Source organism: Streptomyces sp. NPDC015242 (genome assembly GCF_043079125.1).
Lineage (GTDB): Bacteria > Actinomycetota > Actinomycetes > Streptomycetales > Streptomycetaceae > Streptomyces.
In genome coordinates this window covers 56,479-112,886 of the sequence record NZ_JBIBUF010000003.1, presented here as the reverse complement: position 1 = coordinate 112,886, position 56,408 = coordinate 56,479, and the positions used below count along the sequence as shown (strand labels likewise).

Genomic DNA, 56,408 nt, shown 5'->3' with positions numbered 1-56,408 from the left:
GCATCACCACCGCACGCAGTTCCGCCATCGCCTCCACGTCGGCCGGTTCCGCGGCGCGCAGGGACCAGGCCAGGTCCGCGCGCTGCCCCGGCCCGGAATCGGGTGATCCCCACGTCGTGTGCACGATCCCGATCATGCCCGAACCTCTTGGTGCCGCGCCGCAGTTGTACGGCACAGACCCTTCCCGAGTGTAGGCGCGGAGAGTCACCGGAAGGACGCGAAGAGTGAAACTCCGGAAGGAAGGGGAGGCCGGTGGAGGCACGACACTCGGCGCCCGGCGCCGAAGAAGCGGAGGACGCGGTGAAAGACATGCGGGCAGAACTCGCCGAGGCCGGAACGGCCCGGCCGACACCGGGATTCGCCCCGGCGGATCTCGCGCGGCAGGCTCCCTGTCCGCTGACGGGAACGGCCCGGCGCCGCGTCCGGACCGCCCGCCGGAGCACCGGGGCGGCGCGATGAAGCCCCCCGTCGGCGCCTACGTCGTGGACACCCGCAGCGGACGCATCGGCATCGTCATGGGGCATGAGGGGCCCTACGTGCAGTTGCGGCCGTACGGGGGCGGTAAGGAGTGGGACGCCGACCCCCGCGCCGTCCGGCACGCCACCCCGGCCGAGCGGCTGCGCGCGGCGACCGCGTACGCCAACGCCCGCAGCAGGGGCGAGGTCCCTTGACGCGCTGACCCTGCGAGAATGGCGCCATGAGTCTGTTCCGCGACGACGGCATCGTGCTGCGCACCCAGAAGCTGGGTGAGGCGGACCGGATCATCACGCTGCTCACGCGCGGTCACGGCCGGGTACGCGCCGTGGCCCGGGGCGTGCGCCGGACGAAGTCGAAGTTCGGCGCGCGCCTCGAACCCTTCTCCCACGTCGACGTGCAGTTCTTCGCCAAGGGGAGCGAGCTGGTCGGCCGCGGGCTGCCGCTGTGCACCCAGAGCGAGACCATCGCGCCCTACGGCGGCGGCATCGTCACCGACTACGCCCGGTACACCGCCGGCACGGCCATGCTGGAGACCGCCGAGCGGTTCACCGACCACGAGGGCGAGCCGGCCGTGCAGCAGTACCTGCTGCTCGTCGGCGCGCTGCGTACCCTCGCCCGGGGCGAGCACGCGCCGCACCTCGTGCTCGACGCGTTCCTGCTCCGTTCCCTCGCCGTCAACGGCTACGCCCCCACCTTCAGCGACTGCGCCAAGTGCGGGATGCCCGGCCCCAACCGGTTCTTCTCGGTCGCCTCGGGCGGATCCGTCTGCGTGGACTGCCGCGTGCCCGGCAGCGTCGTACCCTCGCCCCAGGCCCTGGAACTCCTCGGCGCGCTGCTCACGGGAGACTGGGAGACCGCGGACGCGTGCGAGGCGCGCTACGTCCGGGAGGGCAGCGGGCTGGTGTCCGCCTATCTGCACTGGCACATGGAGCGCGGGCTGCGCTCCCTGCGCTACGTCGAGAAGTAACAGCAACCGAGCAAGCCGAGGAGACGAGACACACATGGCCGTACGCGGGATCCTGGGGCGCCAGCGCCGGGAGTACAGGACGCCGGAGCCGCACCCGTCCGGCGCGCGGCCGCCGAAGCTCCCCGGGGAGCTCGTACCGCGGCATGTGGCGATCGTCATGGACGGCAACGGCCGCTGGGCCAAGGACCGCGGCCTGCCGCGCACCGAGGGGCACAAGGTCGGCGCCGAGCGGGTGCTCGACGTGCTCCAGGGCGCCATCGAGATGGGCGTGGGCGCCATCTCCCTGTACGCCTTCTCCACCGAGAACTGGAAGCGCTCGCCCGACGAGGTCCGCTTCCTGATGAACTTCAACCGCGACTTCATCCGCAAGACCCGCGACCAGCTCGACGAACTGGGCGTGCGGGTGCGCTGGGTCGGGCGGATGCCGAAGCTGTGGCGGTCCGTCGCCAAGGAACTCCAGATCGCCCAGGAGCAGACCAAGGGCAACGACCGGCTGACCCTGTACTTCTGCATGAACTACGGCGGCCGGGCCGAGATCGCCGACGCGGCGAAGGCACTCGCGGAGGACGTGCGCAGCGGAAAGCTCGACCCGTCCAAGGTCAACGAGAAGACCTTCGCCAAGTACCTGTACTACCCGGACATGCCGGACGTGGACCTGTTCCTGCGCCCGAGCGGCGAGCAGCGCACCTCCAACTACCTGATCTGGCAGAGCGCCTACGCCGAGATGGTCTTCCAGGACGTGCTGTGGCCGGACTTCGACCGGCGCGACCTGTGGCGGGCCTGCCTGGAGTTCGCCTCCCGCGACCGGCGCTTCGGCGGGGCGATCCCGAACGAGGAGCTGCTGGCCATGGAGGGCAAGCAGGAATAGGCACAGAGGGCGCGGTTCCCGAGAGGGAACCGCGCCTGATCCGGCGGCGTCCGCGGCGGACGGCGCGCTCAGCCGCCGGAGGCGGCGGCGCAGTCGGCGCAGGTGCCGAAGATCTCCACCGTGTGGGCCACGTTGACGTAGCCGTGCTCGGCGGCGATGGCCTCGGCCCACTTCTCCACGGCCGGGCCCTCCACCTCGACGGCCTTGCCGCAGGCGCGGCACACCAGGTGGTGGTGATGGTCGTCGGTGGAGCAGCGGCGGTAGACGGACTCGCCGTCGGCGGTGCGCAGGACGTCGACCTCGCCGGCGTCGGCGAGGGACTGCAGGGTGCGGTAGACCGTGGTGAGCCCGACCGAGTCGCCCTTGTGCTTGAGCATGTCGTGCAGTTCCTGCGCGCTGCGGAACTCGTCGACCTCCTGCAGGGCCGCCGCCACAGCGGCCCGCTGCTTGGTGGCGCGGCCCTTCACGGACGGTCCAGCGGTCGTCACCGTTGCCTCCTCACGTCTGCCTTGCCCGGGCCATTGTGCCAGCCCGGTGTGGGGGCGGTCAGACGCCGACCCCGTCGGCCGGCTCCCGGCTGCCCGGAATCGCGCACTCGGTGGGGTCACCCGCGCTCTGCGCGGCGGCCCGGGCCCGGGCGCGGCGGCGGGCCAGCGGGGCCGCGACCGCCGTCAGCACGAGGAAGGCGCCGATGGTCAGCAGCACGATCGTCGCGCCGGGCGGCACGTCCTGGTAGTACGACGTGACCGTGCCGCCGATCGTCACGCTGATCCCGATGGCGACGGCGACCACGAAGGTCGCGGCGAAGCTGCGGGCGATCTGCTGGGCGGCGGCGACGGGCACCACCATCAGCGCGCTCACCAGGAGCAGGCCGACCACGCGCATCGCCACCGTCACGGTGACCGCCGCGGTGACCGCCGTCAGCAGGTTCAGGGCGCGCACCGGCAGCCCCGTCACCCGCGCGAACTCCTCGTCCTGGCTGACCGCGAACAGCTGCCGGCGCAGGCCCAGGGTGACCAGCACGACGAAGGCGGCCAGCACGCAGATGGCCGTCACGTCCGACTCGGACACCGTCGACAGGGAGCCGAACAGGTAGGAGGTGAGGTTGGCGTTGGAGCCCGTCGGCGCGAGGTTGATGAACATCACACCGCCGGCCATGCCGCCGTAGAAGAGCATCGCGAGGGCGATGTCGCCGCGGGTCTTGCCGTACCAGCGGATCAGCTCCATGAGCACCGCGCCGAGGACGGAGACCAGGGTCGCCATCCACACCGGGGACCAGGTCAGCAGGAAGCCGAGGCCGACACCGGTCATCGCCACGTGGCCGATGCCGTCGCCCATCAGGGCCTGGCGGCGCTGGACCAGGTAGATGCCGACCGCGGGGGCGGTGATGCCGACCAGGACGGCGGCGAGCAGCGCCCGCTGCATGAAGGCGTAGTCGAGGAAGTCCATCAGCTCAGCAGTCCCGTGCGGATCGGTTCGGCGCCCGCCGGTGCGTGCGGGTGTACGTGGTCGTGGCCGGGCAGGGCGTGCTGTCCGACGGCCTTCGGGGGCGGCCCGTCGTGCACGACGCAGCCGTCCCGCAGGACGACCGCCCGGTCTATGAGGGGCTCCAGCGGGCCCAGTTCGTGCAGCACGAGCAGGACCGTCGCGCCCTGGGAGACCTGCTCCCGGAGCGTGTGCGCGAGGACCTCCTGGCTGGCCAGGTCGACGCCCGCCATCGGCTCGTCCATGATCAGCAGTTCGGGTTCGGAGGCGAGGGCGCGGGCGATCAGGACACGCTGGTGCTGGCCGCCGGAGAGGGCCTCGACCGGGTCCTTGGCCCGGTCGGCCATGCCGACGAGGTCCAGGGCGCGCCGGACGGCCGCGTGGTCGGCCTTGCGCAGGACGCCGAAGCGGGCCCGTGACAGGCGGCCGGAGGACACCACCTCGGTCACCGTGGCGGGCACGCCGGACGCGGCCGTGGTGCGCTGCGGGACGTAGCCCACCCGGTGCCAGTCGCGGAACCGCCCGCGGTCCGTGCCGAACAGCCGGATCTCGCCGGCGGCGGTCTGCACCTGGCCGATCACGCTGCGCACGGCCGTCGACTTGCCCGAGCCGTTCGCGCCGAGCAGCGCGACGACCTCACCGCGGCGCACGGTGAGGTCGATGCCGCGCAGCACGGGCCGCGAGCCCAGGTCCGCGCGGACGCCGCGCAGGGATACGACGGGCTCGGTCATGCCGTCCTCCGATGGGTCGATCACTTGGCTCCCAGGGCCTTCTGCAGGGCCTTGAGGTTGGCTTCCATGACCTGGAAGTAGTCGTCGCCGCGCGACTTGCCGGTGATGCCCTCCAGCGGATCGAGGACGTCCGTCTTCAGGTTCGCGTCGCGGGCGAGGGTCTTCGCGGTCTTGTCCGACACCAGTGTCTCGTAGAAGACGGTGGTGACGCCGTCGGCCTTGGCCTCCTCCTGGAGCTCGCGGACCCGGGCGCCGCTGGGCTCGCTCTCGGGGTCCAGGCCGGAGATGGCCTCCTGGGTGAGGCCGTAGCGCTCGGCGAGGTAGCCGAAGGCGGCGTGGTTGGTGAAGAAGACCTTGGTCCTGGTGTTCTTCAGCCCGTTCTCGAAGTCGGCGTTCAGGCCGTTCAGCTTCTTCACCAGGGCCGCGGTGTTCTTCGCGTAGTCGGCCGCGTTCTCGGGGTCGGCCTTCTCGAAGGCCTTGCCCACGCCCTCGGCGACCTCGGCGTACTTCACCGGGTCGAGCCAGATGTGCGGGTCGCGGGCGTGCTCCTCCTCCTCGGCGTGGCCTTCCTCCTCGGCGTGGCCTTCCTCGGAGTGGCCCTCCTCACCCTCGTGGCTGTGGCCGCCGGTGCCGTGGTCCTCGAGGGTGGTGAGCGTGGCGGCGTCGATCTTCGTCTTGATGCCGGTCTGCGCGACGGCCTCGTCGACGGCGGGCTGTAGGCCCTTGAGGAAGAGCGCGGCGTCGGCCTCCTCCAGCTGCGCCCGCTGCTTGGTGCTGATCTCCAGGTCGTGCGGTTCCTGGCCGGGTTCGGTCAGGCTCGTGACGTTCGCGTGGTCGCCGCCGATCTGCTCGGCGAGGAACGCCATCGGGTAGAAGGAGGCGACGACGTCGAACTTGTCCGTGTTGCCCGTCGCCGCGCTGTCGCTGGAGCAGGCGGTCAGGGCGCCCAGGCCGAGAGCGGAGGCCAGGGCGGCGGGTATGAGGCGTCGTCGTACGTTCATGACACTCATTTTCAACAAATATGGAAACCGTTGTCAACAAACCGCCTCACCAGGGCCTTGAGGGCCGGGGAGGGGGAGCGATTTGATTGAGGGGGCGCCCCCGCCGGTAACCTGAGTCATTCGCTGGAAGCATCTCGCTTCGTCGCCCGTCGTCGTAATGAAGAGAGCACCGTGGCCGCCGACAAGATCGACACCATCGTCAGCCTGAGCAAGCGCCGTGGCTTCGTATTCCCCTGTAGTGAGATCTACGGCGGTCAGCGCGCCGCTTGGGACTACGGCCCCCTCGGTGTCGAGCTCAAGGAGAACCTCAAGCGCCAGTGGTGGCGCTACATGGTGACGTCCCGCGAGGACGTCGTGGGTATCGACTCGTCCGTGATCCTGGCCCCCGAGGTCTGGGTCGCCTCCGGCCATGTCGCCACCTTCACGGACCCGCTGACCGAGTGCACCTCCTGCCACAAGCGGTTCCGCGCGGACCACCTGGAGGAGGCCTACGAGGCCAAGCACAACCGCCTGCCGGAGAACGGCCTGGCCGACGTCAACTGCCCCAACTGCGGCAACAAGGGCCAGTTCACCGAGCCCAAGCAGTTCTCGGGCCTGCTGTCCACGCACCTCGGCCCGACCCAGGACTCCGGCTCCATCGCCTACCTGCGTCCCGAGACCGCGCAGGGCATCTTCACCAACTTCTCGCAGGTGCAGACCACCTCGCGCCGCAAGCCGCCGTTCGGCATCGCCCAGATGGGCAAGTCCTTCCGCAACGAGATCACGCCCGGCAACTTCATCTTCCGCACCCGCGAGTTCGAGCAGATGGAGATGGAGTTCTTCGTCAAGCCGGGCGAGGACGAGAAGTGGCAGGAGTACTGGATGGAGCAGCGCTGGAACTGGTACACCGGCCTGGGCCTGCGCGAGGAGAACATGCGGTGGTACGAGCACCCGAAGGAGAAGCTCTCCCACTACTCCAAGCGCACCGCCGACATCGAGTACCGCTTCCAGTTCGGCGGCAGCGAGTGGGGTGAGCTGGAGGGCGTGGCCAACCGCACCGACTACGACCTCGGCGCCCACTCCAAGGCCTCCGGCCAGGACCTCACCTACTTCGACCAGGAGGCCGGCGAGCGCTGGACCCCGTACGTCATCGAGCCCGCGGCCGGTGTCGGCCGCGCGATGCTGGCGTTCCTGCTGGACGCCTACGTCGAGGACGAGGCGCCCAACGCCAAGGGCAAGATGGAGAAGCGCACGGTGCTGCGCCTGGACCACCGCCTCGCCCCGGTGAAGGTCGCGGTGCTGCCGCTGTCCCGCAACCCGGAGCTGTCGCCGAAGGCCAAGGGCCTCGCCCAGGCGCTGCGCCAGCACTGGAACATCGAGTTCGACGACGCCGGCGCCATCGGCCGCCGCTACCGCCGTCAGGACGAGATCGGCACGCCGTTCTGCGTGACCGTCGACTTCGACACGCTGGAGGACAACGCGGTCACCGTCCGCGAGCGTGACTCGATGAAGCAGGAGCGCGTCTCCCTCGACCAGATCGAGGGGTACCTGGCGGCTCGCCTGGTCGGCTGCTAGTCGATCGACGGGGCAGCGTCTGCCCGGCTGGTGTGATCCGCCGGGCGCGGATCGTCGTGGCTTGTCGCGCCCACGCGGCGAAACCGCACAGCGATACAGCCCCGCGCCCCTGTCGGACCCCGCTGCCCCTTCGGCACGCGGGGTCCGACCCGTTACAGGTCCAGGTCGGCGTAGAGGGCCGCGTGGTCGGAGGCTGCGGTGGTCTTCGACTTCACGCTGGTGAAGGACTTGATGCCCTCGGCGAAGATTCCGCGGGTCTCCAGCCCGACGTGCTGCACCTGGCTCCACAGCGACGGGGACAGCAGCAGGTAGTCGATCTTGCGCCGTGGCGAGTCGCACTCCCCGAACGTGCCGGGCAGCCCTCTGTAGCTCGGGTGGCTCATCACGTCCTGCAGGCCGGTGGCCAGGAGAGCGCTGACCGGTGCGCTGCCGGGCGCATCGTTCATGTCCCCGGCGACCAGCACGCGCGAAGAGCGTGTGAGGGCGGCCTGGTAGAGCTCCGCGACCCGCTCGGCCTGGTTCTCCCGCAGCTTCGGGTTGTCGTTGAACTTGCTCTTGAGGTGGTTTCCCAGGAGCCACAAGGGCTCCTCCCCGGGAGCGGTGCTGATCTCGATCTCGAACTCGGGGCAGTCGCGGCTGAACAGCGGATTGCCGGATGCGTCCGGATCGGGGTCGAAGATGTGCGACCGCACGGACCTGATCGGGAAGCGGCTCAGGATGCCGATGTCGATGCCGCGGACGTCGTTGCCGTCGATCAGCATGTTGTAGGGATACGGCTTCCCTTCGGCCGGGCCGCCCACGATCTGCTCGTTGAAGCGGTCCAGGGTGAGGCGGTCCTCGACCTCGACCGTGAGCAGGATGTCGGCGTTGACCTCGGTGACCACCTTGCCGGTGTTCCGCACGGCGTCCCCGTCGAGGTCCTCCCGCACGAGTTCGGCCCAACCGGACCAGTTCCTGCGGCCGTTGGCGAGGATCCGCACCTCGAAGTCGGCCGACCCGGGCCGCCCGGACGTCTGGAAGAGATTGGCTCCCCCGCGGGTCTGGTTGATGAAGATCGGCGGAGGGGCGTCGGGGTCCGTCGCATAGGCCCTGTGCTTCTTGATGAGTTCGGCGATCCGGAGCTTCTCGTCCCGCTCATAGGTCGCCAGGTCGAGCAGGGACACCAGCTCGGCGAAGTCGGCCAGGATCCGCCGGCGCCGCTCGACGTCCTGGAGGCCGAGGACCGCGGGGCGGCGGAAGAGGTTCTCCATGTTGAAGGTGGCGATACGGACCGTCATGGCGCGCTCCCTCGGGCGGCGCAGAGTTCCGCGCGACCGGTGGGCGGGCGCCGCCGGGGAGACCGCTCTCCGGCACTTTCCATTGTCCGGGCGTGTGTGAAGTGTGTCGAGCGGTGGGGTCGTTGAGGTCGCTGGGGCGCCGGGGATTGGTCCTGTAACGGCGGGGGGAATTGGTCCTGTCCCCGGGCCCGGGGGCGCGTCAGGGTGACGGCATGAGCCTCGCCTTCCTGCTGACCACCCTGATCGTCGTCGCGACGCCGGGCACCGGTGTCGTCTACACCCTCGCCGCGGCACTCTCCCGGGGCCGCCGCGCCGGTGTCGTCGCGGCCGTCGGCTGCACCCTCGGGATCGTGCCGCACCTGCTGGCCACGGTGACCGGCGTGGCCGCCCTGCTGCACGCCAGTGCCACCGCCTTCCAGGTGCTGAAGTACGCCGGTGTGGCCTACCTGCTGTACATGGCCTGGGCCACGCTGCGCGACAAGGACGCCCTCGGGACGGGGGAGCGGGAGCCCGCCCCGCCGTCCGCGCGGCAGGTGATCGTGCGGGGCGTGCTCATCAACATCCTCAACCCGAAGCTGACGATCTTCTTCTTCGCGTTCCTGCCGCAGTTCGTGACCCCGGGGGAGCCGCACGCGCTGGCGCGGATGGCCGGGCTCGGCGGGGTGTTCATGCTGGCCACCTTCGTGGTGTTCGCCGCCTACGGGCTGCTGGCCGCCTCGGTGCGCGGCCGGGTGCTGGGCCGTCCGAGGGTCATGGCCTGGCTGCGCCGGGGCTTCGCGGGGTCGTTCGTGGCGCTGGGCGCCAAGCTGGCGGTCACGGCCCGGTAGCTGACAAGTATGGAATGACAGATATTGAAATCTGTCAGCTGTCGTGTCATCGTGGAGGGCATGACGATGCGAACCCGATCCCTCGGAACCACCGGCCCCCAGGTCTCCGCCCTCGGTCTCGGCTGCATGGGCATGTCCGCGCTGTACGGCGAGGCGGACCGGGCCGAGTCCGTCGCGACGATCCACGCGGCGCTCGAAGCGGGCGTCACCCTGCTCGACACCGGCGACTTCTACGGCATGGGCCACAACGAGATGCTGATCGGCGAGGCCCTGCGCGCGGCCCCCGCCGCCCGGCGCGAGCAGGCCCGGGTCAGTGTGAAGTTCGGGGCCCTGCGCGGCCCGGACGGCAGCTGGCTCGGCTACGACGGCCGGCCCGCCGCCGTGAAGAACTTCGCCGCCTACTCCCTGCAGCGGCTCGGCGTCGACCACATCGACGTCTACCGCATCGCCCGGCTCGACCCCGACGTGCCGATCGAGGAGACGGTCGGCGCGATCGCGGAGCTGGTCGAGCAGGGCCACGTGCGGCACATCGGCCTCAGCGAGGTCGGCGCCGAGACCATCCGCCGGGCCGCCGCCACGGCGCCGATCTCGGACCTCCAGATCGAGTACTCCCTGATCTCGCGCGGCATCGAGGCCGAGATCCTGCCGGCCGTCCGCGAGCTGGGCATCGGCGTCACGGCCTACGGAGTGCTCTCCCGCGGCCTGATCTCCGGGCACTTCACGGCGGACCGGCAGCTGGGCGCCGGCGACTTCCGGGCGATGTCCCCGCGCTTCCAGGGCGACAACCTCACCCACAACCTCGGACTCGTCGAGGCGCTGCGGAAGATCGCCGAGCAGAAGGGCGTCACCGTCGCGCAGATCGCCATCGCCTGGGTGCTCAGCCGCGGCGCGGACATCGTGCCGCTGGTCGGTGCCCGCCGCCGCGACCGGCTCGCCGAGGCACTGGGCGCCCTGGAGGTGACGCTGGACGCGGCCGACCTCACCGCGATCGAGGAGGCCGTGCCCGCCGGAGCCGCCGCCGGCGACCGCTACCCGGCGGCGCAGATGGCGCACCTCGAAGCGTGAACCGGGCTCCGGGTACGGTCGGGGCATGGCACCGACCAGCGAGACCCTGACCGCCGAGCGCATCCTCGAGGCGACCGAGGAGGTGCTGCGCCGCCACGGCCCGGCCAAGGCCACCGTGGTCGACGTGGCCCGCGCGCTCGGCGTCAGCCACGGCAGCGTCTACCGGCACTTCCGGACGAAGGCGGCCCTGCGCGAGGCGGTCACCAAACGCTGGCTGGACCGCACCTCCGGCGAGCTGGCCGGGATCGCGGCCGGTGACGGCCCCCCGGAGGGGCGGCTGCGGGACTGGCTCGCCGCGCTGTTCGCCGCCAAGCGCCGCAAGGCGGGCGCGGACCCGGAGCTGTTCGCCACCTACACGGTCCTCACCGGCGAGAACGGCGCGGCGGTCGGCGAGCACATCGCCGACCTGACCGCCCAGTTGACCCGCATCGTCCGGGCCGGCGTGGAGTCCGGCGCCTTCGCCTCCGCCGACCCGGAGGCCACGGCCCGCGCGGTCTTCCAGGCCACGGGCCGCTTCCACGACCCCTGTTACGCGCGGGAGTGGGAGGAACCGGGGGCCGAGGCGGACTTCACGGCGGTCGTCGACGTGCTGGTGCGGGGGCTGCGGGCCTGAGGGGACCCTGCCGCACCGGGTGCGCCCGGGCCCCGTCGGGCACAGGATGGAAGGGAGGGGCGGGCCGCCACGGGGGACGCGTGGACGAGGGGATGGCGATGGTGGACCTCACACTGCGCCCGGGCACCCCTGACGACGCCGCTGAGTGCGGCCGGATCTGCTACGAGGCCTTCGCCGGGATCGCCGAGCGGCACGCGTTCCCTCCCGACATCCCGAGCCCCGAGGTCGGGGTCGCACTGATCGAGGGCGCTCTGACCCACCCGGGGTTCTACGGTGTCGTCGCCGAGCTCGACGGGCGGATCGTCGGCAGCAACTTCCTCGACGAGCGCTCGGCCGTCGTCGGGGTCGGACCCGTCACCGTCGACCCGGCCGTGCAGAACGCGGGCGTGGGGCGCCGTCTGATGCGCGACGTGCTGGAGCGGGCCGACGAGCGCGGCTCGCCGGGCGTCCGCCTGCTGCAGAGCGGCTACCACAACCGGTCGTTCTCGCTGTACGTGAGCCTCGGCTTCGTCCACCGCGCGACCGTGGCCTGTGTACAGGGGCCGCCGCTGCGCGGCGCGCTGCCCGGGTACACGGTGCGGGAGGCCGTGGACGCGGACCTGGGCGCCTGCAACGAGGTGTGCCGGCAGGTCCACGGCGTCGACCGCGGCGGCGAGGTCGCCGACGCGCTGAAGCAGGGCACGGCGCGGGTCGTGGAGCGCGCCGGACGGGTCACCGGGTACGCCACCGATCTGGCGTTCTTCGCGCACGCCGTGGGCGAGACCACCCCGGACCTCCAGGCGCTCATCGCGGCGGCCCCGCAGTTCGGCGGCCCGGGCATCCTCGTCCCGGTGAGCGACGCCGCGCTGCTGCGGTGGTGCCTGTCCCACGGCCTCGAAGTCGTGCAGCTGCTGAGCCTGATGACCATCGGCCTCTACACCGTGCCGGACGGGGCGTACCTGCCCTCGATCCTCTACTAGGGCCGCTCCCGCGCCCCGCTCACGCCGCCGTCGGATCCACCGTCGCCTGGTGGGCCTCCGTCAGGTGTTCCTCCGCCTTCAGCCAGGGCAGGAACTGGGCGCCTCTGCGCCAGCCGCAGGTGTCGCAACTGATCGTGCGCTGCACGCCCGTACGCAGCACCCGCACCACGTGTTCGCGGCCGTGCAGGTCCCAGCGGCTGACCTTGCTCGTGTCGATGTGCGCCATGACGCCTCCCCTGTCCAGGTATCCGGCCGTTCCGGTTCGCTCGCAGCACGGAGTGTGCGGCACGGCCGACACCAACAGGTCTTCCCCGTAAGCGGTTCGTCAGGCCGCGCGGACGTGCCCACGGGACGCGGCCCTCAGGCCCCGGCGGACGAACTCCGCGGTCCCGCGGGCGACGAGCACGTCCTCGTGCTCGTGCTCGCTGCCCGCACGGACGAGCGGCCGTCCTCCCTCAGGCGGGTCCACGGCTGCTGGCAGGGGAACGCAGCCCTGTGACAACGCGGCTCACCCGCGGTCAGGCCCGCTCCGCGGTCAGGCCCGCTCCGCGGTCACCGCCGCGTCCCGCACCTCCGGCGACGCCAGCCTCCCGGCCGTCCGCTCGGCGGTCCCCCTGGCCCACCGCCCACTGGTCACGGCCCCGAGCACCAGCACCGCGAACCCGCACGCCACGAGGATCCACCACCCCGGCCGCGCGGCGGACACGAAGGCCTCGCGGTACGAGGCGCTGCCCACGCCGGAGGCGAGCACCGCGCCCACCACCGCGACGCCCAGCGTCTGCCCGAGCTGCCGGCTGGTCGAGGCGACGGCCGCCGCCACGCCCGCCTGGGCCCGGGGCATGCCGGAGACCGCCGTGTTGGTGATGGGCGCGTTGACGAAGCCGAAGCCGACGCCGAACAGGACGTAGCCGGCGAAGAGCGTGACGTTCGAGGTCTCCGCCTCGAACACGGCGAAGAGGACGGCGCTCGCCGTCATCGCGAGGCCCGCGATCACCAGGGACAGCCGGGGCCCCCGCGTGCCGACCAGGCGGCCGGACAGCGGTGCGCACAGGAAGGTCGGCACCGCCATCGGCAGCATCCACAGGCCCGCCTCCAGGGCGGTCAGCCCCCGCACGTTCTGCAGGTACAGCGTCGACAGGAACAGGAAGCCGCCGAGCGCCGCGAACGCGCTGACGGCGATGACCGTCGCCCCGCTGAACGGAGCCGAGCGGAAGAAGCGCAGGTCGATCAGGGGTTCCGCGCGGCGCGGCTCGTACAGGAGCAGCGCGGCGAGGGCGGCCAGGGCCAGGACCACCAGCGGTGCGAGGGACGTGAGGGCCGTGCTCGGCGCCTCGATGATCGCGTACGTCAGGGAACCGAACAGCGCGATCACCAGCACCTGCCCGACCGGGTCCGGGCGGCGGGCCCGGGGCGCGCGGGACTCGGGGACGAACCGCAGGGTGAGCAGCAGGGCCGCCAGGCCCACCGGCAGGTTGATCCAGAAGATGGAGCGCCAGCCGACCGACTCCACCAGCAGGCCCCCGACCAGCGGGCCGGCGGCCATGGAGATGCCGACGACCGCGCCCCACGCGCCGATCGCCCGGGCCCGCTCGCGCGGGTCCGTGAACGTGTTGGTGATGATCGACATGGCGACCGGGTTGAGCATCGAGCCGCCCACCGCCTGCACCATCCGGAAGGCGACCAGTGCCTCCAGGTTCGGCGCGAGGGAGCACAGGACCGAGCCGAGCGTGAAGACGACCAGGCCCGCCATGAAGACGCGCTTGCGGCCGATCCGGTCGGCGGTGGAACCCGCGAGCATCAGCAGCGAGGCCAGGACCAGCGTGTAGGCGTCGATCGTCCACTGCAGGCCCGAGGTGCCGGCGTGCAGGTCCTGCTGCATGGAGGGCAGGGCCACGTTCAGGACGGTGTTGTCCAGGCTCACGATCAGCAGGCTCATGCAGCAGATGGCGAGGACGAGCATGCGGCGGCGGGGGCTGAGCTCGGGCATGCGTTCCATCGTACGCCGATTTCGATAGTGTGCCTAACTAATGAACTTTGCCATTTCATTGCACGGCACAATGGAGGCATGTCCACGCCCCTGCAGATCGGCCCGCACACCGTCCAGCCGCCCGTCGTCCTGGCCCCCATGGCCGGGATCACCAACGCGCCCTTCCGCACCCTGTGCCGGGAGTTCAGCGGCGGCAAGGGCCTGTTCGTCAGCGAGATGATCACCACCAGGGCGCTGGTCGAACGCAACGAGAAGACCATGCAGCTCATCCACTTCGACGCGACGGAGCGGCCCCGGTCGATCCAGCTCTACGGCGTGGACCCGGTCACCGTCGGCAAGGCCGTCCGCATGATCGCGGAGGAGGACCTCGCCGACCACATCGACCTCAACTTCGGCTGCCCGGTGCCGAAGGTCACCCGCAAGGGCGGCGGCTCGGCGCTGCCGTACAAGCGGAACCTGCTGCGGGCCATCCTGCGCGAGGCCGTCAGCGGCGCCGGCGGGCTGCCCGTGACGATGAAGATGCGCAAGGGCATCGACGACGACCACATCACCTATCTCGACGCCGGCCGGATCGCCGTCGAGGAGGGCGTCACCGCCATCGCCCTGCACGGCCGCACCGCCGCCCAGCACTACGGCGGCACCGCCGACTGGGACGCCATCGCCCGGCTCAAGGAGCACGTACCGGAGATCCCGGTGCTCGGCAACGGCGACATCTGGTCCGCCCAGGACGCCCTGCGGATGGTGCGCGAGACCGGCTGCGACGGTGTCGTGGTCGGACGCGGCTGCCTGGGCCGGCCCTGGCTCTTCGCCGACCTGGTCGCCGCCTTCGAGGGCCGCACCGAGGACATCGCCCGGCCCACCCTGCGCGAGGTCGCCGACGTCATGGTCCGGCACGCCACGCTGCTCGGGGAGTGGATCGGCGACGAGTCCCGGGGCGTGATCGACTTCCGCAAGCACGTCGCCTGGTACCTCAAGGGCTTCGCGGTCGGTTCCGAGATGCGCAAGCGCCTCGCGATCACCTCGTCCCTTGAGGAGCTGCGCTCCGGCCTCGACGAACTGGACCTCGACCAGCCCTGGCCGGCCGGCGCCGACGGGCCCCGAGGCCGCACCTCCGGCAACAACCGCGTGGTGCTGCCGGACGGCTGGCTGAAGGACCCCTACGACTGCGCCTGGGTCGGCGAGGACGCCGAACTCGACACCTCCGGCGGCTGATCAGCCCTTCGAGGGGTGCGGTGTCGAGCCGTACGCCGTCAGGAAGCGGTCGCGGAAGGAGTCCATCCGCCACACCGGCGCGTCGGCGGCGGGCTTGAGGCCCTCCGTCCAGTTCCAGCCGTCGATCTTCTCCAGCACCTTCGGGTCCCTGGCGACCAGGGACACCGGCACGTCCCGCGAGGCGCGGTCGCCGCTGACCCGGGCGATGGGCTGGTGGTCGCCGAGGAAGACCAGGACGGTGTCGTCGGTGCCGTAGCGCTCCAGCCACTGGGTGAGGCTGGTGACCGAGTACTGGATGGACTTGCCGTACTCCTCGCGGGACCTGGTGGTGTCGGTGAGGACGTCCGAGGCCTTGTGGCCGGCCTTCTGGATCGCGTCGAAGACCGAACCGTCGCCGAGTTCGTCCCAGCCGACCATCCTCGGCAGGGGCGCCCAGGGCTGGTGACTGGACGTCAGGATCACGAACGACATCAGCGGCTTGTCCCGCTTCTTCCCGTGCACCCGGCGCTGGAACGCCTCCAGCGCGTACTGGTCGGGCATGGTCGACCAGCTGAACTTCGGGCCCCGGTAGCCCAGGTCGAAGGCGTCGTAGAGCCGGTCGAGGCCGTACCACTCCTCCTCCGGCCAGCCCTTCTGCACGCCCGGCATCACGCCGACCGTGTCCCACGCCCCGGTCCTCTGGAAGGCCTTGGTGAGGGTGAGGTGCTCGCCCGCGGTCACCGTGCGGTAGCGCCGCTGGTTGTCGATCCACAGCCCGGACATGGTCGTGGAGTGGCCGAGCCAGCTGCTGCCGCCGAAGGTCGCCGAGGTCAGCCAGCCGCTGCGGGCCCGGAAGCCGGCCTTCTCCAGGGCCGCGGTGCTCGTGTCCAGGGTCCGCCCGACGCCGGGTGCCATGACCGGGTCCTCGACGGCGCTGCGGCCGTAGCTCTCGATGAACGTGAAGATCACGTCCTTGCCGCGCAGGCCGGGCAGGAGCTGGCCGGGTGGGGTGTTGCCGAAACGGTCCGCCTTGGCCTGCTGCACGAACGCGGCCTCGTCCCGCAGCGAGTCCACCGTGCGCTGGGCGTGCGCCCGGAGGGCGCCGGCCGCACGCTCGGAGGCGATCGGACCGCCGAAGAGCGTGAGGCCCAGAGCGGAGCAGGTGACCCAGACGGTGCCGGCGGCCAGGGCCCCCTGGGTCGCCCGGACCCGGTGGCGGGCCAGCGTCTGCGCGAGCCGGACCGAGGCGGCGACCAGGACGGCCGCCAGCAGCAGCACGAGCAGGACCGCGCCGACGGCGGCCGCCGTCGCGACGGTGCCGCCCAGCGTGTCCGCCACGTAGGACTGGGCGTCGGGGAGCAGGTCCCAGTCGAGGGCGGCGTTGAAGCCCCGGCCCAGGTACTCGTTGAACCCCATGTCGAGCAGGTTCACGGCCGTCAGCACGGTCAGGCCGAGCCCGCAGAGCACCGCGGCGGCCAGCCGGGGCCTGCGCGGCAGCACCAGCACGACGACGGCGCCGATGACCGCCTCCGCCGGGACCCGGGTGAAGCTGCCCGGTCCGAGGGCGGGGAGCGTGTTGGGCAGCAGCAGGGCACCGAGGACCAGGACGGCCGCGAGGGCGGTGGTGGCGAGATGCAGCGCGCGGGCGGCCCGGGGGTGGCGGGCGCGCCAGGCGCGCAGGGGCGCGAACCGGGATCCGGACGCCGCCGCTCCCTCGGCCGGGCGTTCCTCCTGCCGCCTCCCCGGCCCGGCCTCCGGACTGCCCGGCGGCGACGGCTGGCGGAGGCGTGTGAAGACAGGCACCCGGGGGTCCTTCCCGTACGGAACGCGGCGAGAGGGCGGACCCGCGTGGGGGGACGGGTCCGCCGCCGTTCCGTACGGAGCGCCGGCCGGGCGCGTTCAGCCCGCCGGGCCGACGCTCGGCGAACACCCGGCAAACGGACGGCCAACCGGCCCCTCAGGCACCACCGACCGCCGTGAGCAGCGCCAACGGGGCCGACGCCGAACGGGACTCGCGCACGCACGCGTGCGGGTACGGCACCGGCTCCGGATGCGTGTCCCGCCCGTACCCGGCGAGCACCTCGGGCAGCCGGTGGCCGGTCGCGGACGCCGCGTCGACCAGGCCGTGGGCGACCGCGCGGGCCTCGTCGTGCAGCCCGTAACGGGCCAGGCCCAGGGCGATCAGCGCGTTGTCGTGCGGCCACACGGAACCGCGGTGGTACGAGAGCGGGTGGTACGCCGGCTGCCCGGCGGCCAGGGTGCGCACGCCCCAGCCGGAGAAGAAGTCCGGCTCCAGCAGGCGCCGCCCGACCTGTTCGCCGTACTCCTTGTCCAGCAGGCCCGACCACAGCAGGTGCCCGGCGTCGGAGGCGAGCGCGTCGACCCGGTCGCCGCGGCCGTCGAGCGCGAGCGCCGGGAAGGAGTGCTCCGGCATCCAGAAGTCCCGCTGGAACCGGTCGCGCAAGTCACCGGCCGCCTGCTCCAGCAGGTCCGCGTACGTCCCGTCCTGCCACACCGTGCGCGCGAGCCACGCCGTGCGGCGCAGCGCGTCGTAGGCGTAGCCCTGGGCGCCGGCCGCCGTGACCGGGCCGTGCGGGCGGGTGCCGTCGGCGGAGCAGATGGCGCCGGGGGAGTCCTTCCAGTTCTGGTTGGCGAGGCCGCCCTGGTCGGCGCGGTAGACCAGGTAGCCGCGCGAGGTGAGGCCGCCGTGGTCGAGCATCCAGCCGACGGCCGCGCGGGCATGGGGTTCGAGGCGGCGGGCCAGGTCCGTCTCGCCGGTGTGCTCGGTGTACGCGCCGAGCAGGACGAGGAAGAGCGGGGTGGCGTCGACCGAACCGTAGTAGCGGCGGTAGGGGACCTGGCCGAAGTGGGCCAGCTCGCCGTGCCGCACCTCGTGCACGATCTTCCCGGGCTGCGCGACCTCGTCGGCGCAGCCGCGCGTGGCCTGGGTCGCGGCGAGCGCGGGCAGGGTCGCGGCGGCCAGGCCCGGCCGGTAGGGCAGGGCGAACAGCGAGGTCAGCAGGGCGTCCCGGCCCAGCAGGGTGAGGAACCAGGGGGCGCCCGCGGCCGGGACGCGCAGTTCCTCGCCGTCCGGGCCGGTCGCCGGCACCTGGAGCGCGGCCAGGTCGGCGAGGCCCCGCGCGCAGGCCGCGGCCAGCTCCGGCCAGCCGCTCGGGAACGCCACCCCTTCCATGAACGCGCCCTCCCGGTCGATGAGATGCCGCTGGACGGCGGCGGGGGAGCGCGGCACACGCAGGGCCCGTTTGTCGCCGTGCGGGCGGGCGATCACCCGCAGCAGCAGCTCGGCGGTGCCGTGCGGGGCGAGGTCCACGGTCCACACCAGGCGGCGGGCGCCGGTGCCGGTCTCCTCCACGGCGTCCGGCCGGGGCTCGGCCGTCACGCTCGTGACGGAGCGCCACTCCCCGCGCCGGTAGACGAACTCCACGCCGTGGTCCAGGACCTGGCGGGAGCGGACGGCACCGGCCTTCGGGTAGGTGCGGTGGTCCGAGCGCAGCTCGAACTGGTCGGTGAAGTCGGCGTCGGCGGTGACCGCGAGGCGGACCGTCGTCGGCACCGGGCGGTTGCTGGTCACGCGCAGCGACTCCACGAACGAGGCGTCCCCGACGGCCTGTTCGCGGAAGAGCGTGCAGGCGGGCGGTTCGTTGCGGCCGCCGCGCGGGACGAGGACGCAGCGCGCGGTGTCCCCGTCGGCGACCGGTGTCAGCGTCTCCGGCACGGCGCCGTCGACGGTGAGCTGCCACCGGCTCAGGTGCCGCGCGTCCCGGACGAACATGCCGTCGGGGGCGCTGCCGCCCCGGTAGCCGCTGATGTCGCCGCGATCGCCCACGGCGGCGAACGTCTGGCCGTGCACGAGCAGATGATGCCGGTCCGTCATCCCCGGTCCCCTCCCTTGATCGCCGTGAGGCCGTTCCGGTCCCCTGCGGGCCGGTCGTGCAGCAGGTCGAGCGTGAGCGCGGCGGTCCAGCCGAAGCCGGTGGCGCCGCAGGCCTGTCCCGTGTACGGGTCGACGTACTCCGCGAAGCCGGAGGCGCCGGCGGTGTGCAGGATGCCCTTGCGCAGCGCGTCGGCCCGGCCGCGCTCGCCGTGCAGCCGCAGCCCGCGCTCCAGCAGCCAGTTGGTGTTGAACCAGGCCGGGCCGCGCCAGTAGCGGTGCGCGTCGAAGGCCTCGCCGAGCAGGTCGTAGCTCGGGACCAGGCGGGTCGTGCCGCCGAGGCCGAAGTGCGGGCCGCAGACCGTGTGCACCAGGGTGGCCACGAGGTCGCGCGGCAGGTCCGGCAGCAGCAGCGGGATGAGCCCGGAGACCCCGCGCTCGGGGATCGGCTCCCCGGCGCGCACGTCCCGGCACAGGAACATCCCCGCGGCCGGGTCCCACAGCCGCTCCACCAGCGCCCCGGTCAGCCGTTCGGCGCGGGCGATCCGGGCCGGGGCGGGCGCGCCGAGCTCGCACGCGATCCGGGCCAGGGCGTACTCGGAGGCGATGAGCAGCGCGTTGAAGGCGGGGTCCTCGACGGCGAACCCGCCCTCGCCGTCGGCGTACCCGCCGTCCCGGTAGTCCGCCGCGAGACGCACGTAGCGCCCGTAGTCCAGGTCCGTCGGCCGGTCCTCGGGCGCGCCGTGGGCGAGGTCGGCGCGGCGGAAGGAGCGGGCCGGGGCCGGGGTGACCCGGGAGAGCGGGCGGTCCCAGCAGGGGCTGTTGTCCATACCCTGTTCCCAGGGGTGCACGACGGAGACCAGGCCGCCGCCGCCCAGGTCGCGCCGGTGCAGCAGATAGCGGTGCCAGGCGGCGAGGCGGGGGTAGGCCCGGCCGAGGAAGCCGCGCGCCCGGGACAGGCCCGGGTCGGCGAGGTGCACCAGCCACGCGGCCAGCGCGTGGACCGGTGGCTGGACGATCCCGGAGGTCTGTACGGTGCGCGGGGCGCCCGCGGCGCGCCCCGCGGCCGACGAGCGCCAGAAGTCGGGGCTCGGGAAGTACGCGTCGAGCGGGACGGAGGGGTTGAAGACGATGTGCGGGACGCGCCCGTCCGCCCACTGCGCCGCGAGCAGCGTCTCCAGCTCCGTCTGGGCCCGTAACGGCGACAGGTGCCGCAGGCCGATCGCGATGAACGCCGAGTCCCAGGACCACTGGTGCGGGTACAGGCCGCGCGAGGGCACCGTGGAGGTCCCCGTCCAGCCGTCCTCCAGCACCGCCGCGGCCCTGACGTGCAGGGGAGGCGCGGGAGCTGACGGATCGTATGCGACGGTGCGTCCCGTGGGACGTGGGGCGCGTCGGACGGTGCGATCCACTCGGGGCTCCCCGGAAGGCGTTCGGCAGGCCGGTTCGGCTGCGGCTACGGCGAGGTTACGTCTATTTAACACGCAAAACCCACTATGTAAGGCAAGGTTGAGAAACACAAGGGGGTGTGCATGACCGGAATGCCCGGGAGGACCGGCAGAGGCGCGGGTCAGGCCAGCGCCGGCGATCTGCTCGAACTGGTGCGCAGGCGACGGGCAGTGACCCGGGGTGCCCTCCAGCAGGCGACCGGACTGTCCCGGGCGACCGTCGGGCAGCGCCTGGACCGGCTGTTCCGCGCGGGCTGGCTGCGCGAGGGGGCCGGCGGGCCGGTCGGCTCCCCGCTGGGCGGACGGCCCTCGATCACACTGGAGTTCGACGACGAGCACGCGGTGGTCCTCGCCGCCGACCTCGACACCCGGCACGCCCGGGCGGCCGTGCTGTCGCTGAGCGGCGAGATCCTCGCCGAGCACTCCGGCACCCTCGTCGTGGAGGACGGCCCGGACGTGGTGCTCGGCGAACTGGCGCGCTGGTTCGCCGAGTTGCTGGAGAAGGCCGGGCAGCCGGCGGAGGCGGTGTGCGGCGTCGGACTCGCGGTGCCCGGGCCGGTCGACAGCGAGTCCGGCCGCGTGGTGCAGCCGCCGATCATGCCCGGCTGGGACGGCTACGACATACGGGGACGGCTGGCCCGCGCCCTCACCGAGCACACGGGCGCGGACCCGGTGCCGGTCCTGGTGGACAACGACGCCAACCTCATGGCCTACGGCGAGCAGCGCACCGGCTATCCGGACTGCTCGGCGTTCGTCCTGGTCAAGGTCTCCACCGGCATCGGCGCCGGGGTCGTGGTCGACGGCTCGGTGTTCCGGGGCGTCGACGGCGGGGCCGGGGACATCGGGCACATCCGGGTGCCCGAAGGCGCCCAGGCGCTGTGCCGCTGCGGCTCCTACGGCTGTCTGGCCGCCGTCGCGAGCGGCGGCGCGGTCGCGCGGCGGCTCGCGGAGACCGGGGTGCCGGCCGCCTCCGGCTCCGACGTGCGGGACCTGCTGGCCGCCGGGCACCCCGAGGCGGTCGGCCTCGCCCGGGAGGCCGGACGCCGCGTCGGGGACGTCCTCGCGACCGTCGTGACCCTGCTCAATCCGGGCGTCCTGATGATCGCCGGAGACTTGGCCGGAACGCCCTTCCTCACGGGCGTGCGCGAACTGCTCTACCAGCGGGCGCTGCCCCGCTCCACCGCCCGCCTCGACGTCGTCACGGCCCGGCTGGGCGAGCGGGCGGGGCTGGTAGGAGCCGGTGCGATGGTCGTGGAGCACCTGTACGCGCCCGAGCGGGTGGAGGAGCGGCTGCGCGCGCTCGGGGTGTGACGGGCGGGTTTCGGTCCGAAGACGCGTCCGCATGGTGAAATCCGGTCGGCTGTGGCAGCGTGATTCTCGCCACCCTTGATAAGGGCTGCGCTCAGATGAGCGGATCATGGGCGACTGCACTTCTCCAAAGGGTGGCACTGAGTGCCACCCTTTGATCGTTCATCGAGCGAAATCAAATGTGCGGAAACTCCGCTCACATGAGCGCTCGAAGGGGGTCAGGGCGGTTCGTGCGTTCAAGAAGTGAAAACATGCGCCTGAGATCGCTTGCCGAGCCTTGACTTTCGATCCGCTGGCGGACGAGTGGTTACAGGCACATGACGCGCGAGTGGACCTCCCCAGAAGCCTTTGATCTGGGTATGTTCCTCGCCGTCAGGGCAGCCACCGCGTCCTCGAGGAGTCGAGACCCGTGTCGGAAAACAAAGATCCCCACGCAGCTGAGCACGGTACGAGTGTTGAGGGCGTGAAGTTCGTCTACGACTTCACCGAGGGCAACAAGGACCTCAAGGACCTCCTCGGTGGCAAGGGCGCGAACCTCGCCGAGATGACGAACCTGGGCCTTCCCGTCCCGCCCGGCTTCACCATCACCACCGAGGCCTGCAAGGTCTACCTCGACAGCGGCGAGGAGCCGGCGGCACTGCGTGACGAGGTGAGTGCGCACCTCGACGCGCTGGAGGCCCGCATGGGCAAGAAGCTCGGCCAGGCCGACGACCCGCTGCTGGTCTCGGTGCGGTCGGGCGCCAAGTTCTCCATGCCCGGCATGATGGACACCGTCCTCAACATCGGCCTCTCCGACAAGTCCGTCCAGGGCCTGGCCCGGCAGGCCGGCGACGAGCGCTTCGCGTGGGACTCCTACCGCCGCCTCATCCAGATGTTCGGCAAGACCGTCCTGGGGGTCGACGGCGAGCTGTTCGAGGACGCGCTGGAAGCGGCGAAGGCGGCCAAGAAGGTCACCGTCGACACCGAGCTGGAGGCGGCCGACCTCAAGAAGCTCGTCACCAAGTTCAAGAAGATCGTCAAGACCGAGGCCGGCCGGGACTTCCCGCAGGACCCGCGCGAGCAGATGGACCTCGCCATCAAGGCGGTCTTCCACTCCTGGAACGGCGACCGGGCCAAGCTCTACCGCCGCCAGGAGCGCATCCCGCACGACCTGGGCACGGCCGTCAACGTCTGCTCCATGGTCTTCGGCAACCTCGGCCCCGACTCCGGCACCGGCGTCGCCTTCACCCGCGACCCCGCCTCCGGCCACCAGGGCGTCTACGGCGACTACCTGCAGAACGCGCAGGGCGAGGACGTGGTGGCGGGCATCCGCAACACCGTCCCGCTGGCGGAGCTGGAGAAGATCGACAAGAAGTCGTACGACCAGCTCATGCAGATCATGGAGACCCTGGAGAACCACTACAAGGATCTCTGCGACATCGAGTTCACCATCGAGCGCGGGGTGCTGTGGATGCTTCAGACCCGCGTCGGCAAGCGCACCGCGGGCGCGGCCTTCCGCATCGCGACCCAGCTGGTGGACCAGGGCCTGATCGACGAGGCCGAGGCGCTCACCCGCGTCAACGGCGCCCAGCTCGCGCAGCTGATGTTCCCGCGCTTCGACGAGAGCGCCAAGGTCGAGCAGGTCGGGCGCGGTATCGCGGCCTCCCCGGGCGCCGCCGTCGGCAAGGCCGTCTTCGACTCCTACACGGCCGTCAAGTGGTCGCGCTCCGGCGAGAAGGTCATCCTGATCCGCCGCGAGACCAACCCCGACGACCTGGACGGCATGATCGCCGCCGAGGGCATCCTCACCTCCCGCGGCGGCAAGACCTCCCACGCGGCCGTCGTCGCCCGCGGCATGGGCAAGACCTGTGTCTGCGGCGCCGAGGAACTGGAGGTCGACACCAAGCGCCGCCGGATGACCGTGCCGGGCGGGCACGTCGTCGAGGAGGGCGACGTCGTCTCCATCGACGGCTCCACCGGCAAGGTCTACCTCGGCGAGGTGCCGGTCGTGCCGTCGCCGGTCGTGGAGTACTTCGAGGGCCGGATGCACCCGGGCGCCGACGACGCCGACGAGCTGGTCGAGGCCGTCCACCGCATGATGGCCTTCGCCGACCGCAAGCGCCGCCTGCGGGTGCGGGCCAACGCCGACAACGCCGAGGACGCGCTGCGCGCCCGCCGCTTCGGCGCCCAGGGCATCGGCCTGTGCCGCACCGAGCACATGTTCCTCGGCGACCGGCGCGAGCTGGTGGAGCGGCTGATCCTGGCCGACACGGACGCCGAGCGCGAGGAGTCCCTCAAGCAGCTGCTGCCGCTGCAGAAGCAGGACTTCGTGCAGCTCTTCGAATCGATGGACGGCCTGCCGGTCACCGTCCGCCTGCTGGACCCGCCGCTGCACGAGTTCCTGCCCGACATCACCGAGCTGTCGGTCCGCGTGGCCCTGGCGGAGTCCCGCCAGGAGCCGCACGAGAACGAACTGCGCCTGCTCCAGGCCGTCCACCGCCTGCACGAGCAGAACCCGATGCTGGGCCTGCGCGGTGTGCGGCTCGGCCTGGTCATCCCCGGCCTGTTCACCATGCAGGTCCGCGCGATCGCCGAGGCCGCGGCCGAGCGCAAGGCCGCCAAGGGCGACCCGCGCGCCGAGATCATGATCCCGCTCGTGGGCACGGTGCAGGAGCTGGAGATCGTGCGCGAGGAGGCCGACAAGGTCATCGCCGAGGTCGAGGCGGCCTCCGGTGCCGAACTGAAGCTGTCCATCGGCACGATGATCGAGCTGCCGCGCGCCGCCCTGACCGCCGGTCAGATCGCCGAGGCCGCCCAGTTCTTCTCCTTCGGCACGAACGACCTCACCCAGACGGTGTGGGGCTTCTCCCGGGACGACGTGGAGGCGAGCTTCTTCACCGCGTACCTGGAGAAGGGCATCTTCGGTGTCTCCCCGTTCGAGACGATCGACAAGGACGGCGTCGGCTCCCTGGTGAAGCTGGCCGCCAAGGCCGGCCGTGAGACCCGGCCCGACCTCAAGCTCGGCGTCTGCGGCGAGCACGGCGGCGACCCGGAGTCGGTCCACTTCTTCCACGAGGTCGGACTCGACTACGTCTCCTGCTCCCCGTTCCGCATCCCGGTCGCCCGCCTGGAAGCGGGCCGGGCGGCGGTCCAGTCCCAGGGCAGCGACCACCGCTAGCCGGGGCGTGCGACCCCGGAGCCGCCGACGGTCCCCGACCCTCACCGATCGCGGCGGCTCCGGCCCACGAAGGACAGCGGGTCCCCTTGTGCGGAGGGGGCCCGCTTTCCCCTTGTGCGCAGGCGGCGGCCGGCCGGCGCCGTCTCACCGCGGCAGGCTCTCCCGCAGCTGTACGACCGTGCCGGCCAGGGCCGCGGCGTGCAGGGCGGGCAGGGCGCGCAGCTGCGGCAGCAGGGCGATGGAGCCGAGGTCGTCGAGGGCGAACAGGCCGTGGTCGTCGTGCTCACCGCTGCGCCGGACGTCCGGCGCGGCGGGCAACCGGCCGCCGTGGAAGTAGAAGTCGATCACCGGCCCGGTGCCCTTCACGTCGGCCCGGTGGTCGTAGCCGAGGAACCGGGGCGTGCCGTCGAGCACGATCCCGGTCTCCTCGCACACCTCGCGGCGGGCGGCCCCGAGCGGGTCCTCGCCGTGGTCGAGCATGCCGCCCGGCAGCCCCCAGAGCCCGGCGCCGGGCTGGCCCGGGGCGTAGCGCAGCAGCAGGATCCGGTCCTGCGGGTCGAGCAGCAGGACACAGGACGCGACGATGGCCTGCGGCAGCGTCTTGACCCACTCGGAGCGCGGCAGCACGCGCGGTTCGTCGGTGGCGGGCGCGGTCGTGTCCACGGTGGTGTTCCCTTCCCTCGGTAGGGCAGCCCACGACGGGCTGCCCTACCGAGGGAACGGCCGGAGGGGCCGATGGTCACCGGCGCGTCCGGCCTCGGTGTCCGTGGGTCAGGTCCGGAACGGGCCGCGCACCTCGTACGTGATGCCGCCCGAGGAGCTGCCGGTGGTGCCGCGCTGGCTGGAGAAGTACAGGCGGGTGCCGTCCGGGGAGAAGGCCGGGCCCGTGATCTCCGAGGCGGACTGGCCGTCGACGCGCAGGAACGGGGCGACCACGTCGTCGGCGGTGATGACGCAGATCTCCATGGTGCCGCCGTCCTCGGCGACGAAGAGGTCGCCGGAGGAGGAACCGGTGACGTTGTCCACGCCGGTCAGCGGGGCCGTGCCGGACGTGACCAGGGAGTCGTCGTAGGCGAGTTCGATGGTCTGCGCGGCGGCGTCGTACTGCCAGACGCGGTTGTCGCCCTTGGTGGTGAACCAGCAGGTGTCGTTCGCGTAGTAGCAGCCCTCGCCGCCGTTGAAGCGCTTGGCGCCGGAGACCTGGTTGCGGGTGGCCGTGGCGCCGGTCGGGTCGGGCACCCGGGCCCAGGTGACCGGGCCGCTCGTGCCGCTGCCCGCCAGCAGGACCTCCAGCGTGCCGGAGGACAGGTCGCCCCAGGTCGTCGGCCGGAAGCGGTAGAAGCAGCCGTCGGTGACGTCCTCCGTCATGTAGACGACCCGGCGGACCGGGTCGGCCGCGGCCGCCTCGTGCTTGAAACGGCCCATCGCGTCCCGGCGCACGGCCGCCTTCACGCCCCAGGGGTCTGTCTCGTAGACGTAGCCGCGGTCCACCTCCTCGCAGGACAGCCAGGTGTTCCACGGGGTCTTGCCGCCCGCGCAGTTGGTGCGCGTGTTCGACAGGATGCGGTACGCGCCGGTGATCGCGCCGGTCGACGAGAACGCCACCGCGCTCGCGCCGCCCGAGGGGTTGATCTCGGAGTTGGAGACATAGATCCAGCCGGTGCCGTCGGCGTAACAGGCGCCGCCGTCCGGGGCGTTGTGCCAGGTGTACGACGTGCTGCCGACCCGCTGGCCGGAGCGGGCGATCACCCGGCTCGTGAAGCCGCTCGGGAGCCTGATGCCGTTGGCGTCCGGGGAGCCCAGCGCCCCGTAGGGGCCGGTGCCGGGCTGGGCCGGGGCCGCGTACGCGGCGCCGCGCCACAGGGTTCCGCCCAGCGCGGCCGAGGTGCCGCCGAGGACGGCCGCACGCAGGAGGCTACGACGTTCCACTCTCACTCCACAGGTGCCGTACCGCCCCGCCGCCGGTCGACGGCAGGGTCGTGCGTAGGGGGAGGCGGAAAGGACGCTAAGCGGACCGGGTTGACAGAGCATGGACAACTCGTGGCGGGGGAGCGGCGTGCTGTGAGCCGCCGCGCGGGCCGGTGATCGTCCGGGGCGGCCGAAGCAGACGGGAACACGACAGCGCGCGGCACCCCTCCCGGGGACGGAAGGGGTGCCGCGCTTCGTCTGTCTAGGCGGTGCGCACCTCGTACGCCGTCACCCCTACCGTCTCGTCGTCAAGGCACCGGCCGGAGGCCAGGTCGAAGCGCTGCTTGAGCAGCGGGGAGGCGACGAACGGGCGGCCCCGGTGGGTGCCCGTCAGGCCGCGGGAGAGGACGGCCGCGCCGGTGAAGGGGTCGCGGTTGTCGATGGCGAACAGCTCACCGGTGCGGTCGCGGAAGACCGCCGCCTGGCGGCCGTCGGGCAGCAGCGCCGCCACCCCGCGGCCCGGGAGCAGCGTGCTCAGGTCGCAGACCGTGAACCAGTCGCCGTCCAGGGAGAGCTGGACCTTCAGGTCGGTGGTCTCGGGAGCCAGGGTCATCGCTGGGCGCTTCCTTCCAGGACGTCGGCGGGTCGCATGCCGATGGACAGCAGCGGCAGGTCGGGCTTCATCTGGTCGCGCTCGGGCACGAACGCGACGACCGGGTCGGGGGTGTCCGGCGCGTTCACGAAGGACACGAACCGGGCCAGCTTCTCGGGGTCGTTGATGGTCTCGGACCACTCGTCGCGGTAGTGCGCGACATGCGCCCGCATCAGCTGCTCCAGCTCGTCGCAGATGCCGAGCGAGTCGTGCACGACCACGTCCCGCACGTGGTCCAGGCCGCCCGGGATCCGCTCCAGCCAGGTCGAGGTGCGCTCCAGGCGGTCGGCCGTGCGGATGTAGAACATCAGGAACCGGTCGATCAGACGCACCAGTTCGGCGTCCGACAGGTCCTGCGCGAGCAGGTCGGCGTGGCGGGGGGTCGCGCCGCCGTTGCCGCCGACGTACAGGTTCCAGCCGTTGGCCGTGGCGATCACGCCGAAGTCCTTCGACTGGGCCTCGGCGCACTCGCGCTGGCAGCCCGAGACCGCCGACTTGAGCTTGTGCGGGGAGCGCAGGCCCCGGTAGCGCAGCTCCAGGTCGATCGCCATCTTCACCGAGTCCTGGACGCCGTAGCGGCACCAGGTGGAGCCGACGCAGGACTTCACGGTGCGCAGCGACTTGCCGTAGGCGTGGCCCGACTCGAAGCCGGCGTCCACCAGGCGCGCCCAGATCAGCGGCAGCTGCTCGACACGCGCGCCGAACATGTCGATCCGCTGACCGCCGGTGATCTTCGTGTAGAGGCCGAAGTCCCGGGCGATCTCGCCGATGACGATCAGCTTCTCCGGGGCGATCTCGCCGCCGGGGATCCGCGGCACGACCGAGTACGAGCCGTTCTTCTGCAGGTTGGCCAGGAAGTGGTCGTTGGTGTCCTGCAGCGCGGCCTGCTCGCCGTCCAGGACGTAGCCGCTCGCGCCGATCGTCGGGGCGAGGGAGGCGATGATCGAGCCGACGGTCGGCTTGCACACCTCGCAGCCGTCGCCGCCCCGGGCCTCCTCGCGGCCGTGACGGTCCAGCAGGTCCTGGTAGGAGGTGATGCGCAGCGCCAGGACGATCTCGTACAGCTCCTCGCGGGTCTGGGAGAAGCAGCCGCACAGGCCCTTGTCGACCTCGACGCCGGACGCCTCCAGCTCGGCGGTGACCAGCTGGCCGAGGACCTTGACACAACTGCCGCAGGTCGTACCGGCCTTGGTGCACTTCTTCACCTCGGGCACGGTGGTGCACCGGTGCTCGGTGACCGCGCCGCGGATGGTGCCCTTGGTGACGTTGTTGCAGGAGCAGATGATCGCGTCGTCCGGCAGCGCGGCCGGGCCGAGCTGGGCCGGGGCGCCGGCGCCGGCGGGCAGCACCAGCGACTCGGGGGCCACCGGCGGGACGGAGCCGGTGAACGCCTTCAGCGTGCCGTAGGCCTCCGCGTCGCCGACCAGGATGCCGCCGAGCAGGGTGCCGTCCCGGCCGATGACCAGCTTCTTGTACAGGCCCGCGCGGGAGTCCGAGTAGACGACGTCCAGGCAGTCCTCGGCGGTGCCGTGCGCGTCACCGAAGGACGCCACGTCCACGCCGAGCAGCTTCAGCTTGGTGGACAGGTCGGCGCCGGTGAACGCCGCCTCGTCCCGGGCGATCGTCGCGGCGGCGGTCTCCGCCTGCTCGTAGCCCGGCGCGACCAGGCCGTACACCCGGCCGTCCGCCGCCAGTGCGCACTCGCCGATGGCGAACACGTGCGGGTCGGCGACCGTGCGGCACTGCTCGTCGACCGCGATGCCGCCGCGCTCGCCGACGGTCAGGCCGCAGTCGCGGGCCAGCTGGTCGCGCGGGCGGACACCGGCGGAGAACACCACCATGTCGGTGGCGAGTTCGGAGCCGTCGGAGAGCTTCATGCCGGTGACGGCGCCGTCCTCGCCGACCACGATCTCCTGCGTGCCGACGCCGGTGTGGACGCTCAGGCCCATCTCCTCGATGGTGCGCAGCAGGGCCGCCCCACCGCCCTCGTCGACCTGGACCGGCATCAGCCGGGGCGCGAACTCCACGATGTGCGCGTCCAGTCCGAGTCCCTTCAGCGCCCCCGCCGCCTCCAGGCCGAGCAGGCCGCCGCCGACCACGGCACCGGTGCTGGCCCTGGTCCTGGCGTACTCCTCGATCGCGAGGAGGTCCTCGATCGTGCGGTAGACGAAACAGCCCTCGGCGTCCTTGTTCGGCACCGGCGGCACGAACGGATAGGAGCCGGTGGCCAGGACCAGCACGTCGTAGCCGACGGTGAACCCGGAGCGGGCGGTGACCGTGCGGCTCTCGCGGTCGATCGTCTCGGCCGGGTCGCCGATGCGCAGCTCGATGCCGTGGTCCTCGATGAACCGCAGGTCCGTCATGGACAGGTCTTCCGGGGTCCGGCCGGAGAAGTACGAGGTGAGCTGGACCCGGTCGTAGGCCGGACGCGGCTCCTCACAGAGCACGACCACGCGGTGCGTGGCGGTCAGGCCGCGCTCGGCGAGCGCTTCGAGGAAGCGCTGGCCGACCATGCCGTGGCCGACGAGCACGATCGTGGGGGTAGCCCCGGGGGTGGCCGTCATCAGGAGCCTCCATCGTTGGTGAGCAGGTGGAGCAGCGGGCCGCCGTCGGAGGGGAGCGGCTCTGCTCCCTCCCAGGCGCGGGCGAGCGCGCCGACGGTGCCGAGTTCGCCGACGAGGACCCCGCCGACCAGGCGGTCGTCGCGGACGACGACCTTGCGGTAGGTGCCGCGGGTGGCGTCGGCGAGCTGGACGACGTCGTCGCCCGGGAGCGCCTCGGTCTCGCCGAAGGCGGCGAGGTCCAGGGGGCTGTCGTGCCCGTTCAGCGTGAGCCGGGTCAGGGAGCGGGTGCCGGTGTAGCGGGCGGTCGTGTCGCCGGCCAGCAACCGGGCGAGGGCGTCGGCCTGTTCCAGCGCCGGGGCGGCGAGGCCGTACAGGACGCCGTCGTGCTGGGCGCAGTCGCCGATCGCGTGGATGTACGGGTCGGAGGTGCGCAGCTCGTCGTCGACGACGACGCCCTTGCGGACGTCGAGGCCGGCGGCCTGCGCGAGACCGGCCCGGGGGTGGACACCGCAGGCGACGACCACCAGGTCGGCGTCGAGGGCGTACCCGTCGGCCAGCTCCACGGAACGGACCGCGCCGCCCACGCAGCGCACGTCGCGCACGCGGCACTCGGTGTGCACCTCGACGCCGAGTCCGGTCAGGTGCCGCTGCACGAGCCGCGAGGCGGCCGGGTCGAGCTGGCGCTCCATCAGCCGCTCGGACTGCTGGGCGAGCACCACCTGGGCGCCGCGCAGGGCGAGCGCCCTGGCCGCGGACACCCCGAGGAGGCCACCGCCGATGACGACGGCCTTCGCGCCCGGCCGGACCGCCTCGGACAGACCGAGGCAGTCGTCCATGGTGCGGAACGCGTGGACGCCCTCGGGCAGTTCGCGGTCCTCGGTGAACAGGCCGCGCAGCGGCGGCAGCACCGGGTTGGAGCCGGTGGCCAGGACCAGCCGGTCGTATGCGATCACCGAGCCGTCCGCGCAGGCGACGCTGCGCCGCTCGCGGTCGATGCCGGTGACCCGGGCGCGCACGACCCGCGCGGGCGCCGGCAGGGCGATCACCTCGGGGCTGTACCGTCCGGCCAGCACCTCGGCGAGCAGCACCCGGTTGTACGGCCGGTGCTCCTCCTCGCCGATCAGGGTCGCGGGCGTGCCGAGCTCACCGAGCCGCCGGGCGAGCCGTACGCCCGCGAGGCCGGTGCCGATCACCACCACACGCTCATTCGAGGTCATGCCATCGAGCGTGCGTTGCCGGTGTTACCCGGCAGCATCACGTCTGTTTCCCACGGGGAACGCTGCCCTCAGCGGGCGCGGCGGGTGGGTGTGAGGCTTCCGCGGGGCGGACGGCGAGGGCCTGTGAGGCGCGCGTCCGCCCCGGCGCGAAGCCGGCTGCGAGCGGTGCCCGAGTGGTGCCCGGGCAGTGTCCTGTCGGTGTCCTAGGAGCGGCCGCGCAGGTCCAGCAGTTCGATCATCCCCGTCCCGTCCTCGTCCCCGTGCCCCTGCTCCACCCGTCGGCGCATCAGCTCCAGGTACGGCGTCAGCAGCTCCGGGCTGACCTGCTGCTCGCCGGCCGTGCGCAGGAACGTGGGCACGCCCGCCGCCTGCATCGCCAGGTTGGAGACGACACCCTTGGTGTAGTCGCCGCTCTCCAGGTGCTCGGCGGTCCGGTGGACGGCCGGGGCCATGGCGGTCAGCCAGTCGACGAGCAGCGGGGCGAAGTCCTTCGGCGCGATGTCCTCCCGGCGGATCAGGGCGAACGCGTGGAGCACGCCCGCGAACATGCCGTTCATGGCGCTCAGCAGCGCCACGTCGTGCAGGGCGGCGAAACCGGGGTCGGATCCCACCCAGCGCGTGCCCGCCGGGACGGCGAGGGTGTCGCGGTGCTCGTCGAACAGGGCGCGGGAGCCGCTGTAGAAGACGTAGCCGCCGGACTCCGGGACCCCGATCATCGGCGGCACGGCCATGATGCCGCCGTCCACGAACCGCGCGCCGCGCGCCTCGGCCCAGGCGGCACGCGCCCGGCCCTCGCCCGGGGTGCCGGTGGTCAGGTTCACCAGGTCCCGCCCGGCGAGGGCGGCCCCGTCGAGGGCCTCGCCCACCGAGGCGTCGTCGAGCAGACAGACGACGACCAGGCGGTTCGCCGCGACGGCCGCGGCGGCGCTCGGGGCGACGGCCGCGCCCTCGGCGGCGAGCGCCTCCGCCCGGGCGGGCGTGCGGTTCCAGACGGTCACCGGATGCCCGGCGGCGAGCCAGGCACGGGCCAGGGCCGTGCCCATGGCGCCGGTGCCGAGAAGGGTGACGGGAGTGCGGGGAGCAAGTGCGGTGTCGGTCATGGCGTTTAGGCTCGTCACGGGGAAGGGCCCGCTCAAGTACGCACTTGGAAGTGGGTGCTTACCTCGCGGGAAGGATCCAGGCAGCGGCACGGAGGAGCGCGGGCATGGGGACGACGGGGCGGCGGCCGGGGGCGTACGTGTGCGGCATCGACGCGGCGATGGACGTGATCGGCGGCAAGTGGAAGGTGCTCGTCCTGTGGGCGCTGCATCAGCGGCCGCACCGCTTCGGTGAGCTGCGCCGGGAGCTGCCGGGCGTCACCGAGAAGGTGCTCGCCTCCCACCTGCGCGAGATGGAGGCCGACGGGCTGGTGCACCGCGAGGCGTACGACGAGGTGCCGCCCCGCGTCGAGTACTCCCTGACGCCCCGGGGCAGGTCCCTGAACGAGGCGCTGGGACCGCTGGGGGAGTGGGGCAGGATCCACGTCCTGGGCGGTTCACCGGCTCCCGGTCAGGTGCGCGAAGACGACGACGTTCCCCTGGTAGCCGGTGGCGCGTGAGTAGCCGCCGCCGCAGGTGATGACCCGCAGCTCGGGGCGGCGGGCGGCGCCGTAGACCTTCTCGTCGGGGAAGTCCTTCGCCGCGTACGCCTCGACGGCGTCCACGGTGAACACCGCGACGCGGCCGTCCCGCCGGTCCACCTCGATCGTGCTGCCCTTCCTCAGGGCGCCCAGCTGGTGGAAGACGGCGGGTCCGTCGGCGTTGTCGACGTGGCCGGCGACGATCGCCGTGCCCCGCTCACCCGGGGTGGTGCCGGCCTCGTACCAGCCGGCGAGGTTCCTTCGCGCGGCCGGCGGTACGTCGAGGCTGCCCGTCTCCGTCAGCCCGAGCCCGGTCAACGGCGCGTCCACGCGGATCGCCGGGATACGGATCCGGCCGGGCGGCGAGGGCGGCAGCGCCGGCGCGGCGGGCCGCCCGTCCTGCCCGGCGCGCGCCTGCCCGCCGCGGGCCTGTGCGGCGGACGGCTGCGGCGGGGCGTGCGTCTCGGCGCCCTCGCGCAGCAGCCACACCCCGGCACACAGGGCGAACACCGTGACGGCCGTCATGGCCGCGTGCGCGGGGCTGCCCACGGGCCTGCCGAACCTCGGTGACCTGCGCATACCCACCCTTTCCTGTACTCCCTTCGTTCCCGGGAGGCACCCCGTGCCCCCCTCCGGGCCGCGAGGGGCGTCGGACCCGGAGGGGGAGGGGACTTGCGGTACCGGCGACGGACAGCGGAGGGTGTCCGTCAGATCCCGTCGCCTCTCGCCCGGCGATGCAGGAGCCAGGTACCGCCCGCGGCGGCGACGGCGAGAGCCGCCACGCCGGCCGCGGTCTGCACGGGGTCGGTGCCCAGGGCGCCGCCGACCCCCGTCTTCACACTCCCCCGGGGATGCACCTGCGCGCGGCCGGCCGCCAGCGTGACCACCAGGTCCCCGGTGACCCGCCGGCCGCTCCCGGCGCACGTCGCGGTGATCTCGTACGTCCCCGGCTGCGCGCTCGGCGGCACCCTGAACCGCCCGGTCGCCGCCGTCTCGTGCCGGCCCGGCGCCAGGCCGAACGCACCGGCCCCGACCGCGCTCGCGTCACCCGTCGCCGTGCCGCCCGCCCCGCAGACCGGCGTGCGCACGGTGACGTGCTCGCCGGGTTCGACCGAGGCCGGGGACACCCGCAGCTCACCGGCCGGTGCGCCGTGCGCGGGAGCGGCGGCGAGAGCGGCGGCGGCGACGGCGAGCACGGTGGCGGTCAGCGGCCGGGCGGTACGTCGCATCGGTGCTCCTTCGAGCTGTTCGGTCGTGCGCCTGCCCTTCCGAGGAAACGGGCAGCGCGGCCACCGCGCTCTCTGAGAGCCCGTCAGAATTGGGGTGAACGGGTGTCGGGCACGGCCGGACCGACGGCCCGTCAGGAGACGTTTCGCCAGGTCACGGCTTGTGCGGCGGGCGGGGGCGGATTTTCGTGTCCGGCGCGGGTGAACGGGTGACCCGCGACAGCGCGGCGGGACTTGACCTCAATCAAGGTCGAGGTACGAGGCTGTGGCGCATGAAGACAACCACCGGCACACCCACCGCAGAGCAGACCGACGCCCTCCGGGTGACCCTCGTCATCGGCAGCAACCGCCATGGCCGCTTCGGCCCGGTCGTCGCCGACTGGCTCCTGGACCGGCTGCGGGACCGTGACGACCTGGTCGCCGAGGTCGTCGACGTCGCCGAGGCCGCGCTGCCGACGTCCCTCGAACCGACGCCCGAGGCGACCGCCGCGCTCTCGGGCATCACCCCGAAGCTGGCCCGCGCCGACGCCTTCGTCGTCCTCACCCCCGAGTACAACCACTCCTTCCCGGCGGGCCTGAAGAACCTCATCGACTGGCACTACGCGGAGTGGCGGGCCAAGCCGGTCGCGCTCGTCTCCTACGGCGGGCTGGCCGGCGGCCTGCGCGCCGTGGAGCACCTGCGCCAGGTCTTCGCCGAACTGCACGCCGTGACGGTCCGCGACACCGTCTCCTTCCACAACGCGGGCGCGTCCTTCGACGACGACGGCCGTCTGCGCGACCCGTCGGGCCCGGACGCGGCCGCGAAGACCATGCTGGACCAACTGGCCTGGTGGGCCAGTGCCTTGAGGGAGGCCAGAACCACACACCCGTACACGGGCTGACCGGGCCCCGTCAGGGGCGCGGGGAACGGCGCGAGCGACCACGACGCTCCCGCACCCGGCCTCCGTCCGGGGCCGCGGGATCCAGGGGCGCGGGGAACTGCGCGAAAAGCGACCACCGGCCCGCGCCCCTATCCGCCCCTGTCCGCCCCTGTCCGCCCCGGCCCCTACCGGTTCCGCCCCCGCCACTCCCCACCCGCGACCCGCCGCCCGGCGACCCGCAGCCGCGACGCCACCTCCACCCCCGCGACGTACACCCAGGCCCGGACCCCCACCCCGTCCGCCTCCCGGACGACCTTCCGCTCCACCCGCACATACAGGCTCCGCGGATCCCCCGGCACGTACTCCTCCAGCCGGTCCAGCTCCGCGAGCAGCCCCGGGTACGCCTCCGGCCGCGCCGTCACCAGCTCCCCGCGCACCACGCCCCCGCCCGGTTCCTCCACCGCGTACGGATACCCCGGCCCCTCGTACAGCACGGTGTCCGCGAGCCGCCCGGGCTCCTCCGAGCACGTGCGGCCGCGCAGGAAGAGACCGTGGTTGACCTCGCCGGGACGCAAGGTGCCGTAGACGAAGAAGGGCAGGGTCACAGGAACGATTCTGTACCCGCACACCTCGCAGCGGGCCCGGTCGGCGTCAGCCGGCCGGCTCCGGACCCACCGTCTCCAGCCGCACCGCGCACGCCTTGAACTCCGGCATCCGCGAGGTCGGGTCGAGCGCGGGGTTGGTCAGCGTGTTGGCGCGGCCCTCTCCCGGCCAGTGGAACGGCATGAAGACGGTGTCGGGCCGGATGGCGCTGGTGATCCTCGCGGGCGCCACGGCCCGGCCCCGCCGGGACACCACGGCCACCGGATCGCCCTCGGCCGCCCCGAGCCGGGCCGCCAGCCGGGGATGGATCTCCACGAACGGCCCGGGCGCGGCGGCGTTCAGCTCCGCCACGCGGCGGGTCTGCGCCCCGGACTGGTACTGCGCCACGACCCGCCCGGTGGTGAGCAGCACCGGGTACTCGTCGTCCGGCTCCTCGGCGATCGCCCGGTGCGACACCGGCACGAACCGGGCCCGCCCGTCGGGCGTGGCGAAACGGTCCAGGAACAGGCGGGGCGTGCCCGGGTGCACGGTGGGCGTCTCCCGGGCGGGGTCGTCGGGCAGCGGCGCGTCCAGCAGGGCGTCCTCGCCGTCCTCCACGGCCTCGTCCACGGCCGGGCAGGGCCAGAACACCCCGTTCTCCTCGGCCAGTCTGCGGTAGGTGATCCCCGAGTAGTCCGCCGGGCCGCCCGCGCTCGCCCGGCGCAGCTCCTCGAAGACCTCCTCCGGGTCCGTCGGGAAGCCCTTCTCCACGCCCAGCCGGGCGGCGAGTTCGTGCAGGACCTCCAGGTCGCTGCGGACCCCGTCCGGCGGGGTGATCGCCCGGCGGCGCAGCAGGACCCTGCCCTCCAGGTTGGTCGTGGTGCCCGTCTCCTCGGCCCACTGCGTGACCGGCAGGACCACGTCCGCGAGCGCCGCCGTCTCCGACAGCACCACGTCGCACACCGCGAGGAACTCCAGCGACCTGATGCGCTCCTCGACATGGGCGGCGCGCGGCGCCGACACCACCGGGTTGGAGGCCATCAGCAGCAGCGCCCTGATGTCCGTGCCCAGCGCGTCCAGCAGCTCGTACGCGCTGCGCCCGGGCCCCGGCAGGCTGTCCGGGTCCACGCCCCACACCTCGGCGACGTGCGCCCGCGCCGCGGGGTCGTCGAGCTTGCGGTAGCCCGGCAGCTGGTCGGCCTTCTGCCCGTGCTCGCGCCCGCCCTGCCCGTTGCCCTGCCCCGTCAGGCAGCCGTACCCGGACAGCGGGCGGCCCGCCCGGCCGGTCGCCAGGCACAGGTTGATCCACGCGCCGACGGTGTCCGTGCCCTTGGACTGCTGCTCGGGACCGCGCGCGGTGAGGACCATCGCCGACTCGGGCGCGCAGAACAGCCGCACGGTCTCGCGGAGTTCGGGAACGGACACCCCCGTGATCCGCTCCACGTACTCCGGCCAGTGGGCCATCGCGGCGGCCCGGGCGTCCTCCCAGCCGGCCGTGCGCGCGGCGACGTACTCCTCGTCCACCCGTCCCTCGGCGATGACGAGGTGCAGCAGGCCCAGGGCGAGCGCCAGGTCGGTGCCGGGGCGCGGGGCCAGGTGCAGATCGGCCTGTTCGGCGGTCCTGGTGCGCCGCGGGTCGATCACGATCAGCGTGCCGCCGTTCTCCTTCAGCTCGGTGAAGAACCGCAGCGACGGCGGCATGGTCTCGGCGAGGTTCGACCCGACGAGGATCACACAGCCCGACTTCGGGATGTCCTCCAGCGGGAACGGCAGCCCGCGGTCCAGCCCGAACGCCTTGATGCCGGCGGCGGCCGCCGACGACATGCAGAAGCGGCCGTTGTAGTCGATCTGGGAGGTGCCGAGCACGACCCGCGCGAACTTGCCGAGCGTGTACGCCTTCTCGTTCGTCAGGCCGCCCCCGCCGAACACCCCGACCGCGTCCGGCCCGTGCGCGGCCCGCGTCCGGCCCAGCCCTGCGGCGATCCGGTCCAGCGCCTCGTCCCAGGAGGCGGGCACCAGCGTGCCGCCCTGGTCGCGCACCAGCGGCGAGGTCAGGCGCACGTTCGCCGCGAGCACCGCGGGAGCCGTACGGCCCTTGCCGCACAGGGCGCCCCGGTTCACCGGGAAGTCCGCGCGCTCACTGACCTCGACGGTCCCGTCGGGCGCCGGGGTGAGGTTCATCCCGCACTGCAGGGCGCAGTACGGGCAGTGCGTGGGCGTGACGGTGTTCTGCATGCCGTCCAGCGTGCTTCGGCCGTGTTACGCCCGGGACGGCTCCCTGTTACGCGGCCGGGACGGGGACCTCCCCGCCGCCGGACCGCCCGCGTGAGGCACCGGCTACCCGGCCGTGCCCAGCGCCCGCTCCACGCCCGGCTCCCGGGGCCCGAGGAACCGCGGATCGGGCCGGAACGCCGCGTCCAGGGCGGCCTTCCCGGCGGCGAGGATCTCCCGCGCGCCCCCGTAGTACCAGGTCGCGTCGTGCACGGCGTCCACCCCGACCCCGTACGACTCGATCCCCGCCGCGCCGCACAGCGCCACCGCCCGCCGGATGTGGAACCCCTGGCTGATCAGCACCGCCTCGTCCACCCCGAAGATCTTCTTCGCGCGCACGCAGGAGTCCCAGGTGTCGAAGCCCGCGTAGTCGCTGACGATCCGCCCGTCCGGCACCCCGTGCCGGGTCAGATAGGCCCGCATCGCGTCCGGCTCGTCGTAGTCCTCACGGCTGTTGTCCCCGGTGACGAGCACCACCTCCACCCGCCCCCGCCGGTACAGCTCCGCCGCCGCGTCCAGCCGGTGCGCGAGATACGGGGAGGGTTCCCCGTCCCACAGCCCGGCCCCGAACACCACGGCCACGTCGGTGCGCGGCACGTCGCCTGCGGTCCGCAGCCGGTCGCTCGCGGTGGCGTACATCCAGGCCGAGGGGGACAGCGCGAGCACGCACCCCGCCATCACGGCCTGCACGAGCCGCCGCTGCCCCCGGCGGGTGCGCGGCAGCCGCGGTCTGCGCAACGTCGAACGACGCATGGACACGCCCCTCCCCGGCTCGGCTCTCGATGTCAGGGACGCCCCGCGGGGCCGTCCGGTTCATCCGCCGGCGCGTGAGCAGCTTCACTCCCGCGAGGGAAACGCCAGGTCACGGCACCTCACACACCCCGTGCCCCGGACGGTGAACCGCCGGAAAACACCCGTGACGCCCCGGCAACGGGCAGGCAACGTGGCGCCGCGACCATCGACGCATGCCCAGTCAGCTCAGCCTCGTCCCGCCGCCCGCCACGCGCCGCCCGGCCCCGCCCGCCCTCGTCGTCGTGGCCCACGGCAGCCGCGACCCGCGCGCGCTGAGCACCGTCCGCGCCCTCCTGGACCGCGTGCGTGCCCTGCGCCCCGAGGTGCCGGTGCACCTGGGCCACATCGAGCTCAACGCCCCGCTGCTGCCCGACACCCTCGCCGCCCTGGGAGACACCGAGGCCGTCCTGGTCCCCCTCCTGCTCAGCCGCGGCTACCACGTCAAGCGGGACATCCCCGACATGGCGGCGGCCTCCCCGGCCCGCACCCGCGTGGCCGCCCCGCTGGGCCCCCACCCCCTGCTGGTCGACGCCCTCCAGGCCCGCCTCACGGAGGCCGGCTGGGGATCGACCCCGCGCCGCACCAGCGCCGTCGTCCTCGCGGCGGCGGGCTCCCGGGACCCGGACGCCAAGACGGACACCGCCCGCACGGCCCACCTGCTGGCGGCCCGCCTGGGCGTCCCGGTCCTGCCCGCCTACGCCTCGGCGGCGGCCCCCACGGTCCAGCATGCCGTCCGCACCCTGCTCGCCCGGGGCCGCCACCGGATCGCCCTGGCGTCCTACTTCACGGCCCCCGGCCGCTTCGCCACCGAGTGCGCCCAGGCGGCTCCGTGGATCGCGGCCGCCCCGCTGGGCACCCACCCGTCGATGGCCGAGCTCGTCCTGCACCGCTACGAGGAGGCCCTGCGGCCGTCGGCCGCGCTGCCGCTACCGGCCTCGGCCTGACACCGGGCGGCGGGTCACGCCCTGAAGGGGCGCGGGGAACTGCGCGACAAGCCACGATCCCCCCGCACCCGCCGGACGACCGCACCCGGCAGACGCTCGGGCACGCCGCACCCCCGTGCCCGTACTGTCGACCCATGGCAGGCACCACGATCAACCCCACGGCCTACGACCCGACCTCGGTCGAGCGATGGGCCCCCGAACCCGACAAGCGGCCCGGCCGTACCGCCTTCCAGCGCGACCGGGCCCGCGTCCTGCACAGCGCCGCCCTGCGGAGGCTCGCCGGCAAGACCCAGGTCGTCACGCCCGGCACCAGGGGCCCCGCCTGGGACGCCAGCCCCCGCACCCGCCTCACCCACTCGCTGGAATGCGCCCAGGTCGGCCGCGAACTGGGCGCCGCCCTCGGCTGCGACCCCGACCTCGTCGAGGCCGCCTGCCTCTCGCACGACCTCGGCCACCCGCCCTTCGGCCACAACGGCGAACAGGCCCTCAACGAGTTCGCGGCCGACTGCGGCGGCTTCGAGGGCAACGCCCAGTCCCTCAGGCTCCTCACCCGCATCGAGCCCAAGCGGTTCACCCCCGAGGGCTCCGTCGGCCTCAACCTCACCCGCGCCACCCTCGACGCCGCCACCAAGTACCCCTGGCCCCGCGGCGCCCACCCCACCGACCCCGCCTCGCCCAAGTTCGGCGTCTACGAGGACGACCGGCCCGTCTTCGACTGGGTCCGCAAGGACGCCCCCGGCACGCGCACCTGCTTCGAGGCGCAAGTCATGGACTGGTCCGACGACGTGGCCTACTCGGTGCACGACGTGGAGGACGGCCTGCACGCCGGGCACATCGACCCCGGCTGCCTGCACGCCGAGCCCGAACGGCGGGACGTCTTCCGGGTCGCCCTCGGCCGCTACGTGCCGCCCGGCACCGACCCGGCCGAACTCGCCGAGGCCCTCGACCGGCTCCTCGCCCAGGAGTGGTGGCCGCACGGCTACGACGGCACCGCCGTCGCCCAGGCCCGGCTGAAGGACGCCACCAGCCAGCTCATCGGCCGCTTCTGCCAGGCCGCCGAGACCGCGACCCGCGCCGCCTACGGGTACCACCCGGGCCGTTCGGGCACGGGAGGAGGGCCCGGCCGGCTCACCCGCTACGCCGCCGAACTCGTCGTCCCGCGCGCGACCCGCATGGAGTGCGCCGTCCTCAAGGCCGTCGCCGACCTGTACGTCATGCAGCGCGCCGAACAGGAGCGGCTCCGCGCCGACCAGCGGATCGTCGTCGCCGAACTGGCCGAGGCGCTCACCGCCCGCGCTCCGCACGGCCTGGACCCGCAGTTCCGCGCGCTGTTCGACCAGGCGCCCGACGACCGTGCCCGCAAGCGGGTGATCGTCGACCAGATCGCCTCCCTCACCGACGCGTCGGCCCGTTCGCTGCACGCCCGGCTGACCGGGCACGCGTGAGACGGGTGGGAGACAAGAGACACCAGCACTCCCGAATGTGACCCTCCGTGGCCTGATCGGGTCACTCCCTCTTCCCGCATCACGCTCCGTGCGGGACGCTCGCAAGGGGCGACATCCTGACGAGGAGGCATCAAGTGGTCGACGCGGATCAGACATTCGTCATCGTCGGAGGCGGACTGGCCGGCGCCAAGGCGGCCGAGACGCTCCGCGCGGAGGGCTTCACCGGGCGGGTGATACTGATCTGCGACGAACGCGACCACCCCTACGAGCGCCCGCCCCTGTCCAAGGGCTACCTGCTGGGCAAGGAGGCCCGCGACAGCGTCTTCGTGCACGAGCCGGCCTGGTACGCGGCGCACGACGTCGAGCTGCACCTCGGCCAGACGGTCGACGCCGTCGACCGCTCGGCGCGGACCGTCCGCTTCGGTGACGACGGCACGGTCGTCCGCTACGACAAGCTGCTCCTTGCCACCGGCGCCGAGCCCCGCCGCCTCGACATCCCGGGCACGGACCTGGCCGGTGTGCACCACCTGCGGCGCCTCGCCCACGCCGAACGCCTCAAGCACGTCCTGACCAACCTCGGCCGCGACAACGGCCACCTCGTGATCGCCGGCGCCGGCTGGATCGGCCTGGAGGTCGCGGCGGCGGCCCGCGAGTACGGCGCCGAGGTCACGGTCGTCGAGCCCGAGCCCACCCCGCTGCACGCGGTCCTCGGCCCCGAGCTCGGCCAGCTCTTCACCGAGCTGCACCGCGAGCACGGCGTCCGCTTCCACTTCGGCGCCCGGCTCACCGAGATCACCGGCCAGGACGGCATGGTCCTCGCGGCCCGCACCGACGACGGTGAGGAGCACCCGGCGCACGACGTGCTGGCCGCGATCGGCGCGGCCCCGCGCACCCACCTGGCCGAGGCGGCCGGCCTGGAGATCGCCGACCGCGCCCACGGCGGCGGCATCGTCGTCGACGAACGGCTGCGGACCTCCGACCCGGACATCCACGCGGCCGGCGACGTCGTCTCCTTCCCGCACCCCCTCTTCGGCACCCGGCTGCGCGTCGAGCACTGGGCCAACGCCCTCAACGGCGGCCCGGCGGCGGCCCGCGCCATGCTGGGGCGCGAGGTGACGTACGACCGGGTGCCCTACTTCTTCTCCGACCAGTACGACCTGGGCATGGAGTACTCCGGCTGGGCGCCGCCGGGGACGTACGACCAGGTGGTGATCCGCGGGGACGCCGCGAAGCGCGAGTTCATCGCCTTCTGGGTGAAGGAGGGCCGGGTGCTGGCCGGGATGAACGTGAACGTGTGGAACGTCACGGACAAGATCCAGCGCCTGATCCGCGCCCGGACCCCGGTGAACACCGAGAACCTGGCGGATCCGCACATTCCGCTCGAAAACCTCGCACCGTGAGTGTCGGTCCGCCCCCTTAGACTTCAGGCGTGGCAGGACGGATCAACGACGAGGACGTGAAGGCGGTACGGGACGCGGTCCCGATCGACGCCGTGGTGTCCGAGTACCTCCAGCTGCGCAACGCGGGCGGCGGCAACCTCAAGGGTCTGTGCCCGTTCCACGACGAGAAGTCGCCCTCCTTCCAGGTCAGCCCCAGCAAGGGCCTGTTCCACTGCTTCGGCTGCCAGGAGGGCGGCGACACCATCACGTTCGTGATGAAGATCGACCACCTCACCTTCTCGGAGGCGGTCGAGCGCCTGGCCGGCCAGGCGGGCATCACCCTGCGCTACGAGGAGGGCGGGTACAACCCCTCCCACCAGCGCGGCGAGCGCATCCGCCTGGTCGAGGCCCACAAGATCGCCGCGGAGTGGTACGCGGAGCAGCTGGCGACCAGCCCCGAGGCCGAGACCGGCCGGGTCTTCCTCGCCGAGCGCGGCTTCGACCAGGCCGCCGCCCAGCACTTCTCCGTCGGCTACAGCCCCCAGGGCTGGGACCACCTCACGCGCTACCTGCGCGGCAAGGGCTTCACCGACAAGGAGCTGCTGCTCTCCGGCCTCTCCCAGGAGGGCCGCCGCGGACCCATCGACCGCTTCCGCGGCCGCCTGATGTGGCCCATCCGCGACATCGGCGGCGACGTCGTCGGCTTCGGCGCCCGCAAGCTCTACGAGGCGGACAACGGCCCCAAGTACCTCAACACGCCCGACACGGCGATCTACCGCAAGTCCCAGGTCCTCTACGGCATCGACCTGGCGAAGAAGGACATCGCCAAGTCGTCCCGCGCGGTCGTCGTCGAGGGCTACACCGACGTCATGGCCTGCCACCTCGCCGGCGTCACCACGGCCATCGCCACCTGCGGCACCGCCTTCGGCGGCGACCACATCAAAATCCTGCGCCGCCTGCTCATGGACAACGGCTCGGCGCGGGTCATCTTCACCTTCGACGGCGACGCCGCCGGCCAGAAGGCGGCCCTGCGCGCCTTCGAGGACGACCAGAAGTTCGCCGCCGAGACGTACATCGCCATCGCCCCCGACGGCATGGACCCGTGCGACCTGCGCCTGGCCAAGGGCGACGAGGCCGTCGCCGACCTGGTCGAACCGCGCACCCCGCTCTTCGAGTTCGCCCTGCGCCAGATCGTGAGCCGCTACGACCTCGACACCCCGGCCGGCCGCGCCGCCGCCCTGGACGAGGCCGCCCCGATCGTCGCCCGCATCAAGAACAGCGGCGCCCAGCACGAGGTCGCCGTGCAGCTCGCCGGCATGCTCGGCATCCTCGACACCCAGTTCGTCGTCAAGCGCGTGGCCCAGCTGGCCCGCTGGGCACGGGACCGCGGCGGCAAGGGCCCGGCCCCCGACCGGCACGGCGCCCCCCAGTACGCCGCCCCCCAGCCGTCCGCCACCCCGCGCGGCCCGGCCCTCAACCTCCGCAACCCGGTCTACGCCACCGAACGCGAGCTGCTCAAGCTCGCCCTCCAGCGCCCCGAGCTGGTCTCCCCGGCCTTCGACGCGTACGGCGTCGACGAGTTCACGGCCCCGCCCTACGCCGCCGTGCGCCAGGCCATCCTCGACGCGGGCGGTGCCGAACTGGGCGTCGCGGACCCCCAGGACTACCTGGTCCGGGTCCGCGAGGCCGCCCCGGACGACGCGGTCCGCGCGATGGTCACCGAGCTGGCCGTCGAGGCGATCCTGCTGCACAGGGGCGTCAAGGGCGTCGACGAGAACTACGCGGGCGCCCAGCTGGTCACGGTCCGCCGCCGGGCCGTGGAGCGCCGCATCCGCGACATCACCGGCCGCCTCACCCGCCTCGGCACCCACGGCGACCCGGCCGAACTGGCCGCCGTCCAGAACGAACTGTGGGTCCTCCAGCAGTACGACCAGACCCTGCGCGAACACGGCGCCGCCGCGCTCTGACGCCGGTCAGGACGCGTCCCGCGCGAAGGCCGGTGTCACCGCCCGCACCAGCCGCTCGGCGAACTCCCGCTCACCGTCCCGGAACTGCGGGTACTCGGTGACGAAGTGGTTCCACTCCACATACCCGACCGCCTCCACCACGTGCTCCAGCAGGATCTCCTCCTGGTAGGAGTAGGGCCACTCGCCCGACAGCCGGAACACCTCGTGCAGCAGCTCGCGGCGCAGCGGGTGCCGCTCGGCCAGCAGGACCGCGTCGTACAGGTCCTTGCCCTGGGCGTGCGCGTCGCTGATCAGCCACATCAGCTTCCACGCCAGCGACAGCTGCGGCGTCGCCGCCTGCACGACCGCACCGCCCGGCAGTTCCACCGGCTCGGGCTCCTCGGGCAGCCGCTCGTTGAAGACGAAGTCCAGCTGGACGTGGCCGCCGGGCAGTCCGGGCGCGCCCCAGGGCAGCACCATGCGCCGGCCCGGCACCCGGTCGTAGGTCCAGATGTCCTCGACGACCGCGCCGCGCGCCGAGACACCCACCTCCCGGCCGCGCGCGCCGGCCAGCTCCTGCGCCGCCTCGGCGATCCCGGCCAGCATCCGGTCCGTGCGGCCGTCCTCCATCCGCCAGGTGTGCGGCACCACGACGAAGTCCAGGTCACCCGGCTCGCGCGCGGCCGCTCCGAACCACACCGACATCAGCACGCTGCCCCGCAGCACCAGGGCGTCGGCCCACGGCGAGTCCGCGATCGCGGCGAGGACCAGATCCAGGGCGTGCCGCCGGGCCGCCCGCCAGGCATCGCCCCGCTCGGGGTCGGTGAAGCACGGGTCGGTGGCCCGGTAGGCCTTCTGGTACTGCTTCAGGGCCGGGTCGAAGACCGGGCGCTGCACCACGTCGTCCGCCAGCACGGGAAGCAGCGTCCTCGGCAGCTGCTCCGCCCTGCGGGTGGCCTCGTCCAGCGGCACCCTGGGCACCTCGGTGCTGTGCCAGCCGAAGCGCTCCCACGCCGTCCCGGTCATGTCCGTACCCCCATCGGCTCCTCCAGCCATCCGTCGTCCACCGTCACGTCACTGTCGTGCAGCACGAACTCCCGCTCCACGCCCAGCACCTCGCAGCCGCCGAGCCCGGCGAGCAGCCGCTCCAACGCCCGGCCCGCGCCCTCGGCGTCCACGCCGTGGCACCGCTGGGTCACGAACCGCTCGTGCCGGGCCCCCCGCACCCGCCGCGCGTTCCACGACAGATGGGCCCCGTGCGGCACGACCCGCGCCGCGAGCGCCGCCAGGTCGGTGTCCGCGGCGAGCAGCAGCTTCACGTGGTGCTCGAAGTAGCGTCCGTCGCCGCACGGTTCGCGCGGCACCTCCGGCGCCCGGGGCGACGACTCGATCTTCACGCGCACCGGCTCGAAGCCGTCCGCCCGCAACCGCGCCGCCACCTCCCGCACGCGCGCCGCCTCCTCGGCGTACGACGGCGAACCGGACAGCGTGAGCATCGGCTGGTCCCGCATCCGGCCCCTGGCCAGCACGATGTGCGTGAGCTTGAACCCGCCCGCGGCCGCCCAGCGGCGCAGCCGCGCGGACTCACCGGGACCGGAGCAGCGGACCGTCACATGCGATTCGTACAGGGAAGCGGACATCCGCCGATCGTCGCAGACCAGGGGCGGGTGGGGCATCCGGGTTTCGCACGCGGGGCGAGCACGCGGTCACGGACCGGAAGCAAAAAGTCACCGCACGCCCCTCGTGGCGACGATGTGTCTTACCCCACACTGGGTTCCGGTGCCTGAGTCCTCGGAGCGCGGCCGGTCCGTCGCCGACGGGTCCCTGATCCCCGCGGTTCCGCTCATCGCGTACGGGACGGAAAGCGGCGAGGCCGTCGACTCCGCCCCCGAAGTACCGCTGCCGCACCCCCTGGCAGCGATCATCCTGGAGGTCGCCCCCGTGCAGACCCGGACCCTCACCCAGACCGACGTCCGCGGTGCCCTCGCCGTCGCCGTGCCGGAAGCGGCGGCCGACGCCCTGTCCGAGGTCCCGGCGCAGAGCCGCGTCGCGCACCACCCGGAGACGGAAGCGGAGCCGGAGGACCCGCCCGCCGAGGCCCCGCAGGGCGCGGAGGCCGCGGAGGCCCCGGAGGCCGCTGAGGCGCCCGAACCGCCCCTGGCGCGCGCCGACACCGGCGGTGGCCCCTCCTCGGACCTGTTCCGCCAGTACCTGCGCGAGATCGGCCGCATCCCGCTGCTGACCGCGGCCGAGGAGGTCGAACTCGCCCGCCGCGTCGAGGCGGGCCTGTTCGCCGAGGAGAAGCTGACCAGCACCCCCGACCTGGACAGCGAGCTGGCGCTGGACCTGGACCGGCTCGTCGTCATGGGCCGGATGGCCAAGCGCCGCCTCATCGAGGCCAACCTGCGCCTGGTCGTCTCCGTCGCCAAGCGTTACGTCGGCCGGGGCCTGACCATGCTCGACCTCGTCCAGGAGGGCAACCTCGGACTCATCCGCGCCGTCGAGAAGTTCGACTACGCCCGCGGCTACAAGTTCTCCACGTACGCCACCTGGTGGATCCGCCAGGCCATGTCCCGCGCCCTGGCCGACCAGGCCCGCACGATACGGGTCCCGGTGCACGTCGTGGAGCTCATCAACCGGGTCGTCCGCGTCCAGCGCCGCATGCTCCAGGAGCGCGGCTACGAGCCGACGGCCGAGGAGGTCGCGGCCCATCTGGACCTGCCGCCCGAGCGGGTCGGGGAGGTGCTGCGCCTCGCCCAGGAGCCGGTGTCGCTGCACGCGCCCGTGGGCGAGGAGGACGACGTCGCCCTGGGCGACCTCATCGAGGACGGCGACGCCGCCTCCCCCGTCGAATCGGCGGCGTTCCTGCTGCTCAAGGAGCACCTGGAGGCGGTCCTTTCGACCCTGGGCGAGCGGGAGCGGAAGGTGGTCCAGCTGCGGTACGGACTGGCGGACGGCCGACCCCGCACCCTGGAGGAGATCGGCAGGATCTTCGGCGTGACGCGGGAGCGGATACGGCAGATCGAGTCCAAGACCCTGAACAAGCTGCGGGACCACGCCTTCGCGGACCAGCTGCGGGGCTATCTGGACTGATGCCGGCCGCGCAGTTCCCCGCGCCCCTGAAGGGGCGCCGACTGCACGTCCCCCAAGGGGCGCGGGGAACTGCGCGATCCGCCCCCACCGGCCCGCAGCCGCCCCACGACCCCACTCGGCACCCCGGACGCGACTCAGTCCACTTCGGCCACCGCCTGCGCGAACTGCGCCCGGTACAGCCGCGCGTAGGCCCCACCGGCCGCCAGCAGCTCGCTGTGCGCGCCCTGCTCGACGATCGCCCCGTTCTCCATGACGAGGATCGTGTCCGCGTCCCGGATCGTCGACAGCCGGTGCGCGATCACGAACGAGGTCCGCCCGTGCGCGAGTTTCGCCATGGCCTTCTGGATCAGCACCTCGGTCCGGGTGTCGACGGAGCTCGTCGCCTCGTCCAGCACCAGGATCACCGGGTCGGACAGGAACGCCCGCGCGATGGTGATGAGCTGTTTCTCGCCCGCGCTGACGCCCGAGCCCTCGTCGTCGATCACGGTGTCGTACCCGTCCGGCAGCGTCCGGACGAACCGGTCCGCGTGCGCGGCCCGGGCCGCCTCCTCGATCTCCCCGCGGGTCACCTCCCGCGACGCCCCGTACGCGATGTTCTCCGCGATGGTCCCGCCGAACAGCCAGGTGTCCTGCAGCACCATGCCGATGCCGGCCCGCAGTTCGTCCCGGGACATCCGGGCGATGTCGACACCGTCGAGGGTGATGCGCCCGCCGGTGACCTCGTAGAACCGCATGAGCAGGTTGACCAGGGTCGTCTTGCCCGCGCCGGTCGGGCCGACGATGGCCACCGTCTGCCCGGGTTCGACCTTCAGCGACAGGTCCTCGATGAGCGGCTTGTCGGGGTCGTAACGGAACGACACGTGCTCCAGCGCCACCCGCCCGCGCAGCTCCCCGGGCCGCACGCCCGGGACCGGGTCGGCGCCCTGCTCCTCCGCGTCGAGCAGCTCGAAGACCCGCTCGGCGGAGGCGACACCCGACTGGACCAGGTTCGCCATGGACGCGACCTGCGTCAGCGGCATGGAGAACTGGCGCGAGTACTGGATGAACGCCTGCACGTCGCCGATGGACAGCGAGCCCGAGGCGACCCGGAGCCCGCCGACGACCGCGACGAGCACGTAGTTGAGGTTCGACACGAACATCATCAGCGGCTGCATGACCCCGCTGTTGAACTGCGCCCGGAACCCGGCCTCGTACAACGCCTCGTTCTGCTCGGCGAACTGCTGCGCCGACTCCTCCTGCCGCCCGAACACCTTCACCAGGGCGTGCCCGGTGTACATCTCCTCGATGTGGGCGTTGAGCGTGCCCGTGGAGCGCCACTGCTGCACGAAGTGCGGCTGCGACCGCTTGCCCACGCGCGTGGCCACCACGAACGACAGCGGCACGGTCACCAGCGCGACCAGCGCGAGGATCCACGAGACCCAGAACATCATCGCGAGCACGCCGATGATGGTCAGCACCGAGTTGATGAGCTGCCCCATCGACTGCTGCAGCGTCTGCCCGATGTTGTCGATGTCGTTCGTGGCCCGGGACAGCACCTCGCCGCGCTGCCGCCGGTCGAAGTAGGACAGCGGCAGCCGCGACAGCTTCGTCTGCACGTCCTCGCGCAGCCGGAACATCGTCCGGTTCACGGCCCGGTTCACCAGCCGGGTCGCCACCGCCATCAGCAGCCCGGCGACCGTGAACACGCCCAGCGCGAGCAGCAGCACGTGCCCGACGGCCGTGAAGTCGATGCCCTCGCCCGGGGTGAAGTCGGTGCTGCGCAGCATGTCGGCGACGTCACCGTCCCCGCGCTCGCGCATCTGCTCCAGCACCTGCTCCTTGCTCGCCCCCGCGGGCATGTCCCGCCCGACGATGCCCGCGAAGACCAGGTCGGTGGCGTTGCCGAGGATCTTCGGCCCGACGACGTTGAGGCCGACGCTGAGCACCACGCACAGCAGCAGCACACCGATGGTCACGCGCTCCGGACGGAACCGGGCGACGAGCCGTTTGCCCGATCCCTTGAAGTCCAGCGAGCGCTGGTCGGGGCCGCCCCCGGCCATCATCCGCCCCATGGGCCCCGCCATCAGGCCGCCTCCGCTTCCGTGAGCTGGGAGAGCACGATCTCCCGGTAGGTCTCGTTGTCCGCCATCAGCTCGTGGTGCCGCCCGGTGCCGACGACCCGGCCCTCGTCCAGCACGACGATCCGGTCGGCGTCCCGGATGGTCGCCACCCGCTGGGCGACGATCACCACCGTCGCCTCGGCGGTCTCCCGCGCGAGCGCCGCCCGCAGGGCCGCGTCGGTGGCGTAGTCGAGGGCGGAGAAGGAGTCGTCGAAGAGGTAGATCTCGGGCCGCTGCACCAGCGTCCGGGCGATCGCGAGCCGCTGCCGCTGCCCGCCGGAGACGTTGGTCCCGCCCTGCGCGACGGGGGAGTCGAGCCCGCCCTCCAGCCGCTCCACGAACTCCTTGGCCTGCGCCACCTCCAGCGCGTGCCACAGCTCCTCGTCGGTGGCGTCGGGGTTGCCGTAGCGCAGGTTGGTCGCCACCGTGCCCGCGAACAGGTACGGCTTCTGCGGCACCAGCCCCACGGTCCGCGCGAGCAGCCGCGGATCGAGGTCCGCGACCTCCACGCCGTCGACGAGGACCTGCCCCTCGGTCGCGTCGAACAGCCGCGGCACCAGCCCCAGCAGGGTGGACTTGCCGCTGCCGGTCGAACCGATGACGGCGGTCGTCTCACCCGGCCGGGCCACCAGGTCCACGGCCCGCAGCACCGGCTCCTCGGCACCCGGATAGCGGAAACCGGCCCCGCGGATCTCCAGATGCCCGTGCCGGCGCAGCTCCCGCACCGGCGCCGTCGGCGGCACGACGCTGGAGGAGGTGTCCAGCACCTCCTGGATGCGCTCGGCGCACACCTCCGCGCGCGGCACCATCATGAACATGAAGGTGGCCATCATCACGGACATCACGATCTGCATCAGATAGGCGAGGAACGCGGTCAGGTCGCCGATCTGCATCCCGCCGCTGTCGATGCGGTGCGCTCCGAACCACACCACGGCGATCGACGACAGGTTCACCACCGTCATGACGATCGGGAACATCAGCGCGAGCAGGTTGCCGGTGCCCAGCGCGAAGTCGGTGAGGTCGGTGTTGGCCTTCCGGAAGCGCCGCTGCTCGTACTCGTCGCGGACGAAGGCCCGGATCACCCGGTTGCCGGTGATCTGCTCGCGCAGCACCCGGTTCACCGTGTCCAGCCGCTCCTGCATCGACCGGAACAGCGGCCGCAGCCGCCGCACGATCAGCGTCACGCAGATGCCCAGCACCGGCACGACCGCCACCAGCACGCCCGACAGCGGCACGTCCAGGCCCAGCGCCAGCACGACGCCCCCGACGCACATGATCGGCGCCGACACCATCAGCGTGAACGTCATCAGCGCCAGCATCTGCACCTGCTGGACGTCGTTCGTCGTCCGCGTGATCAGCGAGGGCGCCCCGAAGTGGCCGACCTCACGCGCGGAGAACGACTGCACCCGGTCGAAGACGGCCGCTCGCAGGTCCCGCCCGAGCGCGGACGCCGTGCGGGCGCCGTAGTAGACGGCGCCGATGTTGCACACGACCTGGACCAGCGAGATGCCGATCATCAGGGCGCCGTAGGTCACGATGTAGCCGGTGTCGCCGAGCACGACGCCCCGGTCGATGATGTCGGCGTTCAGCGTGGGCAGGTACAGCGTGGCGCAGGTCTGCAGGAACTGCAGCAGCACCAGCAGGGTGATGGGTCTCTTGTAGGGCCTGAGACAGGTCCGCAGGAGTCGTATGAGCACGCTGCTTCTCTCGGAGTGGTCGACGGGGCGGTTGGTTGCCCCTGGCCCCTATCGTCGGACACTCCACCCGCGTTACCTCAACCGAATTAACCCAACAGGCGGTCGCGGACCTCAGAACGCCCCGGGGTGCGTCTGGTCCCGCACCGCCACGAACTGTTGCCGCACCGCCTGCCCCACGGCCAGCTCCTCGCCGGGCTCCAGCACCTGCGCGACCGCGCCCTGCCACAGCGGAGGCATCCGGGTGTCGAGCGTGCCCTGCGACACCCCGAGCGCCCAGGCCGCCTGCCGGGCCGCGCCGATCGCCGCGTAGTCCGCGGGCTGCGGCACGACGACCTGCGTCCCGAACAGCATCGGCGCCGCGGCCTGCACGGCGGGCAGCTCGGCGGCCGGCCCGAGCAGGAACACCCGCCGCACCTCCACGCCCCGGCCGCGCAGCACGTCCAGCGCGTCCGCGAGCCCGCACAGCATGCCCTCGAACGCGGCCCGCGCCAGGTGCTCCGCCTTCATCGACTCGCGTCTGAGGCCCGCCAGGGTCCCGGCGGTGTGCGGCAGGTTCGGCGTCCGCTCGCCCTCCAGATAGGGCAGCAGCACCAGCCCGTGCGCCCCCGGCGTCGACTTCATCGCGAGGTCCGACAGACTCTCCAGATCCGGCAGCCCCAGCAGCTCGGCCGTCCCGCGCAGCGTCCGTACGGCGTTCAGCGTGGTCACGACGGGCAGGTGCATGCCCGTCGCGTCGGCCAGCGCGGTGATCATCCCGGAGCCGTCGACGAGCGCCTCGGGGTGCACGGCCATCACGGACCCGGACGCCCCCAGCGACACGACCGCGTCCCCGAGCCCGATGCCGAGCCCGAACGCCGCCGCCATGGTCTCGCCGGTCCCCACGGAGATCAGCAGCCCTTCCGGCGTGGTCCCCGCCGCGTCCGCCGGGCCGATCACCTCCGGCAGCATCACCTGGTGCCCGAGCGCCAGCTCCACGAGGTCGGGCCGGTAGGCGCCGGTCGCCGCCGACCAGTACCCGGTCCCGGACGCCCCGCCCCGGTCGGTGGTCCGCCTGACCGGCCGGCCCAGCAGCTGCCACACCAGCCAGTCGTGCGCCTGCAGCAGTACGGCGGTGCGCTGGGCGTTCTCCGGCTCGGTCCGCGCCAGCCAGCGCAGCTTCGTCACCGGCTGCGCGGCCTGCGGGACACACCCCACGGCCTGCGCCCACGCCTCGCGCCCGCCGAGCGCGTCGACCAGGTCGGCGGCGGCGACCTGTGTGCGCTTGTCGTTGCCGACCATGGCGGGCCGCACGGTGTTGCCCTGCGCGTCCAGCGGCACGACGGCGTTCTGCTGCGCCGAGACGCCGATCGCCTGCACGCCCTCCAGCAGCCCGCCGCCCGCGGCCTCGCCCAGGGACAGCAGCCAGGCCTGCGGGTCGACGTCGGACGGCCGGCCGCCGTCGGGGCTCTCCACCGGATGCGGCGCATATCCCTGCCTGAGCACGGCTCCGGTGTCCGCGTCACAGACGACGATGCGAGTGAAATCGGGTGAACTGTCCAACCCGGCGACTATCCCCATGGCGAAAATTCTGCCGTACGGCTGCGCCGGGCTGGGCCATGGGCGCCGTTGGGGTCAGTGCCGGGTCGGGACTGCGGCTCTCGTCGGGGCCGGTGCGCGGTTCCCCGCGCCCCTCGATGGATCAGATGTTGCTGGTACCCCAGTCGTCCGCGCCGCCGTTGTGGGTGGCGCGCTCCTTGAGGTGACGGACGCGGTCCGCGACCGAGTCCGGGACGCGGTCGCCGACCTTGTCGCTGACCACGTGGTACGCCTTGCCCGCGAACTCGCGCCCCTGCTGGGCCGCCGTCTCCGCGGTGTTGCGGACGGCGGGGTTCTGCGCGAACTGACGGGCCGACTTCTTCAGCTGTTCGTAGCGCTCTCGTCCGGCCCTCGTGCCCAGCACGTAACCCAGGACGACTCCGGCGACGAACGTGAGCCGGTAACGCATGGCTGCCACCCTTCCCTTGCGTATGTCTCCGGTGCGGCGTCGGCGCCGGGGAGTACCGATTGGCGGAGCACCCCCCTGCTTGCGCTAATGTATGTGTCGCAGCGAGCGCGCGCCCCCTGGCGAATACCCAGGTAGGTACGTTCGATGCAACGAGACCTTCCTCGGTAGCTCAATTGGCAGAGCAGCCGGCTGTTAACCGGCAGGTTACTGGTTCGAGTCCAGTCCGGGGAGCTCGGTCCTCCGTAGCTCAATTGGCAGAGCAGCCGGCTGTTAACCGGCAGGTTACTGGTTCGAGTCCAGTCGGGGGAGCAGGATGAACGAGGGCCCCTCAGGGGTCCTTTTTCATGTCCGGTGGAACCGTCCGGCCCGGGGCGGAGTCATCAAGGTCACGAACGCCGTGGCCGAGCCGACCATCCGAAGCAGGAGATCGTATGAGCGGCTATGCTGCGGCAGACGGCGCGCACACATGTACGCGACACGCCGCTATGGGGCGGTAGCTCAGCCGGTTAGAGCAGCGGACTCATAATCCGTCGGCCGTGGGTTCGAGTCCCACCCGCCCCACCTGTGCACTCCTGTGAGCTGCGGAAACGTTCCTCGTGAGGTGTCGGGCCGTCAACTGCGGCGCCACGGACTCAACCCGCTGCCGGCATGGCAAGGGGCCGGATCGGTCCACCGAGAAGCGATCACCCGGCCGCGGCGTGCGGCACCGCGCCGGGGTGTGCGGCCTTCCACGCGATGATCACCGACTTGACGGCGGCGCTCTAATGCTGGCCTCAGGTTGCTCGGCGACACTGAGCGCAAAAACATCGACCGGAAGGGGGCGGGCCGGCGTGCGGATCATGATCGCGGATGACGAAGCGGCCATCCGGGAGTCGCTGGAGCGGGTGCTCCAGGTCGAGGGTTACGACACCAGCACCGTCGCCAACGGTCTCGCCGTGCTCGACGGGGTCGGCGGAGCCGACGGCGACACCCTGGATCTGCTGATCCTCGACGTGATGATGCCCCGCCTCGGCGGGTTGGAGACCTGCCGGCGGTTGCGGGCCGCGGGCCGGGATCTGCCGGTGCTGATGCTGACCGCCCGTGACCAGGTCTCCGACCGGGTCACGGGGCTGGACGCCGGCGCCGACGACTACCTGCCCAAGCCGTTCGCCACCGAGGAGTTGCTGGCCCGGGTGCGGGCTCTGCTGCGCCGGCGCACGCCGAGCGACGAGGAGTCGCAGATCCTGTCGTTCGCGGACGTCCGGCTCGACCCCGACAGGTTCGAGGCGTGGCGGGGCGGGCGGCCGCTGCGCCTGACCCGGACCGAGTTCTCCCTCCTGCAGGTCCTCATGAGCAACGCGACCCGGGTCCTGACCCGCGACGCGCTGTTCGAGGCGATCTGGGGCTTCGACATGAGCGCCACCGCCAACAACCTCCAGGTGTACGTGAGCTACCTGCGCCGCAAGATGGAGGCCGGGGGTGAGCCGCGCTTGATCTACACGCTGCGCGGCCTGGGTTACGTGCTGCGGGAGACTCCTCCGTGAACGGGCCCGCCGGCCGGGAACCGCGCCGGCTGACCCGATGGTGGCGCCGGCGGTCCCTGCGGGCCAGGCTGACGGTGATCTCGGCGACGGCCATCGCGGTCAGCGTGTTCGTGGCCTTCCAGGTGGCCAGCGAACTGATGGGCGGGGAGCTGCGGGAGGCCGCCGAGCATCAGCTGCGCGCCGACTCCCGCGTCCTGGCGGCGAACGCGCGGCGCGCCGGCCCGGCACGGGTCCCGCTACCGCCGTACCCCGGATCCGGTCGGCTGGTGCGGGTCGTCCTGCCCGACGGCTCGACCCGGACGCCGGCCGGCCAACCCGCGCTGCCCCCCGTCAGTGAGCACGCCGAGCGCGTGGCGCGGGGCGCGCCGGCCGACCTGATGGAGTCCGGCGACAGCGACGAGGACGGCTACCTCGTCTACACGCTGCGGGCGGGCGACGGCGCGGTTCAGGTGGCCCAGGTCGCCGACGACAGCCCGATCAACCGGTTCGGGGCGGGCATGCTGCTGATCGGGCTGCTCAGCGTGGCCGGCGGCGCCCTTGTCGGGCGGACCGTGGCGCGGACCGGGCTGGCACCGATCGACCGGCTGACCGCCGCCGCGGTACGTGTCGCGCACACCCGGGATCTCGACGCCGGCATCCCGGAGGAGGGCGGTGGGGAGATCCGGCGGCTGATCCAGTCGATCAACGACATGCTCGCCGCACTCCGGGACTCCCGGCGGGCCCAGCGACTGCTCGCCGAGGACGCCGCCCACGAGCTCAAGACCCCGCTCACCAGCCTGCGCCTCAACGCCGAGCTGCTGATCCGGCTCGATCGGCGCGGCACCCTGGACAGCGCACTGCCGGCGGAGAGCCGGACCAGGCTGCTCAACGATCTCGGCGCCCAGGTGGCCGAGTTGGGCACCCTCGTCGCCGAGCTGACCGACCTGGCGCGCGGTGACGTCAGCGACGAGAGCACGGAGGTGCTCGACCTCGCCGACGTGGTGGTGGCCGCCGCGACCCGGGCGCGTTCCCGCGTGCCCGACATCGAGGTCGCGCTCGACGTGACCTCCGTGTGGGTGAGCGGGCGTCCCGCCGCGCTCGAGCGGGCGGTGCTCAACCTCATCGACAACGCCGGCAAGTGGTCCCCCGCGGACCAGCCGGTCCAGGTCCGGCTCCGCGCCGAGGACGCGTCGGCGGTGCTCGAGGTCGACGACGCCGGGCCGGGCATCGACGCCGCCGACGTACCGCGGGTGTTCGACCGGTTCTACCGTGCCGACAGCGCCCGGGCGTTGCCGGGATCCGGTCTGGGACTGTCGATCGTCCAGCGGGTCGTCGACGCCCACGGCGGCCGGGCCACCGTCGCCCGCTCCGCACGCGGTGGCGCGCTGCTCCGGGTCGGCCTTCCGGCCGCGGCCCCGCCCGCCCCGGTCGCGCGGCTCACCGGGGAGGACACCGCAGCGCCCTGACGGCGTGTGGCGCGGGACCACAGGTCGGAGACCGCCGGGCCCACGAAGAAGATCCGGGACGGCCCCTGGGGCCCGTCCCGGATCTCGTCCGTGCCGCCGCGCTCACCGTCGCAGCGCGGGCTCCTCGTCGCCGGCGAGCGGCTGCCGGCCGTCCGGCAGCTCCGCCGCCGGACGGGACAGCCGGCTCGGCCACCACATCCGGCGGCCGATCAGCAGGGTGAGGGCGGGCACCAGGACCGACCGCACCAGCAGGGCGTCGAGCAGCACGCCGAAGGCCACCAGGAACCCGACCTCGACCAGCATCACCAGCGGAAGTGTGACGAGGACCGCGAACGTGGCCGCCAGGACCAGGCCCG

The 56,408-nt window shown here is 72.7% G+C and carries 49 protein-coding genes and 3 tRNA genes (2 of these 52 only partly in view); 23 read left to right on the top strand and 29 right to left on the bottom strand.

What is annotated here, in order from left to right:
* Positions 1–28, bottom strand: partial view of a GNAT family N-acetyltransferase gene (locus ACF07N_RS12075; protein WP_392112384.1) — the start only. 365 nt of this gene lie to the left of the window's left edge; 28 of the gene's 393 nt are visible here — the first part of the coding sequence; it begins with the start codon at positions 26–28; its stop codon lies off the left edge, out of view.
* Between the two features lie 427 nt (positions 29–455).
* Between ACF07N_RS12075 and ACF07N_RS12070 the strand changes: the two genes are divergently transcribed.
* From ACF07N_RS12070 to ACF07N_RS12060, 3 genes are read left to right on the top strand one after another with little or no spacing between them, the layout of a single operon-like run.
* Positions 456–671, top strand: coding sequence for a hypothetical protein (locus tag ACF07N_RS12070; protein ID WP_311686753.1), 216 nt, complete (start codon positions 456–458; stop codon positions 669–671).
* Positions 672–697: 26 nt separating this feature from the next.
* Positions 698–1,444, top strand: coding sequence for a DNA repair protein RecO (gene recO / locus ACF07N_RS12065; protein WP_383322700.1), 747 nt, complete (start codon positions 698–700; stop codon positions 1,442–1,444).
* Between the two features lie 34 nt (positions 1,445–1,478).
* The gene (locus ACF07N_RS12060; protein WP_383322703.1) at positions 1,479–2,312 is read left to right on the top strand and encodes an isoprenyl transferase; all 834 of its coding nucleotides are present in this window, start codon (positions 1,479–1,481) and stop codon (positions 2,310–2,312) included.
* A 68-nt stretch (positions 2,313–2,380) separates the two neighbouring features.
* On the opposite strand, the gene ACF07N_RS12055 is transcribed toward ACF07N_RS12060, so the two are convergent.
* Genes ACF07N_RS12055 through ACF07N_RS12040 form a run of 4 tightly spaced genes read right to left on the bottom strand, consistent with a single transcriptional unit; the run spans position 2,381 to position 5,529 of the window.
* Complete coding sequence (locus tag ACF07N_RS12055; RefSeq protein ID WP_383322706.1) at positions 2,381–2,800, bottom strand: Fur family transcriptional regulator; 420 nt, start codon at positions 2,798–2,800, stop codon at positions 2,381–2,383.
* A 58-nt stretch (positions 2,801–2,858) separates the two neighbouring features.
* A complete protein-coding gene (locus ACF07N_RS12050; protein ID WP_392111351.1) occupies positions 2,859–3,761 on the bottom strand; it encodes a metal ABC transporter permease in 903 nt (300 codons plus the stop codon).
* Entirely contained in the window at positions 3,761–4,528 is a 768-nt protein-coding gene (locus tag ACF07N_RS12045; RefSeq protein ID WP_383583837.1) for a metal ABC transporter ATP-binding protein, read from the bottom strand. The genes ACF07N_RS12050 and ACF07N_RS12045 overlap by 1 nt, the downstream gene beginning before the upstream one ends.
* 20 nt (positions 4,529–4,548) lie before the next feature.
* Entirely contained in the window at positions 4,549–5,529 is a 981-nt protein-coding gene (locus ACF07N_RS12040) for a metal ABC transporter substrate-binding protein (RefSeq protein ID WP_392111348.1), read from the bottom strand.
* A gap of 171 nt (positions 5,530–5,700) precedes the next feature.
* Here ACF07N_RS12040 and ACF07N_RS12035 point away from each other — a divergent pair, with 171 nt between their 5' ends.
* On the top strand, positions 5,701–7,083 hold the full coding sequence (locus ACF07N_RS12035) for a glycine--tRNA ligase (protein ID WP_383322718.1): 1,383 nt from the start codon (positions 5,701–5,703) through the stop codon (positions 7,081–7,083).
* 152 nt (positions 7,084–7,235) lie between these two features.
* On the opposite strand, the gene ACF07N_RS12030 is transcribed toward ACF07N_RS12035, so the two are convergent.
* Positions 7,236–8,360, bottom strand: a complete 1,125-nt coding sequence (locus tag ACF07N_RS12030) for an endonuclease/exonuclease/phosphatase family protein (protein ID WP_392111345.1) — start codon at positions 8,358–8,360, stop codon at positions 7,236–7,238.
* A 212-nt stretch (positions 8,361–8,572) separates the two neighbouring features.
* On the opposite strand from ACF07N_RS12030, the gene ACF07N_RS12025 reads away from it, so the two are divergent.
* From ACF07N_RS12025 to ACF07N_RS12010, 4 genes are all read left to right on the top strand, one after another.
* Entirely contained in the window at positions 8,573–9,187 is a 615-nt protein-coding gene (locus ACF07N_RS12025; RefSeq protein ID WP_392111342.1) for a LysE family translocator, read from the top strand.
* Positions 9,188–9,247: 60 nt separating this feature from the next.
* Entirely contained in the window at positions 9,248–10,252 is a 1,005-nt protein-coding gene (locus tag ACF07N_RS12020; RefSeq protein ID WP_392111339.1) for an aldo/keto reductase, read from the top strand.
* 25 nt (positions 10,253–10,277) lie between these two features.
* On the top strand, positions 10,278–10,865 hold the full coding sequence (locus ACF07N_RS12015; protein WP_383322725.1) for a TetR family transcriptional regulator: 588 nt from the start codon (positions 10,278–10,280) through the stop codon (positions 10,863–10,865).
* 98 nt (positions 10,866–10,963) lie between these two features.
* On the top strand, positions 10,964–11,824 hold the full coding sequence (locus ACF07N_RS12010) for a GNAT family N-acetyltransferase (protein WP_392111335.1): 861 nt from the start codon (positions 10,964–10,966) through the stop codon (positions 11,822–11,824).
* A gap of 19 nt (positions 11,825–11,843) precedes the next feature.
* Here the strand turns inward: ACF07N_RS12010 and ACF07N_RS12005 are convergent, their stop codons facing one another.
* Complete coding sequence (locus ACF07N_RS12005) at positions 11,844–12,050, bottom strand: hypothetical protein (protein ID WP_392111332.1); 207 nt, start codon at positions 12,048–12,050, stop codon at positions 11,844–11,846.
* Between the two features lie 309 nt (positions 12,051–12,359).
* Complete coding sequence (locus tag ACF07N_RS12000) at positions 12,360–13,811, bottom strand: MFS transporter (protein WP_383340159.1); 1,452 nt, start codon at positions 13,809–13,811, stop codon at positions 12,360–12,362.
* Positions 13,812–13,889: 78 nt separating this feature from the next.
* Here ACF07N_RS12000 and dusB point away from each other — a divergent pair, with 78 nt between their 5' ends.
* Positions 13,890–15,023: a tRNA dihydrouridine synthase DusB gene (dusB, locus tag ACF07N_RS11995; RefSeq protein WP_392111329.1), complete on the top strand. Its 1,134-nt coding sequence runs from the start codon at positions 13,890–13,892 to the stop codon at positions 15,021–15,023.
* Here dusB and ACF07N_RS11990 read toward each other — a convergent pair whose 3' ends face one another.
* The 3 genes from ACF07N_RS11990 to ACF07N_RS11980 form a co-directional block, all read right to left on the bottom strand.
* Entirely contained in the window at positions 15,024–16,805 is a 1,782-nt protein-coding gene (locus ACF07N_RS11990) for a CDP-alcohol phosphatidyltransferase (protein WP_392111326.1), read from the bottom strand.
* 154 nt (positions 16,806–16,959) lie between these two features.
* Entirely contained in the window at positions 16,960–18,897 is a 1,938-nt protein-coding gene (locus ACF07N_RS11985) for a glycogen debranching N-terminal domain-containing protein (protein ID WP_392111323.1), read from the bottom strand.
* Positions 18,894–20,306 (bottom strand): hypothetical protein, encoded by a 1,413-nt coding sequence (locus ACF07N_RS11980; protein ID WP_383322748.1) that lies wholly within the window; start codon positions 20,304–20,306, stop codon positions 18,894–18,896. The genes ACF07N_RS11985 and ACF07N_RS11980 overlap by 4 nt, the downstream gene beginning before the upstream one ends.
* Before the next feature lie 120 nt (positions 20,307–20,426).
* Between ACF07N_RS11980 and ACF07N_RS11975 the strand changes: the two genes are divergently transcribed.
* Together ACF07N_RS11975 and ppdK are read left to right on the top strand one after the other, a co-directional pair.
* Positions 20,427–21,653, top strand: coding sequence for an ROK family protein (locus ACF07N_RS11975; RefSeq protein WP_392111320.1), 1,227 nt, complete (start codon positions 20,427–20,429; stop codon positions 21,651–21,653).
* Positions 21,654–22,059: 406 nt separating this feature from the next.
* On the top strand, positions 22,060–24,807 hold the full coding sequence (gene ppdK / locus ACF07N_RS11970) for a pyruvate, phosphate dikinase (RefSeq protein WP_392111318.1): 2,748 nt from the start codon (positions 22,060–22,062) through the stop codon (positions 24,805–24,807).
* A 144-nt stretch (positions 24,808–24,951) separates the two neighbouring features.
* Here ppdK and ACF07N_RS11965 read toward each other — a convergent pair whose 3' ends face one another.
* From ACF07N_RS11965 to ACF07N_RS11940, 6 genes are all read right to left on the bottom strand, one after another.
* Complete coding sequence (locus ACF07N_RS11965) at positions 24,952–25,470, bottom strand: NUDIX hydrolase (protein WP_392111315.1); 519 nt, start codon at positions 25,468–25,470, stop codon at positions 24,952–24,954.
* A 108-nt stretch (positions 25,471–25,578) separates the two neighbouring features.
* A complete protein-coding gene (locus ACF07N_RS11960) occupies positions 25,579–26,736 on the bottom strand; it encodes an alkaline phosphatase PhoX (protein WP_392111312.1) in 1,158 nt (385 codons plus the stop codon).
* Between the two features lie 241 nt (positions 26,737–26,977).
* The gene (gene nirD / locus ACF07N_RS11955) at positions 26,978–27,328 is read right to left on the bottom strand and encodes a nitrite reductase small subunit NirD (RefSeq protein ID WP_392111309.1); all 351 of its coding nucleotides are present in this window, start codon (positions 27,326–27,328) and stop codon (positions 26,978–26,980) included.
* Complete coding sequence (gene nirB, locus ACF07N_RS11950; protein ID WP_392111306.1) at positions 27,325–29,931, bottom strand: nitrite reductase large subunit NirB; 2,607 nt, start codon at positions 29,929–29,931, stop codon at positions 27,325–27,327. Before nirB ends, nirD begins: the two co-directional genes overlap by 4 nt.
* Positions 29,931–31,148, bottom strand: a complete 1,218-nt coding sequence (locus ACF07N_RS11945; RefSeq protein ID WP_392111303.1) for an NAD(P)/FAD-dependent oxidoreductase — start codon at positions 31,146–31,148, stop codon at positions 29,931–29,933. The genes nirB and ACF07N_RS11945 overlap by 1 nt, the downstream gene beginning before the upstream one ends.
* A 203-nt stretch (positions 31,149–31,351) precedes the next feature.
* On the bottom strand, positions 31,352–32,248 hold the full coding sequence (locus tag ACF07N_RS11940) for an NAD(P)-dependent oxidoreductase (RefSeq protein ID WP_392111300.1): 897 nt from the start codon (positions 32,246–32,248) through the stop codon (positions 31,352–31,354).
* Between the two features lie 104 nt (positions 32,249–32,352).
* Between ACF07N_RS11940 and ACF07N_RS11935 the strand changes: the two genes are divergently transcribed.
* Positions 32,353–32,745: a winged helix-turn-helix transcriptional regulator gene (locus ACF07N_RS11935; protein ID WP_383322774.1), complete on the top strand. Its 393-nt coding sequence runs from the start codon at positions 32,353–32,355 to the stop codon at positions 32,743–32,745.
* Here ACF07N_RS11935 and ACF07N_RS11930 read toward each other — a convergent pair.
* The gene (locus ACF07N_RS11930) at positions 32,683–33,345 is read right to left on the bottom strand and encodes a class F sortase (RefSeq protein ID WP_392111297.1); all 663 of its coding nucleotides are present in this window, start codon (positions 33,343–33,345) and stop codon (positions 32,683–32,685) included. The genes ACF07N_RS11935 and ACF07N_RS11930 overlap by 63 nt on opposite strands.
* A 128-nt stretch (positions 33,346–33,473) precedes the next feature.
* Positions 33,474–33,995: a hypothetical protein gene (locus ACF07N_RS11925; RefSeq protein WP_392111294.1), complete on the bottom strand. Its 522-nt coding sequence runs from the start codon at positions 33,993–33,995 to the stop codon at positions 33,474–33,476.
* 269 nt (positions 33,996–34,264) lie between these two features.
* Between ACF07N_RS11925 and ACF07N_RS11920 the strand changes: the two genes are divergently transcribed.
* Complete coding sequence (locus ACF07N_RS11920; RefSeq protein WP_392111291.1) at positions 34,265–34,873, top strand: NADPH-dependent FMN reductase; 609 nt, start codon at positions 34,265–34,267, stop codon at positions 34,871–34,873.
* A gap of 164 nt (positions 34,874–35,037) precedes the next feature.
* Here ACF07N_RS11920 and ACF07N_RS11915 read toward each other — a convergent pair whose 3' ends face one another.
* From ACF07N_RS11915 to ACF07N_RS11905, 3 genes are all read right to left on the bottom strand, one after another.
* On the bottom strand, positions 35,038–35,457 hold the full coding sequence (locus tag ACF07N_RS11915; protein WP_383322786.1) for a gamma-glutamylcyclotransferase family protein: 420 nt from the start codon (positions 35,455–35,457) through the stop codon (positions 35,038–35,040).
* A gap of 46 nt (positions 35,458–35,503) precedes the next feature.
* Positions 35,504–37,669: a molybdopterin oxidoreductase family protein gene (locus ACF07N_RS11910; protein ID WP_392111288.1), complete on the bottom strand. Its 2,166-nt coding sequence runs from the start codon at positions 37,667–37,669 to the stop codon at positions 35,504–35,506.
* 102 nt (positions 37,670–37,771) lie between these two features.
* Entirely contained in the window at positions 37,772–38,458 is a 687-nt protein-coding gene (locus ACF07N_RS11905; RefSeq protein ID WP_392111285.1) for a vancomycin high temperature exclusion protein, read from the bottom strand.
* Between the two features lie 212 nt (positions 38,459–38,670).
* Between ACF07N_RS11905 and ACF07N_RS11900 the strand changes: the two genes are divergently transcribed.
* From ACF07N_RS11900 to dnaG, 4 genes are all read left to right on the top strand, one after another.
* Entirely contained in the window at positions 38,671–39,441 is a 771-nt protein-coding gene (locus ACF07N_RS11900) for a sirohydrochlorin chelatase (protein WP_392111282.1), read from the top strand.
* Positions 39,442–39,575: 134 nt separating this feature from the next.
* On the top strand, positions 39,576–40,886 hold the full coding sequence (locus ACF07N_RS11895) for a deoxyguanosinetriphosphate triphosphohydrolase (RefSeq protein ID WP_392111280.1): 1,311 nt from the start codon (positions 39,576–39,578) through the stop codon (positions 40,884–40,886).
* 134 nt (positions 40,887–41,020) lie between these two features.
* Complete coding sequence (locus tag ACF07N_RS11890) at positions 41,021–42,286, top strand: NAD(P)/FAD-dependent oxidoreductase (protein WP_383322801.1); 1,266 nt, start codon at positions 41,021–41,023, stop codon at positions 42,284–42,286.
* A 29-nt stretch (positions 42,287–42,315) separates the two neighbouring features.
* Positions 42,316–44,232, top strand: coding sequence for a DNA primase (dnaG, locus tag ACF07N_RS11885; RefSeq protein WP_392111277.1), 1,917 nt, complete (start codon positions 42,316–42,318; stop codon positions 44,230–44,232).
* 6 nt (positions 44,233–44,238) lie between these two features.
* On the opposite strand, the gene ACF07N_RS11880 is transcribed toward dnaG, so the two are convergent.
* Together ACF07N_RS11880 and ACF07N_RS11875 are read right to left on the bottom strand one after the other, a co-directional pair.
* A complete protein-coding gene (locus ACF07N_RS11880) occupies positions 44,239–45,237 on the bottom strand; it encodes a nucleotidyl transferase AbiEii/AbiGii toxin family protein (RefSeq protein WP_392111274.1) in 999 nt (332 codons plus the stop codon).
* On the bottom strand, positions 45,234–45,851 hold the full coding sequence (locus ACF07N_RS11875; protein ID WP_392111271.1) for a hypothetical protein: 618 nt from the start codon (positions 45,849–45,851) through the stop codon (positions 45,234–45,236). The genes ACF07N_RS11880 and ACF07N_RS11875 overlap by 4 nt, the downstream gene beginning before the upstream one ends.
* Positions 45,852–45,990: 139 nt before the next feature.
* On the opposite strand from ACF07N_RS11875, the gene ACF07N_RS11870 reads away from it, so the two are divergent.
* Positions 45,991–47,304, top strand: a complete 1,314-nt coding sequence (locus ACF07N_RS11870) for an RNA polymerase sigma factor (protein ID WP_392111268.1) — start codon at positions 45,991–45,993, stop codon at positions 47,302–47,304.
* Between the two features lie 134 nt (positions 47,305–47,438).
* On the opposite strand, the gene ACF07N_RS11865 is transcribed toward ACF07N_RS11870, so the two are convergent.
* The 4 genes from ACF07N_RS11865 to ACF07N_RS11850 form a co-directional block, all read right to left on the bottom strand.
* A complete protein-coding gene (locus ACF07N_RS11865; RefSeq protein ID WP_392111265.1) occupies positions 47,439–49,367 on the bottom strand; it encodes an ABC transporter ATP-binding protein in 1,929 nt (642 codons plus the stop codon).
* Entirely contained in the window at positions 49,367–51,100 is a 1,734-nt protein-coding gene (locus ACF07N_RS11860) for an ABC transporter ATP-binding protein (protein WP_392111262.1), read from the bottom strand. Before ACF07N_RS11860 ends, ACF07N_RS11865 begins: the two co-directional genes overlap by 1 nt.
* A 111-nt stretch (positions 51,101–51,211) precedes the next feature.
* Positions 51,212–52,657, bottom strand: a complete 1,446-nt coding sequence (locus ACF07N_RS11855) for an FGGY family carbohydrate kinase (RefSeq protein WP_383340222.1) — start codon at positions 52,655–52,657, stop codon at positions 51,212–51,214.
* Positions 52,658–52,778: 121 nt separating this feature from the next.
* Complete coding sequence (locus tag ACF07N_RS11850) at positions 52,779–53,084, bottom strand: YtxH domain-containing protein (RefSeq protein ID WP_392111259.1); 306 nt, start codon at positions 53,082–53,084, stop codon at positions 52,779–52,781.
* 158 nt (positions 53,085–53,242) lie between these two features.
* Here ACF07N_RS11850 and ACF07N_RS11845 point away from each other — a divergent pair.
* The 5 genes from ACF07N_RS11845 (at position 53,243) to ACF07N_RS11825 (ending at position 56,052) form a co-directional block, all read left to right on the top strand.
* Positions 53,243–53,315 (top strand) — tRNA-Asn (locus ACF07N_RS11845).
* Positions 53,316–53,320: 5 nt separating this feature from the next.
* Positions 53,321–53,393 (top strand) — tRNA-Asn (locus tag ACF07N_RS11840).
* Between the two features lie 178 nt (positions 53,394–53,571).
* Positions 53,572–53,645: transfer RNA gene (locus ACF07N_RS11835), tRNA-Ile, on the top strand.
* A gap of 269 nt (positions 53,646–53,914) precedes the next feature.
* Complete coding sequence (locus ACF07N_RS11830; RefSeq protein WP_392111256.1) at positions 53,915–54,607, top strand: response regulator transcription factor; 693 nt, start codon at positions 53,915–53,917, stop codon at positions 54,605–54,607.
* Complete coding sequence (locus ACF07N_RS11825; protein WP_392111253.1) at positions 54,604–56,052, top strand: ATP-binding protein; 1,449 nt, start codon at positions 54,604–54,606, stop codon at positions 56,050–56,052. The genes ACF07N_RS11830 and ACF07N_RS11825 overlap by 4 nt, the downstream gene beginning before the upstream one ends.
* 102 nt (positions 56,053–56,154) lie before the next feature.
* Here ACF07N_RS11825 and ACF07N_RS11820 read toward each other — a convergent pair whose 3' ends face one another.
* A protein-coding gene (locus ACF07N_RS11820; RefSeq protein WP_392111250.1) for an MMPL family transporter crosses the window boundary here: on the bottom strand, positions 56,155–56,408 show its 3' end. It continues 1,897 nt past the right edge of the window; the window shows 254 of its 2,151 coding nt (coding positions 1,898–2,151); its start codon lies off the right edge, out of view; its stop codon occupies positions 56,155–56,157.

What these genes read in the sequence shown, in the direction of transcription:
- ACF07N_RS12020 (WP_392111339.1), top strand. Translation starts at nt 9,248, where the DNA reads ATGACGATGCGAACCCGATCCCTCGGAACCACCGGCCCCCAGGTCTCC.
- ACF07N_RS11895 (WP_392111280.1), top strand. Translation starts at nt 39,576, where the DNA reads ATGGCAGGCACCACGATCAACCCCACGGCCTACGACCCGACCTCGGTC.
- ACF07N_RS11900 (WP_392111282.1), top strand. Translation starts at nt 38,671, where the DNA reads ATGCCCAGTCAGCTCAGCCTCGTCCCGCCGCCCGCCACGCGCCGCCCG.
- ACF07N_RS12000 (WP_383340159.1), bottom strand. Translation starts at nt 13,811, where the DNA reads ATGCCCGAGCTCAGCCCCCGCCGCCGCATGCTCGTCCTCGCCATCTGC.
- ACF07N_RS11880 (WP_392111274.1), bottom strand. Translation starts at nt 45,237, where the DNA reads ATGACCGGGACGGCGTGGGAGCGCTTCGGCTGGCACAGCACCGAGGTG.
- ACF07N_RS11855 (WP_383340222.1), bottom strand. Translation starts at nt 52,657, where the DNA reads ATGGGGATAGTCGCCGGGTTGGACAGTTCACCCGATTTCACTCGCATC.
- ACF07N_RS12015 (WP_383322725.1), top strand. Translation starts at nt 10,278, where the DNA reads ATGGCACCGACCAGCGAGACCCTGACCGCCGAGCGCATCCTCGAGGCG.
- ACF07N_RS11940 (WP_392111300.1), bottom strand. Translation starts at nt 32,248, where the DNA reads ATGACCGACACCGCACTTGCTCCCCGCACTCCCGTCACCCTTCTCGGC.
- ACF07N_RS11945 (WP_392111303.1), bottom strand. Translation starts at nt 31,148, where the DNA reads ATGACCTCGAATGAGCGTGTGGTGGTGATCGGCACCGGCCTCGCGGGC.
- ACF07N_RS11910 (WP_392111288.1), bottom strand. Translation starts at nt 37,669, where the DNA reads ATGCAGAACACCGTCACGCCCACGCACTGCCCGTACTGCGCCCTGCAG.
- ACF07N_RS12010 (WP_392111335.1), top strand. Translation starts at nt 10,964, where the DNA reads ATGGTGGACCTCACACTGCGCCCGGGCACCCCTGACGACGCCGCTGAG.
- nirD (WP_392111309.1), bottom strand. Translation starts at nt 27,328, where the DNA reads ATGACCCTGGCTCCCGAGACCACCGACCTGAAGGTCCAGCTCTCCCTG.
- ACF07N_RS12060 (WP_383322703.1), top strand. Translation starts at nt 1,479, where the DNA reads ATGGCCGTACGCGGGATCCTGGGGCGCCAGCGCCGGGAGTACAGGACG.
- ACF07N_RS11875 (WP_392111271.1), bottom strand. Translation starts at nt 45,851, where the DNA reads ATGTCCGCTTCCCTGTACGAATCGCATGTGACGGTCCGCTGCTCCGGT.
- ACF07N_RS12025 (WP_392111342.1), top strand. Translation starts at nt 8,573, where the DNA reads ATGAGCCTCGCCTTCCTGCTGACCACCCTGATCGTCGTCGCGACGCCG.
- ACF07N_RS12005 (WP_392111332.1), bottom strand. Translation starts at nt 12,050, where the DNA reads ATGGCGCACATCGACACGAGCAAGGTCAGCCGCTGGGACCTGCACGGC.
- dusB (WP_392111329.1), top strand. Translation starts at nt 13,890, where the DNA reads ATGTCCACGCCCCTGCAGATCGGCCCGCACACCGTCCAGCCGCCCGTC.
- ACF07N_RS12045 (WP_383583837.1), bottom strand. Translation starts at nt 4,528, where the DNA reads ATGACCGAGCCCGTCGTATCCCTGCGCGGCGTCCGCGCGGACCTGGGC.
- ACF07N_RS11925 (WP_392111294.1), bottom strand. Translation starts at nt 33,995, where the DNA reads ATGCGACGTACCGCCCGGCCGCTGACCGCCACCGTGCTCGCCGTCGCC.
- ACF07N_RS11905 (WP_392111285.1), bottom strand. Translation starts at nt 38,458, where the DNA reads ATGCGTCGTTCGACGTTGCGCAGACCGCGGCTGCCGCGCACCCGCCGG.
- ACF07N_RS12050 (WP_392111351.1), bottom strand. Translation starts at nt 3,761, where the DNA reads ATGGACTTCCTCGACTACGCCTTCATGCAGCGGGCGCTGCTCGCCGCC.
- recO (WP_383322700.1), top strand. Translation starts at nt 698, where the DNA reads ATGAGTCTGTTCCGCGACGACGGCATCGTGCTGCGCACCCAGAAGCTG.
- ACF07N_RS11850 (WP_392111259.1), bottom strand. Translation starts at nt 53,084, where the DNA reads ATGCGTTACCGGCTCACGTTCGTCGCCGGAGTCGTCCTGGGTTACGTG.
- ACF07N_RS11985 (WP_392111323.1), bottom strand. Translation starts at nt 18,897, where the DNA reads ATGACGGACCGGCATCATCTGCTCGTGCACGGCCAGACGTTCGCCGCC.
- ACF07N_RS11935 (WP_383322774.1), top strand. Translation starts at nt 32,353, where the DNA reads ATGGGGACGACGGGGCGGCGGCCGGGGGCGTACGTGTGCGGCATCGAC.
- ACF07N_RS11920 (WP_392111291.1), top strand. Translation starts at nt 34,265, where the DNA reads ATGAAGACAACCACCGGCACACCCACCGCAGAGCAGACCGACGCCCTC.
- ACF07N_RS12030 (WP_392111345.1), bottom strand. Translation starts at nt 8,360, where the DNA reads ATGACGGTCCGTATCGCCACCTTCAACATGGAGAACCTCTTCCGCCGC.
- ACF07N_RS12070 (WP_311686753.1), top strand. Translation starts at nt 456, where the DNA reads ATGAAGCCCCCCGTCGGCGCCTACGTCGTGGACACCCGCAGCGGACGC.
- ACF07N_RS12040 (WP_392111348.1), bottom strand. Translation starts at nt 5,529, where the DNA reads ATGAACGTACGACGACGCCTCATACCCGCCGCCCTGGCCTCCGCTCTC.
- ACF07N_RS11975 (WP_392111320.1), top strand. Translation starts at nt 20,427, where the DNA reads ATGACCGGAATGCCCGGGAGGACCGGCAGAGGCGCGGGTCAGGCCAGC.
- ACF07N_RS11865 (WP_392111265.1), bottom strand. Translation starts at nt 49,367, where the DNA reads ATGGCGGGGCCCATGGGGCGGATGATGGCCGGGGGCGGCCCCGACCAG.
- nirB (WP_392111306.1), bottom strand. Translation starts at nt 29,931, where the DNA reads ATGACGGCCACCCCCGGGGCTACCCCCACGATCGTGCTCGTCGGCCAC.
- ACF07N_RS11930 (WP_392111297.1), bottom strand. Translation starts at nt 33,345, where the DNA reads ATGCGCAGGTCACCGAGGTTCGGCAGGCCCGTGGGCAGCCCCGCGCAC.